54 protein-coding genes, 1 tRNA gene and 1 riboswitch (1 of these 56 only partly in view) are annotated in these 56,817 nt (G+C 55.8%); of the genes, 32 read left to right on the top strand and 23 right to left on the bottom strand.

The annotated features are described in order from the left end of the window. Window positions 1–57, bottom strand: the 5' end (the start) of a protein-coding gene (locus ACDI13_RS15220) for a hypothetical protein (protein ID WP_316990657.1). The gene continues 108 nt to the left of window position 1, outside the view; only the first 57 of its 165 coding nucleotides appear in the window; the start codon lies at window positions 55–57; its stop codon lies off the left edge, out of view. A 136-nt stretch (window positions 58–193) separates the two neighbouring features. Here ACDI13_RS15220 and ACDI13_RS15215 point away from each other — a divergent pair, with 136 nt between their 5' ends. From ACDI13_RS15215 to ACDI13_RS15200, 4 genes are all read left to right on the top strand, one after another. Next, the gene (locus ACDI13_RS15215; protein ID WP_316990656.1) at window positions 194–556 is read left to right on the top strand and encodes a hypothetical protein; all 363 of its coding nucleotides are present in this window, start codon (window positions 194–196) and stop codon (window positions 554–556) included. A 56-nt stretch (window positions 557–612) separates the two neighbouring features. Continuing rightward, the gene (locus tag ACDI13_RS15210; RefSeq protein WP_316990655.1) at window positions 613–1,230 is read left to right on the top strand and encodes an SCO family protein; all 618 of its coding nucleotides are present in this window, start codon (window positions 613–615) and stop codon (window positions 1,228–1,230) included. A 20-nt stretch (window positions 1,231–1,250) separates the two neighbouring features. Further along, window positions 1,251–1,730 carry a copper chaperone PCu(A)C gene (locus tag ACDI13_RS15205; RefSeq protein WP_316990654.1) on the top strand — a complete coding sequence of 160 codons (480 nt, stop codon included), beginning with the start codon at window positions 1,251–1,253 and terminating at the stop codon, window positions 1,728–1,730. Window positions 1,731–2,056: 326 nt separating this feature from the next. Then, the gene (locus ACDI13_RS15200; protein WP_316990653.1) at window positions 2,057–2,626 is read left to right on the top strand and encodes an HdeD family acid-resistance protein; all 570 of its coding nucleotides are present in this window, start codon (window positions 2,057–2,059) and stop codon (window positions 2,624–2,626) included. Between the two features lie 202 nt (window positions 2,627–2,828). Here the strand turns inward: ACDI13_RS15200 and ACDI13_RS15195 are convergent, their stop codons facing one another. The 5 genes from ACDI13_RS15195 to ACDI13_RS15175 form a co-directional block, all read right to left on the bottom strand. Continuing rightward, window positions 2,829–3,440 (bottom strand): HAD-IB family hydrolase, encoded by a 612-nt coding sequence (locus tag ACDI13_RS15195; protein ID WP_316990652.1) that lies wholly within the window; start codon window positions 3,438–3,440, stop codon window positions 2,829–2,831. Between the two features lie 68 nt (window positions 3,441–3,508). Continuing rightward, window positions 3,509–4,888, bottom strand: coding sequence for an NCS2 family permease (locus ACDI13_RS15190; protein WP_316990651.1), 1,380 nt, complete (start codon window positions 4,886–4,888; stop codon window positions 3,509–3,511). 315 nt (window positions 4,889–5,203) lie between these two features. Beyond that, complete coding sequence (locus ACDI13_RS15185) at window positions 5,204–6,955, bottom strand: FUSC family protein (protein WP_316990650.1); 1,752 nt, start codon at window positions 6,953–6,955, stop codon at window positions 5,204–5,206. Continuing rightward, a complete protein-coding gene (gene mdtN, locus ACDI13_RS15180; RefSeq protein WP_316990649.1) occupies window positions 6,942–7,991 on the bottom strand; it encodes a multidrug transporter subunit MdtN in 1,050 nt (349 codons plus the stop codon). The genes ACDI13_RS15185 and mdtN overlap by 14 nt, the downstream gene beginning before the upstream one ends. A 7-nt stretch (window positions 7,992–7,998) precedes the next feature. Continuing rightward, window positions 7,999–8,253 (bottom strand): YtcA family lipoprotein, encoded by a 255-nt coding sequence (locus tag ACDI13_RS15175; RefSeq protein ID WP_171902925.1) that lies wholly within the window; start codon window positions 8,251–8,253, stop codon window positions 7,999–8,001. A gap of 242 nt (window positions 8,254–8,495) precedes the next feature. Between ACDI13_RS15175 and ACDI13_RS15170 the strand changes: the two genes are divergently transcribed. The 3 genes from ACDI13_RS15170 to ACDI13_RS15160 are packed head-to-tail and all read left to right on the top strand — an operon-like array spanning window position 8,496 to window position 12,177. After that, complete coding sequence (locus tag ACDI13_RS15170; protein WP_316990648.1) at window positions 8,496–9,968, top strand: amidohydrolase family protein; 1,473 nt, start codon at window positions 8,496–8,498, stop codon at window positions 9,966–9,968. A 21-nt stretch (window positions 9,969–9,989) separates the two neighbouring features. Further along, the gene (locus tag ACDI13_RS15165; protein ID WP_316990647.1) at window positions 9,990–10,676 is read left to right on the top strand and encodes a MarC family NAAT transporter; all 687 of its coding nucleotides are present in this window, start codon (window positions 9,990–9,992) and stop codon (window positions 10,674–10,676) included. Window positions 10,677–10,680: 4 nt separating this feature from the next. Beyond that, window positions 10,681–12,177 (top strand): TolC family protein, encoded by a 1,497-nt coding sequence (locus ACDI13_RS15160; RefSeq protein WP_372372505.1) that lies wholly within the window; start codon window positions 10,681–10,683, stop codon window positions 12,175–12,177. A gap of 96 nt (window positions 12,178–12,273) precedes the next feature. Here ACDI13_RS15160 and ACDI13_RS15155 read toward each other — a convergent pair whose 3' ends face one another. Next, the gene (locus tag ACDI13_RS15155) at window positions 12,274–13,407 is read right to left on the bottom strand and encodes an aminotransferase class V-fold PLP-dependent enzyme (RefSeq protein ID WP_316990645.1); all 1,134 of its coding nucleotides are present in this window, start codon (window positions 13,405–13,407) and stop codon (window positions 12,274–12,276) included. Between the two features lie 236 nt (window positions 13,408–13,643). On the opposite strand from ACDI13_RS15155, the gene ACDI13_RS15150 reads away from it, so the two are divergent. Then, window positions 13,644–14,312, top strand: a complete 669-nt coding sequence (locus tag ACDI13_RS15150) for a metallophosphoesterase (protein WP_316990644.1) — start codon at window positions 13,644–13,646, stop codon at window positions 14,310–14,312. A gap of 809 nt (window positions 14,313–15,121) precedes the next feature. Here the strand turns inward: ACDI13_RS15150 and ACDI13_RS15145 are convergent. The 4 genes from ACDI13_RS15145 to ACDI13_RS15130 are packed head-to-tail and all read right to left on the bottom strand — an operon-like array spanning window position 15,122 to window position 19,298. Next, window positions 15,122–16,210: a c-type cytochrome gene (locus tag ACDI13_RS15145; RefSeq protein WP_316990643.1), complete on the bottom strand. Its 1,089-nt coding sequence runs from the start codon at window positions 16,208–16,210 to the stop codon at window positions 15,122–15,124. A 21-nt stretch (window positions 16,211–16,231) separates the two neighbouring features. After that, window positions 16,232–17,041 (bottom strand): cytochrome c, encoded by an 810-nt coding sequence (locus ACDI13_RS15140; RefSeq protein WP_372372504.1) that lies wholly within the window; start codon window positions 17,039–17,041, stop codon window positions 16,232–16,234. A 14-nt stretch (window positions 17,042–17,055) separates the two neighbouring features. Further along, window positions 17,056–17,706, bottom strand: a complete 651-nt coding sequence (locus ACDI13_RS15135; RefSeq protein ID WP_316990641.1) for a cbb3-type cytochrome c oxidase subunit II — start codon at window positions 17,704–17,706, stop codon at window positions 17,056–17,058. Beyond that, entirely contained in the window at window positions 17,703–19,298 is a 1,596-nt protein-coding gene (locus ACDI13_RS15130; RefSeq protein WP_316990640.1) for a cbb3-type cytochrome c oxidase subunit I, read from the bottom strand. Before ACDI13_RS15130 ends, ACDI13_RS15135 begins: the two co-directional genes overlap by 4 nt. A gap of 252 nt (window positions 19,299–19,550) precedes the next feature. Between ACDI13_RS15130 and ACDI13_RS15125 the strand changes: the two genes are divergently transcribed. Then, window positions 19,551–20,213 (top strand): response regulator, encoded by a 663-nt coding sequence (locus ACDI13_RS15125; protein WP_316990639.1) that lies wholly within the window; start codon window positions 19,551–19,553, stop codon window positions 20,211–20,213. Window positions 20,214–20,225: 12 nt separating this feature from the next. After that, the gene (locus ACDI13_RS15120) at window positions 20,226–21,587 is read left to right on the top strand and encodes an ATP-binding protein (RefSeq protein ID WP_316990638.1); all 1,362 of its coding nucleotides are present in this window, start codon (window positions 20,226–20,228) and stop codon (window positions 21,585–21,587) included. Window positions 21,588–21,856: 269 nt separating this feature from the next. On the opposite strand, the gene ACDI13_RS15115 is transcribed toward ACDI13_RS15120, so the two are convergent. Beyond that, the gene (locus ACDI13_RS15115) at window positions 21,857–22,066 is read right to left on the bottom strand and encodes a cold-shock protein (RefSeq protein WP_009461028.1); all 210 of its coding nucleotides are present in this window, start codon (window positions 22,064–22,066) and stop codon (window positions 21,857–21,859) included. Between the two features lie 223 nt (window positions 22,067–22,289). Here ACDI13_RS15115 and ACDI13_RS15110 point away from each other — a divergent pair, with 223 nt between their 5' ends. The 12 genes from ACDI13_RS15110 to ACDI13_RS15055 all read left to right on the top strand — a co-directional run bounded on the left by ACDI13_RS15110 (window position 22,290) and on the right by ACDI13_RS15055 (window position 34,583). Further along, window positions 22,290–23,618, top strand: a complete 1,329-nt coding sequence (locus ACDI13_RS15110) for an FAD-dependent oxidoreductase (RefSeq protein ID WP_316989532.1) — start codon at window positions 22,290–22,292, stop codon at window positions 23,616–23,618. Further along, window positions 23,605–24,108: a thiosulfate oxidation carrier protein SoxY gene (locus tag ACDI13_RS15105; RefSeq protein WP_316989533.1), complete on the top strand. Its 504-nt coding sequence runs from the start codon at window positions 23,605–23,607 to the stop codon at window positions 24,106–24,108. Before ACDI13_RS15110 ends, ACDI13_RS15105 begins: the two co-directional genes overlap by 14 nt. 13 nt (window positions 24,109–24,121) lie before the next feature. After that, window positions 24,122–24,448 (top strand): thiosulfate oxidation carrier complex protein SoxZ, encoded by a 327-nt coding sequence (gene soxZ / locus ACDI13_RS15100; RefSeq protein ID WP_316989534.1) that lies wholly within the window; start codon window positions 24,122–24,124, stop codon window positions 24,446–24,448. Between the two features lie 164 nt (window positions 24,449–24,612). Next, window positions 24,613–24,966, top strand: a complete 354-nt coding sequence (locus ACDI13_RS15095; RefSeq protein ID WP_316989535.1) for a c-type cytochrome — start codon at window positions 24,613–24,615, stop codon at window positions 24,964–24,966. 2 nt (window positions 24,967–24,968) lie between these two features. After that, entirely contained in the window at window positions 24,969–26,264 is a 1,296-nt protein-coding gene (locus ACDI13_RS15090; RefSeq protein WP_316989536.1) for an NAD(P)/FAD-dependent oxidoreductase, read from the top strand. A 36-nt stretch (window positions 26,265–26,300) separates the two neighbouring features. Beyond that, window positions 26,301–27,305 carry a YeeE/YedE family protein gene (locus tag ACDI13_RS15085; RefSeq protein ID WP_316989537.1) on the top strand — a complete coding sequence of 335 codons (1,005 nt, stop codon included), beginning with the start codon at window positions 26,301–26,303 and terminating at the stop codon, window positions 27,303–27,305. A 96-nt stretch (window positions 27,306–27,401) separates the two neighbouring features. After that, window positions 27,402–27,884 carry a cysteine hydrolase family protein gene (locus ACDI13_RS15080; protein ID WP_316989538.1) on the top strand — a complete coding sequence of 161 codons (483 nt, stop codon included), beginning with the start codon at window positions 27,402–27,404 and terminating at the stop codon, window positions 27,882–27,884. A gap of 488 nt (window positions 27,885–28,372) precedes the next feature. Further along, window positions 28,373–30,034, top strand: coding sequence for a PepSY-associated TM helix domain-containing protein (locus ACDI13_RS15075; RefSeq protein ID WP_316989539.1), 1,662 nt, complete (start codon window positions 28,373–28,375; stop codon window positions 30,032–30,034). Continuing rightward, the gene (locus ACDI13_RS15070) at window positions 30,031–30,327 is read left to right on the top strand and encodes a DUF3649 domain-containing protein (RefSeq protein WP_316989540.1); all 297 of its coding nucleotides are present in this window, start codon (window positions 30,031–30,033) and stop codon (window positions 30,325–30,327) included. Before ACDI13_RS15075 ends, ACDI13_RS15070 begins: the two co-directional genes overlap by 4 nt. Continuing rightward, the gene (locus ACDI13_RS15065; RefSeq protein WP_316989541.1) at window positions 30,324–31,280 is read left to right on the top strand and encodes a DUF3325 domain-containing protein; all 957 of its coding nucleotides are present in this window, start codon (window positions 30,324–30,326) and stop codon (window positions 31,278–31,280) included. Before ACDI13_RS15070 ends, ACDI13_RS15065 begins: the two co-directional genes overlap by 4 nt. A 503-nt stretch (window positions 31,281–31,783) precedes the next feature. Further along, a complete protein-coding gene (aqpZ, locus tag ACDI13_RS15060) occupies window positions 31,784–32,482 on the top strand; it encodes an aquaporin Z (RefSeq protein ID WP_316989542.1) in 699 nt (232 codons plus the stop codon). A 226-nt stretch (window positions 32,483–32,708) separates the two neighbouring features. Then, window positions 32,709–32,798, top strand: a riboswitch (glycine riboswitch). A gap of 474 nt (window positions 32,799–33,272) precedes the next feature. Continuing rightward, window positions 33,273–34,583 (top strand): amino acid permease, encoded by a 1,311-nt coding sequence (locus tag ACDI13_RS15055; protein ID WP_372373136.1) that lies wholly within the window; start codon window positions 33,273–33,275, stop codon window positions 34,581–34,583. A gap of 101 nt (window positions 34,584–34,684) precedes the next feature. Here ACDI13_RS15055 and ACDI13_RS15050 read toward each other — a convergent pair whose 3' ends face one another. After that, on the bottom strand, window positions 34,685–35,617 hold the full coding sequence (locus ACDI13_RS15050) for a mechanosensitive ion channel family protein (RefSeq protein ID WP_372372503.1): 933 nt from the start codon (window positions 35,615–35,617) through the stop codon (window positions 34,685–34,687). 332 nt (window positions 35,618–35,949) lie between these two features. Here ACDI13_RS15050 and ACDI13_RS15045 point away from each other — a divergent pair, with 332 nt between their 5' ends. The 4 genes from ACDI13_RS15045 (at window position 35,950) to ACDI13_RS15030 (ending at window position 40,026) form a co-directional block, all read left to right on the top strand. Then, window positions 35,950–36,351: a TRAP transporter small permease subunit gene (locus tag ACDI13_RS15045; protein WP_372372502.1), complete on the top strand. Its 402-nt coding sequence runs from the start codon at window positions 35,950–35,952 to the stop codon at window positions 36,349–36,351. Further along, window positions 36,341–37,663, top strand: a complete 1,323-nt coding sequence (locus ACDI13_RS15040; protein WP_316989967.1) for a TRAP transporter large permease subunit — start codon at window positions 36,341–36,343, stop codon at window positions 37,661–37,663. Before ACDI13_RS15045 ends, ACDI13_RS15040 begins: the two co-directional genes overlap by 11 nt. A gap of 17 nt (window positions 37,664–37,680) precedes the next feature. Next, window positions 37,681–38,781 (top strand): TRAP transporter substrate-binding protein DctP, encoded by a 1,101-nt coding sequence (dctP, locus tag ACDI13_RS15035; protein WP_316989966.1) that lies wholly within the window; start codon window positions 37,681–37,683, stop codon window positions 38,779–38,781. An 87-nt stretch (window positions 38,782–38,868) separates the two neighbouring features. After that, window positions 38,869–40,026: an iron-containing alcohol dehydrogenase gene (locus ACDI13_RS15030; RefSeq protein ID WP_316989965.1), complete on the top strand. Its 1,158-nt coding sequence runs from the start codon at window positions 38,869–38,871 to the stop codon at window positions 40,024–40,026. A 164-nt stretch (window positions 40,027–40,190) separates the two neighbouring features. On the opposite strand, the gene ACDI13_RS15025 is transcribed toward ACDI13_RS15030, so the two are convergent. The 6 genes from ACDI13_RS15025 to ACDI13_RS15000 all read right to left on the bottom strand — a co-directional run bounded on the left by ACDI13_RS15025 (window position 40,191) and on the right by ACDI13_RS15000 (window position 47,168). Further along, window positions 40,191–41,291 (bottom strand): cytochrome c peroxidase, encoded by a 1,101-nt coding sequence (locus ACDI13_RS15025; protein ID WP_316989964.1) that lies wholly within the window; start codon window positions 41,289–41,291, stop codon window positions 40,191–40,193. Window positions 41,292–41,320: 29 nt separating this feature from the next. Continuing rightward, entirely contained in the window at window positions 41,321–44,038 is a 2,718-nt protein-coding gene (locus ACDI13_RS15020; protein WP_316989963.1) for a TonB-dependent receptor plug domain-containing protein, read from the bottom strand. Between the two features lie 101 nt (window positions 44,039–44,139). After that, a complete protein-coding gene (locus ACDI13_RS15015; RefSeq protein ID WP_316989962.1) occupies window positions 44,140–45,084 on the bottom strand; it encodes a FecR domain-containing protein in 945 nt (314 codons plus the stop codon). Further along, entirely contained in the window at window positions 45,081–45,575 is a 495-nt protein-coding gene (locus ACDI13_RS15010; RefSeq protein WP_316989961.1) for an RNA polymerase sigma factor, read from the bottom strand. The genes ACDI13_RS15015 and ACDI13_RS15010 overlap by 4 nt, the downstream gene beginning before the upstream one ends. Before the next feature lie 197 nt (window positions 45,576–45,772). Beyond that, on the bottom strand, window positions 45,773–46,117 hold the full coding sequence (locus tag ACDI13_RS15005; RefSeq protein WP_316989960.1) for a zinc ribbon domain-containing protein YjdM: 345 nt from the start codon (window positions 46,115–46,117) through the stop codon (window positions 45,773–45,775). 178 nt (window positions 46,118–46,295) lie between these two features. After that, window positions 46,296–47,168 (bottom strand): LysR substrate-binding domain-containing protein, encoded by an 873-nt coding sequence (locus tag ACDI13_RS15000; RefSeq protein WP_316989959.1) that lies wholly within the window; start codon window positions 47,166–47,168, stop codon window positions 46,296–46,298. A gap of 103 nt (window positions 47,169–47,271) precedes the next feature. Here ACDI13_RS15000 and ACDI13_RS14995 point away from each other — a divergent pair, with 103 nt between their 5' ends. After that, window positions 47,272–47,976: an SDR family oxidoreductase gene (locus ACDI13_RS14995; protein ID WP_316989958.1), complete on the top strand. Its 705-nt coding sequence runs from the start codon at window positions 47,272–47,274 to the stop codon at window positions 47,974–47,976. 64 nt (window positions 47,977–48,040) lie between these two features. On the opposite strand, the gene ACDI13_RS14990 is transcribed toward ACDI13_RS14995, so the two are convergent. Both ACDI13_RS14990 and ACDI13_RS14985 read right to left on the bottom strand, forming a co-directional pair. After that, window positions 48,041–48,616, bottom strand: coding sequence for a TetR/AcrR family transcriptional regulator (locus ACDI13_RS14990; RefSeq protein ID WP_316989957.1), 576 nt, complete (start codon window positions 48,614–48,616; stop codon window positions 48,041–48,043). Window positions 48,617–48,874: 258 nt separating this feature from the next. Further along, entirely contained in the window at window positions 48,875–50,251 is a 1,377-nt protein-coding gene (locus ACDI13_RS14985; protein WP_316989956.1) for an FAD-dependent oxidoreductase, read from the bottom strand. Window positions 50,252–50,770: 519 nt separating this feature from the next. Here ACDI13_RS14985 and ACDI13_RS14980 point away from each other — a divergent pair. Together ACDI13_RS14980 and ACDI13_RS14975 are read left to right on the top strand one after the other, a co-directional pair. After that, window positions 50,771–51,076: a type II toxin-antitoxin system RelE/ParE family toxin gene (locus tag ACDI13_RS14980; protein WP_316989955.1), complete on the top strand. Its 306-nt coding sequence runs from the start codon at window positions 50,771–50,773 to the stop codon at window positions 51,074–51,076. Continuing rightward, complete coding sequence (locus ACDI13_RS14975) at window positions 51,073–51,366, top strand: addiction module antidote protein (RefSeq protein WP_316989954.1); 294 nt, start codon at window positions 51,073–51,075, stop codon at window positions 51,364–51,366. The genes ACDI13_RS14980 and ACDI13_RS14975 overlap by 4 nt, the downstream gene beginning before the upstream one ends. A 300-nt stretch (window positions 51,367–51,666) precedes the next feature. Here ACDI13_RS14975 and ACDI13_RS14970 read toward each other — a convergent pair whose 3' ends face one another. Continuing rightward, the gene (locus ACDI13_RS14970; protein WP_316989953.1) at window positions 51,667–52,599 is read right to left on the bottom strand and encodes a hypothetical protein; all 933 of its coding nucleotides are present in this window, start codon (window positions 52,597–52,599) and stop codon (window positions 51,667–51,669) included. Between the two features lie 276 nt (window positions 52,600–52,875). On the opposite strand from ACDI13_RS14970, the gene ACDI13_RS14965 reads away from it, so the two are divergent. Next, complete coding sequence (locus ACDI13_RS14965; protein WP_316989952.1) at window positions 52,876–54,066, top strand: ISL3 family transposase; 1,191 nt, start codon at window positions 52,876–52,878, stop codon at window positions 54,064–54,066. 166 nt (window positions 54,067–54,232) lie between these two features. Here the strand turns inward: ACDI13_RS14965 and ACDI13_RS14960 are convergent. Next, window positions 54,233–54,309 (bottom strand) — tRNA-Met (locus ACDI13_RS14960). Between the two features lie 313 nt (window positions 54,310–54,622). Between ACDI13_RS14960 and ACDI13_RS14955 the strand changes: the two genes are divergently transcribed. Further along, on the top strand, window positions 54,623–56,026 hold the full coding sequence (locus ACDI13_RS14955; RefSeq protein ID WP_316989951.1) for a GntP family permease: 1,404 nt from the start codon (window positions 54,623–54,625) through the stop codon (window positions 56,024–56,026). Window positions 56,027–56,212: 186 nt separating this feature from the next. Continuing rightward, a complete protein-coding gene (locus tag ACDI13_RS14950) occupies window positions 56,213–56,485 on the top strand; it encodes a hypothetical protein (protein ID WP_094196159.1) in 273 nt (90 codons plus the stop codon). Window positions 56,486–56,817: the final 332 nt, after the last annotated feature.

Genomic DNA, 56,817 nt, shown 5'->3' with positions numbered 1-56,817 from the left:
CGCCGCCAGTCCCAGAACCATGACCAAGGCGCTCAGCACCCCATACATCTGTCGCATATCAAGCTCCTTGATGATAAGCGTCTACTGTGCCACAGAATTTGGGCAAACAGATTTCCATCTGTACTAGAATGCTCTGATCATGGTCAGGCACTGCGCATCTCCCTTCTCAGGTACTCGCCGCCGGTTTTTACTGGTGTTGGCGATATGCGCCCTGCTCTTGCGTGGCCTGATTCCCAATGGCTATATGCCCAGCACCGACCCTGCCAACGCAGCCGCACTCAGTTTGTGCGTGCAGGGCGATCCCTTCCTGGCGCAATGGAGCAGCCAGCTACCTGGTGGCCCAAAGCACGACGAGCAACACAGCCTGCATGCGGCCTGTCTGTTCGCCCAGGCCCAGGCACAAAAAGCCCTGAATGATACGCCCAGCCCCGCCTGGGATCTGACACAAACACCGCGACATACCTGGGACACGGCCCAACAGGCGGCGGTTCCCGTTCTTCCCCTGACGGGCCCGCCCCTGAGTGCGCGCGGACCTCCCCCTACCCTCGTTTCCTGACCAGCTCTGGCTGCCCGGCGCAGCCACTCCATGTTGTCAATTAGCGGGATATTTCTATGAACGCCTCCTTCTCACGCCGCCAGCTTTTGCTTGCCATGCTGGCCACTCCTTTGGTCCTGAGCGCCTGCGGCGACAAGGCCCCCAAGCAGCCTGCCTTTCGCAATCTGGAAGGTGTGGACATGAGCAGCGCCGACTTTGCCAAGGATTTCAGCTTGCTCGATACCGAAGGCCAACGTCGCACCATGGCCGACTATCGCGACAAGATCGTACTGATCTTCTTTGGTTTTACTCAATGTCCCGACGTCTGCCCGACTGCACTGACCCGTGCCGTCGACATCAAGGAGCAGTTGGGCGAGGATGGCGACAAGCTGCAGGTCTTGTTTATCTCCATTGACCCGGAGCGCGATACGCCCGAATTGCTGCGAGCCTACATGCAGGCTTTTGACCCTGGCTTCGTCGCACTGCGCCCTACCGAAGAAGAGCTAGCCAAGACCGCCAGCGACTTCAAAGTTTTTTATCAAAAGGTTCCTACCGGCTCCAGCTACACCATGGACCACAGTGCCTTGACCTATGTGTACGACACACAAGGCAAGCTGCAGATCGCCCTGCGTCATACGCAAACGGCTGAAGAAGCCGTGGCTGATATCCGCCAGGTACTGGCTTTGAGCAAGTGAACCCCAACAGGATTACCAACATGAAACGTACTATTGCTTCCTCGCTTTTCTCCCTGGCTGCCTTGATGAGCCTGCCCACCCTGGCCCAGGCCGAAGTCACCGTGACCGATCCCTGGGTTCGCGCCACGGTTCCCGGCCAGCAAGCCACTGGCGCCTTCATGGTGCTGCAATCCACTGACAACGCCCAATTGGTGGGTGCCAGCAGCAGCTTGAGCAAACAGGTGGAGGTGCATGAAATGGCCATGGAAAACGACGTGATGCGCATGCGTCAGGTCGAGAAAATCGACCTGCCCACCGGCAAGGCTGTCGCACTGAAACCTGGCGGCTACCACATCATGCTGCTGGGTCTGGACAAGCAGGTTGAAGCAGGCAGCTCTGTGGACATCACCCTGGAAATCCAGAACGCCGCCGGTCAAAAGGAAGAGCTGAAAATCAACGCCCCAGTCCGTGCCTTGAACACCAAGGCCAACCAGGGCCATAAGGGAGAGCACGGCCACTAAGCCATGTTCCCCACCCCTGAACGCCACCTGCTTGAGCGGTTTGAAGGGCTTTGTTTCAGACTTGCGGGTTTTCCATAATTGGCGGATTTTGATTCGCTGACGTACAGTGAAATCACTGACATAGTGTCAGTAAGCTGTCTGAAACACAGCTTCCCAAAACTGCCATCATGGTAGTTCACCGCCGCCAGAGCGGCATATAGGCCCTACCGCAACGGTAGGGCCTTCGTGTTTCTGGAACCGTCCCCTTGCATATCGCTAGGCCCCTGCACAGGTCTGGAGTACAGTTAAAACCGTAGCGTCGGTTTAACCTTGCAAGGAGTACCTAGATGGCTCTAAGTCCCCATGACAACAATCGCTCTGAGTTACTACGTCAACTGCCCTTGAAACCAGGATGGTTTATTGGTCTGGGTATTGCCCTGATTATTCTGGGTCTGATCGCCCTGATCTACGTGGTTGGCGCCACCGTTGCCAGCGTGGTGTACGTCGGTATTCTGATGAGTATAGGCGGCGTACTGCATCTGGCTCATGCCTGGAGCTCCAAAGGTTGGCGCGGCTTTCTGTTCTGGAGCCTGAGCGGCATTTTGTACTTGTTCGCCGGTTTGATTGCCATTAGCAACCCCTTGGTGGGCGCCACCGTTCTGACCCTGGTATTTGGCGCTTTCCTGATCGCCTCCGGCGCATTCCGACTCTGGATCTGGTTCCAGAACCGGGCCCAGGCTGGCGGCGGCTGGATGGCCTTTTCCGGCCTGATTACGCTGGCAGCCGGTTTGATCATTGCGGCAGGCTGGCCCGGCAATAGCGTCTGGATTCTGGGACTGATCCTGGGCATTGATTTGCTGACCCAAGGTTGGGCCAGCCTCTTGGTTGGAATGGCGATCAAACGCGATCAGAACTGAAGCATCGTCAAGGATCAAACTACTGCCTGGTTTGATCTCCGCTGACTAGATCACTAAACATGGCTCCAAAAAAATGCCCGACCAAAATGAAAATCTGGTCGGGCATTTTGTTATTTTTATTCTTGGTCGTAGGCTTTAGACCTGCTCCCAGGCCCCTGAATCTGCGACTCAACCGGAACAGCGCAAACCATAAAATCAAGTACTAGGCTTCCAGTGCCGGCAAGGCCGCATCCCGTCCCCGCAACCAGGGCTGACGTGTATGTGCCAGCATCTGCGTATCACCGGGGCTATCGCCATAGGCCATGTCCAGCTCTACAGGCTTATCCCCCAGCCAAGCCTGCAAGCGATTCACCTTCTCCTGTCCCCAGCAATTCGCGCTGGCCATACCCACACAAGCTTTTTGTTCATCAAAGGCCAGCTCTGTCGCCAGCACCTGAACCATGCCCTGAGCCTTCGCCCAAGGTTGCAAATAAATGGATGGCGAAGCACTGACCAGCACCATCGTGTCACCCCGCTCTCGGTGAGCACGGATTCGTTCCATCATTTCAGGACGGACCATCTGCGGCACGTAGTCCCGCACATAAGCGTCGGCCAGCGCCTGAACCTGCTCCCGGCTCAAACCACCCAAGGCACTGCGTAAAAAACGATGCTTGATCGCCTGACGACGCTGCGGGCCCCGATCCCACACCAACACACGGGGCACGCAGGCTAGATAAGCACGAAGACAGACCGGCCAGCCTCGCATATGGCGTACAAAGTCCTGCAAGCTGTCTCGGTCTGTAATCGTGCCATCAAAATCAAATGCGACCAGCACAGATACCCCTTTAGTTTAAAAAAACAGGCTAGTGTAAAGGGGAACACCCGTCCCTCCCAAGTCTCACTTTATAAAGCCCAGCCCCCCAGGTAGAAAACAGCCAAGGCAAGCGCAATCAGAACCGTGCCCACATTTAGGCGACGCAGTTCACCCGAGAACAGACGGCCTAGCACCAGCGTACAAAAACCCAGCATGATGCCTGTGACAATATTGACGGTCAGCACAATAAACACGGCGCAAACCAGGCCCGCCATGGTATCAACCATATCGTCGGTATTCAGATGACGCACGCCCCCCAGCATCAGCAAGCCCACGTACATCAAGGCAGGCGCAGTCGCATAGGAAGGCACCAGACCCGCCAAAGGCGACAGGAAGATCAGCAGCAAAAAACCCAGGCCAACCACCACCGCGGTCAGACCGGTACGGCCCCCGGCGGCTGTTCCGGCAGCGGATTCAATATAGGCCGCGGCAGGCGAAGCCCCCAAGCTGGCAGAGACCAAGGAACTGAGCGAGTCCGTCGTCAAGGCACGGCTGCCATTGATGATCTGTCCATCTTTATCCAATTGCCCGGCATTGCCTGCCACCGCGCGAATGGTGCCGGTGGCATCAAACACCGCCGTCATCACCAAGGCCAGAACGCTGGGCAGAACCACCGCGTTCAAGGCCCCGCCTATATCCATCGCGCCGATCAAGGAATTCTCGCCCAGCAAGCTGGGCATGGCGAACAAACCCGTAAAGCGCACAGTGGGGTCAAAGATCAGACCCACTGCCGACAGCCCTAAAATCACCAGCAAGATACCGCCCGTTACCCGACGGCGCTCCAGGCCAAAAATGGCCGCCAGACCCAGCACGCTTAGCCACACGGGCATCGCCGTGACATCCCCTAAGGCAAGCGGCAGACCAGCGCCGGTATTGCGGGTGACCAGGCCCACCTCGTTGGAGGCAATCATCAGCAGGAACAGGCCAATCCCAATACCCGTACCATGCGCAATACCCAGGGGCAAATTACGCAAAATCCAGGTACGAATCCCGGTGGCGGAAATCAGCGTAAAAAGCAGCCCCATCAAAAACACCGCCCCCAGTGCCACAGCAGGGCTGAGTTGCTGCCCGAGCACCAGATCAAAAGCCAAAAATGCCGTCAGAGACAAGGCACAGCCCACCGCAATGGGCAGATTCGCCCACAACCCCATCAGCAAAGAGCCAAAGGCGCTGGTCAGACACACGGCCACAAAAACCGACGAGGTATCAAAGCCCGCCTTACCCAACATGGACGGCACGACAAAGACGGAATACACCATTGCCAGAAACGTGGTCAGCCCAGCCAGAACCTCCTGGCGCAAGGAGCTGCCACGCTCTTTATAAGCAAAATGTTTTTGCAACCAACCGCCAGCAAGCGGCGGGACCAGGGCCTCCTGCCCTGGCCGCAATGCAGATTCTTGCTCAGCCATACTTCATGCTCCTTTATCAGTATTGTGATGTCTGAAACGGTGCGTTGCCGTCATCAGGAATCAGTCATGGACAGCTCCAGCCCCAAGGAGGCTGGAGACTTCTCACAAACTGAATCAAAGGAAGTACCGAGCAAAGACGAGTCCAGCCCTGCCCGCAACAAAATGCAGACATAGACAAAAAGAAAAAGGTATACGGGGGTGTCTCCGACCGAACCGAGGCCTTTGCGGCGCTTCTTTTAATCCCGAGAATGGGAAGTGAGGCCCATTCTACGAGCCGTCAAAGACAGGAAAATCACCTCTAGGTAATGAGGGTTATCAATCGCCTGGGTGGCGGGATACCAGCCTATAAGCCTGGCCGATGAACTGCTGGCGCAGCTTCTGCCATTGGGATTGCATATCCTGAGCCTGCTGCTCGTCAGGCCGCAAACGCTCCGGCTCCAGCTTCATCAAGGCCAATCCATATTTTGCCGCCGACAATTCCTGGGCCACACTGGCCGACTGTTGCACGGCCTGGGCCGGGCGCTCCTGCCACAAACTGCCCAGGCCGCTCAATCCTTCAGAAGCCTTGGCCAAACGCTGACGCACCGAACCGGCAATACTGACGGGCCAGATTTGGGTAAACATCACGTACATGACTGCATTACCCAGCAAAATGCCGATCACGCGATCCCGAGCCGAATCCAGATCAAAGCTGGGGCCAAAGCCCTGCAAGGTCACCAGATAAAAGGCAAAGGCAATTTGAATACCGGCGTAGGAAATGCGTTCGGGACCGTAGAACACCCAGGCCCCCAACAAGGAGACCAGGAAAACCACAACCATCAAGCCACCAATATCCAGCAGATGTGGCATCACAAACAGGATGGTGATAAAGCCTAGCGCCGCCCCCAGCAAACAGCCCACAATCCGCAAAGCCAGCTTGTGTACGGTTTCCCCGGTAGAACCCAAAGCAGCCACGTAGCAGGTAATCATGGCGGTATGAATGCCCTGCCAGTCTGCCGCGCTGTAGATCAGATAACACAGCACGGCAGCGGCCGTCGCCTTCAAGGCATGGTGCTGATACACCGGATTGCTAAAGGCATCGGGCACCATGAAGGAGCCATGCTCCGGATCCGCCTTGCCAATGGACACCGCCCCCGACAAAGCCAGCAAAGCATCATGCAAGTCTTGTACAGCCAAAGAACTGGAAGCCGGCAGTTCGGGCAGATCGTCCATCTGCGGCAAGCGGCCTTGTTCAATATCCTGCGCGCTGCGCTCGCAGATCTGGGCAAACGCCGTTGCCTGCTCAGTGTCCAGATGCTGATCGCGCAGGACGGCAACGGCCAGCAAAACCCGGTAGCTATTCAAAATGGCCTGATCCAGATCCACCTGCTCTTGTGCCGTTCGCAAATGAAACAGCCGTATCCAGCCCAATCGCTTTTGTTGTGCACTGACTCCCAAGGCCAGTTCATCCCACAAGTCCTGCGTATCGGCCTGCCCCGTCAAACCCTGAGCCGCCAAATGCAAGCGCGCGGCCAGTTCACGGCGCAGCACCGTGTGCGGGTACAAACCAAAACACAGATTGAAGATCAGCACCAAGCCCATGGGGGCGACGGTCATCAACCAGGCATACAGCACGGCACGGGTCGCAATTTCCCCGAAGGGGACATAACCCAGCAAAGTCAGCACAAAGGCGATGACCAAAGCAATAATGCCGCCCAAAGGCCCCAGCTTGCTGGCAACCCCTAAAAACAGCAACACAAAGGACGTCAGCACCATAGCCAGCAAACGCCAGGCCGGATACTCAATCGTGACCTGGATCAGTGGCACCAACAGCAGCACCACAATCGACACCAGCACCACCAGGGCCAACGCCAATACCGAGCTTTCCCCAGCGTCGGACTTCATCACAAAAAAGATGACAAAACAACTGACCGCCGACTCGGGGATGCCGTAGTTCATGGCCAGCAACACCATCAGGGCGCACAGCACAGCCACTCGCCAGCTTTGCGCCAGACGCCCAGGGGTGGGCTGCAAGTCTTGCCAGACAAGCCGCGTCAGACCCGACAAGCCGGTCTTAGCAGTCGCCATCGCGATGAATGATGGTGGTGGCAGACGCGCCCATACGCATCAGGTCCTCGGGCGGGGCATCCAGACGGATACGTACCGGAAAGCGTTGTGCCACCCGTACCCAGTTCATGGATTTTTGAATATACGGCAGGCTGCGCGGCAAATTGATCTGCTCCTGGCTGCTGACGCCCCAACCTATTTCCTCCACCTTGCCCGAGAGCTTGCGCGAAGGATCAGACAACACATACACGGTGGCGCACGTGCCGGGTTTGATCTCTTTCAGATCCGTTTCCCGGTACATGCCCGTGACATACCAGGAGTCCGTATCCAGCAAGGTAAAGACGGAGGTACCGGGCATTAAATGTTCGCCCGCGCCGATACGCAAACCCACAATCCGGCCATTGTGCGGTGCCTTGACCTGGGTATGCTCCAGATCACGCTGGGCCATCGCCAGACCCGCCTGACGCGCTTGCACCATGGCTTCCTCTGCTTGCGTATTGCCGACCAGAGCCTGAGCGGCCCCGGATTGCTCTGTTGCCTGTTTCAAGGTGACTTGAGCATCACGCAGCAAGGTATTGGCTTCATCCAATTGCTGTTGGGACACATAGCCCTTGGCCGCCAGATTGGCCAAGCGACGCTGGCTTTGCGTGGCCATCGCCAAATTGGTTTTTGCACGGGTGATCTGATCATCGGCAATCACGGCGTTATGCCCTTCTGCGCGCACGGCACGCTGCTTCATCTCCAACGTCGCCTGGGCCAGCGCCAGTTCCGCCTGGGCTTGTTCCAAACGCAACTGATAAAACACCGGGTCTACGGTAAAGAGCAATTCATCGCGGTGAACGAACTGGCCGTCACGCACCACCATGCGCTCAATTCGCCCTGGCAAGGAGCTGGAGATATGCACCACATCGGCGCCAACCACCGCATCTTCAGACAAGGGGTTGTTGGCAGAACGCTGCAAATACCACCATGCCAAGACAAGGGCGGTGACAAGAATCAGCACGCTCAGTAGGCGGGCAGCGCCTTTACGGGGGGAGGATTTCTGTGCCTGGGTCATGGCTCAGTCACTCGAAGAAAAGAAGAAGGGCGGCAAAGGTCAGTGCCAGCGTCAAGCAGGCATAGACAGGCAAACGCATGGGCAGGGCATCATCCACTCCCGCACGAATCAGCCCCCAACGAATCAGCAAGGTCAGCAGCACGGCGCCCAGCACGCACACCAGCCAGGCCGGGAAATACGAACCTGCCATATAGACCGACGGTGCAAGAGAACACCCCCCCAACAAGGGCAAAGCAGCCAGACCGGCTAGTAGCGCACGCATGCGTGGCATCTCCCCGATTTCTTGTTCACAAGCAGGCCACGGCGTGGGCCTGAATCCAGCATTGAAATGATGCGGGCCATTGTACCTGAGCACCTGGGCAATCCCGTGTTTATTCCAGTACACATCATCATAGGTACTTGGCCTTATTGCAGCTATAGTAAGAGCCGTTGTCAGACACAGCCTGACGCATCACGCGACCAACCATCACAGCCTCTTTGTGTTCCCGACTTTTTTAGGACGCCATGCAGACTCACTCTTACCTGGGCCAGTCCCCTGCCCTGCGCCAGCAACGCCAGGCCTATCGCCACGGTGTACCCGCCTGTGTTTGTGCACACCCTTCCATCCCTTTCATTCACAAGCGTTTAAGCGCCTCGGCAAGTTTTGCTCCAAGCGCCGCCCCCGCAAGTCCGGCCTTTCAATCCAATAACGCACTGGATCAAAAGCCCCTCGCTCTGGCACCCAAACTGATTCTCAGCAATTTGCGCCTGTTTGATGGTGAAACGACTGAGCTGCAAAAAGGGCTGGCTGTCCAGATTGACCAGGGTCGCATTACCGCTGTCATGCCCGTTGCCGAGATCCCGGCCGATGCCACGGTCATGGACTGCCAGAACAAAGTCCTGATGCCTGGTCTGATCGATGCCCACTGGCATAGTCTCTTGTGCGCTGTCGATCAGATGACCGCCATGATGGCCGATCCAGCCGACCTGCATTTGATTGCCAGCAAAGAGGCCGAGCGCACCTTGCTGCGCGGCTTTACCACGGTTCGTGATGCCGGTGGCCCCAGTTTCTCCTTGAAGCGCGGCATTGATATGGGCTTGCTGCACGGCCCCCGTATCTACCCCAGCGGGGCCATGATTGCACAAACGGGCGGCCATGCGGATTTCCGGATGCGCTACGAAGTCCCGCGCGCAGAAGGCGAGCTAAGCCACACCGAACGAGCCGGTGTCACTTGCATCGCCGATGGTGCCGATCAAGTCCTGCGCCGGGTGCGTGAACAACTGATGCTGGGCGCCAGCCAGATCAAGCTGATGGCCGGGGGTGGTGTCACCTCCTTGTACGACCCGCTGGAGGGACTGCAATTTAGCGATGCCGAACTGCGCGCCGCCGTGGGTGCCGCCAGCGACTGGGGGACTTACGTGATGGTGCATGTGTATTGCGCCCGTGGTATCCAGCGTGCGATCAAGGCGGGCGTGAAATCCATCGAGCACGGCCAGCTTGCGGACGAGGAAACCGCCCGCATGATGGCAGACGAAGGCGTGTGGTGGAGCCTGCAGCCCTTTCTGGCCGATGAGGATGCCAACGTTCAGCGCGACCCGCGCAGCAAGGCCAAGCAGCAACAGGTTGCCGTCGGAACCGTACGTGCCTACGAGCTGGCGGACAAGTACCAGATCCAGACGGCCTGGGGCACCGACATTCTGTTCACCCCCGCCCACCTGCCCCACCATGGCCGCATGCTGTCCAAGCTGACCCGTTTTTATAATCCGCTCAAAGTGCTGAAAATGGCGACAGGCGACAATGGCCGCCTGCTGCAATTGTCAGGTTTGCGACAACCCTATGACGGCGAACTGGGCGTAATTCGCCCCGGTGCGCTGGCCGACCTGCTATTGATCGATGGCGAGCCCGAGCAAAACCTGAACTTTCTGGAGCAGCCCGAACAGAACCTGCTGCTGATCATCAAGGACGGCAAGATTTACAAGAACGCTCTACCCACCTGACCCCATCCTCTGGGAATGCCTATGCCAAACGAATTGATGCAGTTGTTCAAATTGATCGGTCTGGGACTGGCGTTTTTGCTGCCCATGGCCAATCCCTTGACGTCCATGGTGATGTACCTGTCTCTTGGCGAAACCCTAAGCGCACAAGAAAAGAAACAGCAACTACGCCAAGCAACCCTGTATGTCATCCTTGCCTTGCTGATTACCTATTACGCAGGTTTATGGATTACCTCGGCACTGGGCATCTCCATGGTGGATATGCGTATCGCAGGCGGGTTGATCGTGGCCTATATCGGCTTTCGCATGCTATTTCCTCCCACCGTCAGCGATGTAGTTTCCAAGGCAGCCGATCAGAACACCGCGGCCCACAACAATATCGCCTTTGTCCCGCTGACCTTGCCCTCCACGGTCGGCCCCGGCACCATGGCCCTGGTCATTAGTGCTTCCTCCAAAATGGCAGGCATGCGTGAACACTATGCTGAATGGGTGCTGGTGGCAACGCCCGTCATTCTGGCCCTGCTGATCGGAGTGATCTTCTTCATTTGCCTGCGCTCCTCGCTCAGCATCGTGCGTGTAATTGGGCATAACGGTATCGATGCCATCTCACGCATCATGGGTTTTTTGCTGGTCTGCATGGCGGTACAGCTCGTTCTGGAAGGCGTGCAGCAGTATGCTGTTACTTTGCTGACTCATTCTGCCGCGTCCTGAATTTATGTCTATGTCTTGTGCTCCTGCAGTGCGTCGTACCTTGGCAGTCATGGCCGCCCTTACGCTGGCCGCCTGCGCTGCGCCCGATCACAAACCCATGGCCCAGGCCCTACCCGAGCACGACGCGCCGCAGCCACCCCGCCTGACATTGGCCGAGTACAGCGGCCCCGATCAAAGCCAGCCCGCTCCCCGTGTACGGGCCAATCATGAATACAGCCTGCCTGAACTGATCGACCTGGCCCAACGCCTGAACCCCAGCACCCGCATTGCCTGGGGTGAGGCTCAACAAGCAGCACAAGCCGCCGGCATGGTGGCAAGTGCCTACCTGCCCCTTATCTCCGCCAGCGTCGTAGGCGGCTATATGCGCAGCGATCGCGACAGCAGCGTGCACATTCTGGGCAGAGAGGTCGATGTGGACTACGACACGCATTTAAGCGGCGCCGTCCCGTCCCTGACCTTGAAATGGTTACTGTTCGACTTTGGCAAACGCGCTGCCTTGCAAGAAGCCGCCGACAAGCTGGCCATGGCCAGCCGCATTACCTTCAGTGGCGTGCATCAGGCCGTGATTGCCGAAGTGTCCATCAGCTACTTCAACTACAACTCGGCCCGCCAGCGCGCACAGATCTCGGCCCAGGGCCTGAAAAATGCGGCCCTGATTGAGGATATCGCCCTGGAGCGGCAACGCAATGGACTGGGCACCCAGATTGAAGTGGCTCAGGCACGACAGTTGAAAGCCCAGGCCCGTTTGCACCATGTGAATGCCAGCACCCTGGCACGTCAGTCCTACCAAACTTTGCTGGGTGCGATTGGCCTTTCACCCGAAACGGAACTGAAGGTCACCGACAGCGCAACCCACCCCCTGCCCAATGATCTGGACATCCCCGGCTATGACACATTAAAAAAAGCCATCGCCCAGCGGCCCGATGTGCAGGCCCTGCAAGCGGCCCATCAGGCCAGTCTGGCCGGTATAGATTCCGCCGAAGCCAGCTTCATGCCCAAGCTGGCCTTGATGGGTTTTATCTCCAAACGTATGGGTTCATTAAACGTGGGCAGTCTGCCCGAAGTCAGCCCACAATCCTCCTCCCGAGGAGCCGTGCTGGCACTCAGTATCCCGCTCTACGACGCCGGACTGCGCAACAAGCAGGTACGCGAGGCCCAGCTACGTGCGGACACCGCACGCGAACGCGTTGCCAAAACCGAGCAGGACGCCTACAAGCAAATGATCATCGCCGCCGACGCACTGCGAGCCGCCCTGGAGTCGCATCAAGCCGCTACCAGCCTGGTCGAAGCCGCCCAGATCACCTACCAAGGTGCGCTGGAGTCCTACCAGGAAGGCCTGACCGGCATGACCTTGCTGACCGAAGCACACAGCGGACTGCTGGGAGCCCAAGAAGCCCAAACTGCTGCTCATACAGCAGGTCTGGTTGGCTCTGTGAATCTGGCTTTTGCCATGGGCGAGCTCAATCAAGCTCCCCAAACCCCTGGGAATACCAGTCAATAGTCGGCAAAAATCAAGCCGAACGTTCTTGTGCAGCAGGAATAAAAAAGGGAGCTATTTACGACTCCCTTCTCATTTAGCAACCGCTACAACAGCGGTTTACTGTTCTTCAATCGCATCCAGCGCCTTGGCCAAACGCTCCACCGAGCGTTCCAGATTATTCAGTTTATCCAGGCCAAACAGACCGATTCGGAAGGTCTTGAAATCAGCAGGTTCATCACATTGCAAAGGCACGCCCGAGGCAGCTTGCAAACCCGCCTTGGCAAACTTCGCTGCCGAATGAATCCCGTCGTCCGTGGTGTAGCACACCACCACACCCGGCGCTTCAAAACCCGCTGCGGCCACGCTGCGGAAACCATGTTCACGTAACAAGGCTCGCACCTTGCGGCCCAGCTCCAACTGACGATTGCGGATCCAGTCAAAGCCCAGAGCTTCCGTCTCGGCCATTGCTTCTTGCAACACCTTCAAGGAGTCCGTGGGCAAGGTCGCGTGATAGGCATGGGCCCCGTTCTCATAGGTTTCCATGATCTGTAGCCACTTGCGCAGATCGCAGGCGAAGCTGGTACTGGTCGTGGTTTCAATGTGTTGACGAGCCCGCTCGCTCAGCATCACCAAGCCGCAACATGCCGAACCGGTCCACCCTTTTTGCGGGGCGCTGATCAGCACGTCAACGCCCACCTCCTTCATATCCACCCACACCGTGCCCGATGCAATGCAGTCCAGCACAAACAGACCGCCTACCGCATGCACCGCCTCCGCGACCTGGCGCATATAGTCGTCGGGCAGCATGATGCCGGAGGCCGTTTCCACATGCGGGGCAAAGACCAAGGCCGGTTTTTCAGCCTGAATCGCAGCAACGACTTCTTCAATCGGGGCCGGTGCGTAAGCGGCCTGCTTGCCTTCCTCGATCGGGCGGGCTTTCAGAACCGTGGTGCTGGCAGGGATGGAACCCATGTCAAAAATCTGAGTCCAGCGGTAGCTGAACCAGCCATTGCGTATCACCATGCACTTGCGGTCCGTTGCAAACTGACGGGCCACCGCTTCCATGCCAAACGAGCCACTGCCCGGCACCACAATGGCCGAATGCGCCTGATAGACCTGTTTGAGCGTGCGGGAGATTTCGCGCATCACGTCCTGGAAGGTCTTGGACATATGGTTCAAGGCACGGTCGGTGTAGACCACCGAATATTCAAGCAGGCCGTCCGGATCAACGGGGGTGCGGGGTTGAGACATGAAAACCTCGGGATTCAAATGGAGAAGATATCAAGATCGAACGATTTTAGACCAAGCCGCTCTGTACGGGCAGCTTGCTCAACAGCGCGATTCGGCTGCAATCACATCCCCACTCCATCTCTTCTCTATGAACGGTTCTACCTGGAGTGCCATGGCACCATTCCCTCTTTCTTGACTCGGCCTGCCGCTCTGAGTACCGTGATGAGCAGGTTTCACCTCGTCTGAGTCTCATCATCATGTCGGTAGCACGCTTTAGTCAGAACACCTTGGGACGCGATATTGCGGTTGGCGACATTCACGGTTGCTTCACCAAGCTGCACGCCTCTTTAAAGCGGATTCGCTTTGATCCGTCCAAGGACCGGCTTTTTTCGGTGGGCGATCTGGTGGATCGCGGTCCGGAGTCGCATCATGTTCTGGAGTGGCTGGACCTATCCTGGTTTCATGCGATTTGTGGCAATCACGAGCAGTTGACCTGGCGGCGGGCGATTGGGCAGCCCATTCAGGAAGTGGATCATCGTGTGCATGGCGGGCGCTGGCTGGACGATTGCACTTCGGACGAACAGGCGCTTATCGCCCAACGCCTTCAAGCCCTGCCTTTGGCAATGGAAGTTGAAACACCCTTGGGATTGGTGGGGATAGTCCATGCCGACTTTCCCTACGATGATTGGCAACACATTCATACCGATGGTTTTGATGCCCATGACCGCCATGCCTGTATGTGGTCCAGGGACCGCTATGTGACTGGCTACGATGGCAGGGTGGATGGCCTCCGGGCCTTAGTGCATGGACACCAGACAACGCACAAGATGCGGCAATTGGGGAACGTGTTTTTCATTGATACCGGCGGATGGCTGGATCATGGACATTTCACCTTGCTGGATTTGAAGCGTTTGGTGGCTTTGTAGGCTCTTTCGGCTCTTCACTCTCGTTAAAGATTGCCTTTGCAAGGTTAGTCTCTGGGGACACGCTGTTTCGGTCCTGCTGGGGTGTCGGGGCTGAGCACTGGCCGGCGCTGCGCACCGGTCCCCTTGTCGAGAACTCAATCGGGGCGCATCCTGAACTCGCACGATGGTTTGTCCCCCGGACAAACCATAAGCGTCGTGCTCAAACAGCAGGATGCTTGCACCCCCGATTGAGCCCTCGCCTGCGGCCAGCACTCTGAATCGCCCCAACACCCCAGCAGGACCGAAACAGCTCTCAGCGATTATTTGCAAAGACAATCCTTCTGCCACAAGAAGGAAGAAGGCCTCATATTTATGGTCATTGTGAGCCGGTCTGGGCCGGGGGGCCGTCCTCCGGGCAATTCAGGCTTCTTGCCGCAGGCGGGCTTGCTATTCGGGGTTCAAGCGTCCTGTTGTTTGAGCGAAATGCTTGTGCCTTGTCCGGGGGACAAGGCACTTTCGCGAGTTCAGGATGCGCCCGAATAGCAAGCCTGACCAGGGTACCGGTGCGCAGCACCGGCAAGGAGCCAAGCCCAGAGGACGGCCCCCCGGCCCAGACCGGCGTTTTCACGAGGCACTATCTAAACAGGCAGCCTCTACACTCTCCATAGTCAACACACCTCCTGCTTTCGCCCACAGACTGCCCCGCTCCCCAGCGAGCAAGAAAACAAAGAAGAAGAAGAAGAAGAAGAAGCCCAAAACAAAACCGCCCCAGTTCCCAAAAGAAACTGAGGCGGCTTAATCTTCAAACAAACGGCAAACAGGCCAAAGGCTTACTTCTCCACGCCTCCACCCAAAATCACGCCGTTCACTTCCTTGCCGTAGTAACTTTCCTCACCGTTGTGAAACTCCACTCGCGCTTGCTCAACCGTCCCCTTCTGACGCGCATCCCTGGGACGCTCGTGACTGTTGATATACGCCGCGACGTCCCAGGCATCCTGATCAGACAAGGAAAACGGTTTACCCAAAGGCATATTGGCCTTGATAAAGCCGGCTGCCGTATCAATCCGTGCCATACCCGCTCCCCAGTTGTAGGAGTTTGCCCCCCACAAAGGCGGGAACACCACGCCACTTTCAGCATCTTTCTGTCCCTGACCGTCCACCGCGTGACACAACACACAATTGTTGGTGTAAACCTCTTTACCCCGCGCTACGTCATAGCCCAGCTCGGTCTTGTTAAGCTTGGGAAAGCCGGAACCTGGCAACTTCTGGCCCGTCGGCGCCCCATCGGACATCCAGTACATATAGGTCATCAAGTCACGATACACATCACTGCCAGCGGGCGGCGCAACACCCGAAGGCGAAGCCTGGGCGTTCATCGAATACGTAAAACAGCCCATGATGCGATCTTCCAGGGTACTGATGGCCTTGGTTTTGGAGCGATACGCCGGGTAACGAATATACGCGCCCCACATGGGTGCCGAGTGCTCACGACGTCCCGCATCCAGGTGACAGTTCACACAGGCCAGGGTGTTGCCCACGTGATCCGACACGGACGTGGAGGTTTCCATAAAAATAGTGCGACCACGGCGAACCGCTTCACCATAAGGGGTATCCGGAATGCTGCTCTCTGCAGGGGGCAGGTAATACCCATCTGCCCCCACCGGCATTCCGGCGGTCACCGCTAACTTATCCTTGCTTTGGGTCTTGCGATCCGCTTCCATCGCCGCACGACTATAGGTAGCCTCGCCCAGTTGAGAGGTTCCCTCATCGGGCGATCCCAGCGAAAAGGACAGCCAGCCCTTGGCATTCAAGCCATAGCCAATTGCAAAAAGCAGCACACCAATGCCAGCCCCCCAGGCCAGCCTGCGTCCACCCGACATAGCGGGCTTGCTGCGACCATTGTGTTGAGTGTCTTTCATGAAAAGCTCTCTGTTCTGATCTTATTTCGCCTGCTGGCCATCAACGGGCAGCGAGGCGGCATAGTAGGAAACCGCATACAAGTCCTCATAGGACAAGCGCGATGCAATGTCGTCCATCAGGTTTTGCGGCGAGTTGTGGCGATGCCCGCCCTTCCAGGCCGACAACTGGCTGAACAAGTACTCGGCTTGCTGCGCGGCCAAAGGCGGGAAGGACGCCCCAACCCCTTCACCCTGACTACCGTGGCAACTAATGCAGGCTGGCACGTTCTGTTTCCAGTCCCCTTGATGAAACAGGACCTCGCCACGGGCCAGGTTCGCATCCGAACTGGGCACATGAATAGCAGGAGCAGGCAGCTTGGCGTAATAGCTAGCCAGCTCTTTCATATCGTCCGGCTTCAAGCCACGCGCCACATACTGCATGGACTCATTCAGACGGGTTCCGTTGGCAAAATCCTCCAGTTGCTTGAGCAGATACGCTTCTGGCATACCGGCCAAACGCGGCGTGATGCCTGCACCTTCGCCGGCCTGGCCATGACAGGAGGCACAGCTCCACACACTGCCCTGCCCGGAATGCACCAGCACAGGGGCATCCTTCAATGCGGCAATGACGGGTACCACAGGAGCCCCCCCCACGTTGGAAGCAGGAATGGGGGCGGTCGGCTCATCGGGCGCAGCATGCGGTGCCAGATCGTGCAGGTACAAGCCCACACCGGCCAGGGCCAAAGCGAACAGCACAGCCAACAGGAAGATCGGAATGGGACGCGGTGGCTCCCACGGCTCAAAGGTGGGGTCGATGTTCTCGACCTGGGGCGAACTAGAAACTTTTTCCATTGTCATGACTTGTCCTATTTAGCGCCCGAATCCATCAAGGCTTCAGCGGGGCGACGATCGTAGCCTCGGTCGCGTTTATCCAGTTCCTGGGCAGTGGTCGCATAGGTGCGATCCAGCGCCAACAGATACTCCACCAAATCCAGGGCCTCCTTACGGGCAACCACGTGTTTGCCCGCAGGCTGCAAGGATTCTGGCAAACGCACGACCACGTCACCTTCAGCCGGTTGATCTTTCAGCTCGAACATATAGGGGTAGGACGGCATCAGGCTCCAGTCAAAAATCGCACGGGGCTGATACAGATGGGTCAAATGCCAGTCACGGCTTTTCATGCGTGCACCCACGTTGAACAGGTCCGGACCGGTACGCATGGTGCCCAGCAAGTGAGGCGAGTCGTAGAAGTAATCGCCCGGAGTGGACGCACGACCCCATCCCTGTGAAGTATCAAACAACGTTTGACCGGTGGAGCGTGGCTGCTGGCTGTGGCAGTACAAACAGCCATTGGCCACGTACGCCTCACGTCCCAACAATTGCTGAGCGGTATAAGGTTTCAGCGGCTCGGGCGGTTCCGAAGTACGCAGTTGCCAGGCTGGCAGGATCACCAGCATCAAGGTCGCCAGCAGCAACACGCCAATGGCCCCGATGAGTAAAGGTAAGAGTCGATTCATGACGCATCTGCCTGAGCAAGTGTAGGAGTCGCATTAACCGCGGAGTCTTTGCGCAACAAGAGCAAGGCAAAGTGAGCCGCAAAAATGAAATGGCCCAAGGTCATCATGGTGCCGCCCATAGAGCGAGCTTCCAGATACGGAACCATCTTGCGAGTGATCTCGCCAAAGCTTGAACCTGGGTCCATCAAGCCCATGCCCTGCACCACACCGGCAATGCTCAGAGCCAACACGTAAATGGTGAAGCCAGCCGTCACCAGCCAGAAATGGGTCTTGATCAGAGCCGGGAAGGGCCAACGACGGCCCAAAATGTGCGGCATCATGTAATACAGCGTGCCGAACATCACCATGGACACAAAGCCGTAGGCACCCAAGTGAGCGTGACCCACGGTGTAATGCGTAAAGTGCGTCACCGAATTCACCGAACGGATCGCCTCCAGCGAGCCCTGAAAAGAGGACAAGGTGTACATGAGCGCGCCAATCCACACAAAACGCAGCGCCATGGATTGCTTGAAGGCCCACAGGTTCTGTGCAACGGTGACGTGCTGGTTAATCGCCACGGCAATCACCGGCACAAACATCATGATGCTGTGTACCACGGACAAGGTGACCGCCCAGGTTGGCACCGGCCCGCCCATCAAGTGGTGAATACCGACCTGGCTGTAGAACAGCGCCAGACTCCAGAAACCCAGCAAGGACACGTTGTAGGAATACACGGGCTTGCCGATGATTTTGGGGATGATGTAGTAAGCCGCCCCCACCCCCATGGGCGTCAGCCACAGCCCCAGCACATTGTGAGCAAACCACCAATTCACGGTGGCTTGCTGGGCACCGATGTGCAGGCCAGGGATGTTGGACACCAGGAACAGGAAGGGAAACCAGACCATGCCGGCCAGGAAGTACCAACCCGACACATAGATGTGGCGCGACTTGCGGTTGGCTGCAGTCTCAATCGCAGGCCAGGCCAGGAAAAAGCCCCCTACCGCCAACAAAATGTCGATCTGCCAGGGAAATTCCAGCCACTCGATCCCATCGGACCAGCCATTGGCGACGGCAATCGTGCCGCCCAGTACCCCCAGGGTCCACAAGGCAGCGCCGACATACACCATCGTGGGACGTCGCAAAGGCGTATGAAAAATGCGCGGCAACAGCCACAAGGCCACACCAATCCCGGTCACCGACAGCCAGCCATAAGCCACGATGTTCAGGTGCAAGGTACGCGCCCGACCAAAAGTTACTTGCGCCACGTCGGCCAACCAATCGGGCCAATGCAGTTTCAGCGAAGCCACTACGCCAAACACCGACCCGATCAGCAGCCAGGTAATCCCGACGGTGACCAGCAGCAGAACCGGCCCCCGACCACTGCGGTCAATGCCCGCACGCAAAACATCAAAACGATGCGTCTGTGCTTCGTTCTCTCCCCCAAAAGAAGCACTATCATCCGGCTGCCCGAGCTCACCTTTCATGAAGATGGTCTCGGCTTCGTTCTTCCCAACGAAAATCAGCTTGTTTGCCACGGCCCAGACAAGAATGCCCAGTGCCACCAAAGAGGCGACAAAACTGGTCGCCAGTAATATTCCTAATATAGGAGTCATGTGAGTTAATACCCGATATCTGTCATGCGGCTAAGCCTAAAGAAACGCCATTGCCCAAGCCGGTTTTATTAAAAAAGTAAGTACCGAGATACAAATGCAATGCAATCTACAGCACAGTAGAGGATCAGGATTAAGGCCAAATTAAGAGAATTTCCTCTCTCGCCGCTGCTCCCAAGGCTGCTAACATGAACGCCGAAACGTAATAAAAATCAGGCTTTGCCTACACAAGCCGCATTCGCGACGGGGGAAAGAATGCACGTTTTACTGGTTGAGGATGACGCGCTTGTCGCCAGCGGAATTGTGGCGGGTCTGCGACTGCACGGGCTGACGGTTGACCACGTTGGCACGGCCAGCCTGGCCGACACCGCCTTGCTGTCTTCGCACTTTGATGTCTGTATTCTGGATCTGGGTTTGCCCGATCAGGACGGGCTGACGCTGCTGCGTCGCTGGCGCGAACAAGGCCGCAAATTGCCCATTCTGATTTTGACGGCCCGCGATGCCCTGCATCACCGGGTCGAAGGGCTGCTGGGCGGGGGCGATGATTACGTCATCAAACCTTTTGACCTGGACGAATTGCTGGCTCGTCTGCATGTTTTGACACGACGGGTAGCCGGCCATGAAACCGATTGCATCGAATATGGACGACTCAGTTTCTGTGCCTCCACCGGCCATGTCACGCTGGATGGCAAGCCGGTCAGCCTGGCTCGCCGCGAACTGTCCTTGCTGCGCGCCTTGCTCAATAAACCCCACACCATCCTGAGCGCCGAACAATTGTGTGACAGCGTCTATGGCTACGGTCAGGATCTGGAAAGCAATGCCATCAATGTGCACATCTACCATTTACGCCGCAAGCTGGGTAGCCATATTGTGGAGACCGTACGTGGCCTGGGCTACAAGCTGGGACCTGCTGGTTAGGGATTGGACGCCATGAGCTTACGCCTTCGATTGCTGCTGATTATCGGCATTTCCCTGACCGTACTCTGGAGTGCGGTCGCCACTTGGATGCTGATGGATGCGCGTCACTCCTTGCGAGAGGCGCTGGATAGCCGATTAGCCGCATCGGCGCGCATGGTGGCCGGACTGGTAGCGCAATTCCCGAATTTGCAGGATCTGGCCCAATCAGCTGAACACCCGTTAGACATCATTGCCCGCGACGGAGTCGCGTGCGAGATCAGCGTGGTGCGTAGCGAAGTGGAGATCCAGGCTGTCAGCCGTACTGCGGGCAGCCCCGACATGTCGCAAGTTGCGTTGGGCTTTAGCACTCACGTGCATGGTGGCAAACGATGGCGTACCTTTGTCCTGCGTGAAGGCCATATCCAGATTGCCGCCGCCGACAGCATCGAGATACGCGAATCGCTGGTGAGAGAAATCATGCTATCGGCCGGCCTGCCCTTTGTGGTGGCCTTGTTTGGCAGCCTGCTGCTGTTATGGATTGGTATCAGTCACGGCTTGGCCCCACTGGAGCGAATTCGGGATTTGCTGTCGCGCCGCCGCCCCGGTGACGACAGCCCGCTGCCTAACGTCAACGCCCCCGTTGAGCTGCAACCTTTGCTGCAAACCATTGAAGAACTACTGAAGCGGCAACAAGCCGCCATCATGCGCGAGCGCCGCTTTACCGATAGCGCGGCTCACGAACTGCGCACTCCGCTGACAGGCATCAAAACCCATATTCAAGTTGCCCATCTGGCCGCCCAACGCCCCGGTGAACGCGACACGCTGGATACGGCCTTAAGCCAGGCAGACCAGGGGGTGCAACAGCTACAGAACATTTTGCAGCGACTGCTGGAGCTGGCCCGACTGGACGGCCAAGGCGCCAGCAAGGAAAGCAGCCAGGCGGACGAGGCCGTGTATGCCGCCTTGCATGCGCTTAAAGCCATTTATGGCGACACCATCGACCAGATCACGTTGGATATACGCAGCCAACCCGGCCCGGTGCAGATTGAAAAATCCCTGCTGACTGTGGCCGTACAGAATCTGATCGACAATGCCTTGCGCTATACCCAGGCGCAGCAGCCCATACGCCTGCGAATTGAAGCAGAAGAACCGGGCTACTTGCGTATCAGCGTGCTGGACCACGGGCCCGGCTTGAGCGACAGTGAGCGGGATCTGGCCATGAACCGCTTTTGGCGCGGCTCGCAGCAGCAGGCGGGGTATGGGCTGGGCTTATCCATCGTGAACGCCATCGCTACCCAGCATGGCGGCACACTGGAACTGCTGAATCGTCAGGGTGGGGGGCTGGAAGCACGTCTGACCGTGCCAATTTGTGCACCAAGGCCGCTCTATCACTAACGCCGCTGTTGCTCCCCTGCACCTGGCCTATTACTTGTAGAACACAGAACGTCAGTTGCCGGTTGCCGGTTGCCGGTTGCCGGTTGCCGGTTGCCGGTTGCCGGTTGCCGGTTGTCGTGCAGTCTAGGGGCAAAACGCCCGTTCCAGCCTAGTCGGGCCAGCATCAAGCAAGCCGACTGAAACCAAGCCATAAAAAAAAGGCCGGAGCCCGTAAAGGGTCCAGCCTTTTTAGTTTGACGCGGTACTTGCCTGTTCAGGCAAGCCCATCATCAAAGAATTTGGATTTTAGTTGCGCATGGACCTTTCTGGCCTGCACCTTCGATGAAGGAAACGCGTTGGTTCTCTTCCAGCGTTTTGAACCCGGTTCCCTGAATTTCACTGTGGTGTGCGAAGAGATCCTTGCCGCCGTTCTCCGGCACGATGAATCCGAAGCCTTTTTCGCTGTTGAACCACTTCACAATACCAATTTCTGTCTTCAAAATAAGTCCTAAATGTAATAACGATCAGAGAAAAAATTTTCCCTCCCTGAACTATCCTCTGATTTTGTCCGCAAGGATAGTTTCGTTACTTTTTAGTTGCCAAAATCTGGCCATTCTGTTGTTTCCTGAGCCGGTACCTGCACTCTTGGCTATACTGGCTCGCACAAAGCGGTCTACTTATCCTGATTGACGTGTGTCATGTCATGATCACGAGGAACATACAATGAATCGTAGAAATTTCCTGCTGGCCACCCCAGCCGCCGCACTCGGAACACTCGTTCTTCCATCCACCAGCCTCTCGGCCCCCGCCATCATCACCAACACCAGCCAGATTCTGCCGCGCCACACCAAGGGCCCGCGCATTGTCATTTGTGGTGGCGGCTGGGGCGGCATGACTGCGGCCAAATACCTGTCCAAACTGGTGCCCCAGGCGCAAGTGGTGTTGATCGAGCGCAACCCCACGTTCTGGTCTGGCCCCATGAGCAACAAGTGGCTGATTGACATCGTCAACACCGATTTCCTGAACCACGACATGCTGGCACCGTCCATCAAGTACGGCTACAGCCTGGTGCATGCCGAAGTCACCGCCATCGAGCGCGACAAGAAAACCGTGCGCACCACCCAGGGTGCGCTGGAATACGATTACCTGATTCTGTCGGGCGGCATACGCAACGCCTACGATGCCTGGTTTGGCAATGACACTTACGCGGCGGAATACACCCGCCAGCACTTTCCCAACGCCTACATCCCGAATGCCGAGATGTTTGCCTTGAAGAACAAGCTCAAAGCCTTCAAGGGCGGCACCATTGTGATGACGCTGCCCCCGCCACCGCATCGCTGCCCGCCCTCGCCCTACGAGCGCGCCTGTTTGATGGCCTGGCATATCAAGACCAACAAGATTCCGGGCAAGATTATTATTCTGGACCCCAAACCCACCATCGCCCCCATTGGCGAAGGGTATCGCGCGGCCTTCCAGGAGCTGTACCCGGACATCATCACCCACGTACCCAATGCCCGTGTACGCGAGGTAGATCCCTTCAAGAAGCACATCAAGACCACCGCCGGCGACTTTGATTTTGACGACGCGGTGCTGATGCCCCCGCACCAGGCTGCCGATATGGTCTGGAATGCAGGTCTGGTCGGTACAGGCCCCGATGGCAAACCCACGGGCTGGGCCAATATTGACCCGCGCCTGTTCACCGCCCGCGACGACGACCATGTTTACGTGGTGGGGGACTCCATGGGCTTTATTTCCGACCAGTTCGGCCACTACCCCAAGAGTGCCCACGTGGCACACGCCGTAGCCAAGATTGTTTCCCAAAACCTGGCCGAACGTATCGCGGGCAAGGAAGTGGTGCCCGTCCTGCCCGACAACCTGTGCTACATGATGGTCAATGGGGATCCGCAAGAAGAAATCTCGGTCAAATTTGAATACGAGCTGGACGCAAGCGGCAAGGTTCTGCAAACCCAGATCGATATGGATGTCCGTACCTCCGACCTTGTTCAAGAAGATTTTCAGTGGATCCAGAGCCGTTTCAATGACTTCCTCTAAGCTTCCCTCCCGTTTTGTCCGCCGCCGCCAGCTTGTGCTGGGCAGTGCGGCTGGGCTAGGCGCCGCCTGGCTACCCCTCAATCTGCAGGCGCAAGTCGCTTTTGATCAATTGCTGAAACCGGCCACTGCGGCCCAAGTGCAAGCCATTGTGGACGAGTTCCTGAAAGGCGCTAGTCCACAGGACAAAGGCATGAAGCTGGAGATGCCCGTTCTGGGCGACAACCCCGCTGCCGTGCCAGTCAAAGTGGTGCTGGACTTGCCCGCAAGCGACAAGGTGTACTGCCAGGAGCTGATCGTTCTGGCCCAGGGCAACCCGCATCCGCTGGCCTGTCGCTTCAACTTCACGGCCCTGGCCGGAACCACGGAAGTGGCCGTTCGTCTGCGTCTGATTGAAACCCAAACCATCCGCGCCCTGGCACGGTTAAGCGATGGCCGCGTCCTGAGCGCCCAGCATCACATCACTGTGACGGCTGGTGGCTGCGGCATGTAAACAAGGGGCACTCATGAGTAAACCACGTATCTGGATCAGCAATGCCAAGCCCAAGGCGGGCGAAATGGTGCGCGTGCGCGCCCTGGTCGAACACCGCATGGAAAGTGGCCTGCGCTTAAGTAAAGAAGGCCAGGTTGTGCCGCGCAACATCATCCACGAATTCAAGGCCACCTTTAACAGCGAGCCCTTGTTCAACTGGCTTCCGGAAACAGCGATTTCCCAAAATCCGTACATTGAATTTACCTTTGTCGCGCGGCATTCCGGGGCGCTGGAGATGAGCTGGACGGACGATCAAGGTGCCGTCATTACCGGCCAGACGGAGCTGAGCATCAGCGGCTGATTGCTTGCCACGTGCTGCCAGACTCCCAGACCTGCCCTCTTCAGCGCCCTGCCCGGGCGCTGAGTTCATAACAGCGTTCTATATAGTCATACAGGGTGGGCTTAACGGTAATGCTACGCTGGCGTCCTTTCCTACAACGAAGCACATTGACAAGAAGAATGCCCATGTCCCTCTCTCTGGTAGGTCGTCTCCTTATTGCCCCCGCCATGTTAGTGGCCAGCAGCGCCACCGCACCGGCCTGGGCCAGCTCCACACTGGACATCAAAACGGTGGCCAACTCCTGTGCGAACTGTCACGGCCCGGATGGGCGTTCCACGACCCTTATTCCCTCGCTGGCAGGCCGTCCCGAAGCTACCTTGCTGGAACAGTTGCGCGCCTTTGCCTCGGACACCTCCCCAGCGGGCACCACCATCATGAGTCGTCTGGTCAAAGGCTACCAGGACGCAGATCTGGAGGCACTGGCCCGCCACTTCTCTGAAATCCCCTCCACCCCACGCAGCGTTGCGCAAGGACGTTAAGCATGAGCACCCCCTTGAACTCCTCTCGTCGCCAATGGCTGAGCCGTGTCGGTAAAACCAGTGTGGCTGGCCTCGCCCTGAGCACCTTGCCCGTGTACGCACGCAGCAGTTCGGCCCATGTGATTGTGGTTGGTGGCGGCTTTGGCGGGGCAACGGCTGCCCGTTACTTGAAGCGTGGTGATCCGTCCCTGAAAGTGACCTTGATTGAACCGGCCACCACGTTCTACACCTGCCCCTTCACCAATCTGTATCTGGCCGGTTTGCGCCGTTTTGAACAGCAAGGCCACGGTTTCGATGATTTGCGCGCCGCCGGGATCGACGTGATTCACGACCTGGCCACCGCCGTCGACTCCCAGGCCAAGACCCTGACCCTGTCTAAGGGCCAGACGCTGTCCTACGACAAGCTGCTGCTCTCGCCTGGCATTGATTTTCGCTGGAACACGCTGGAAGGCTATGACGAGGCCGCTTCCTTGTTGGCTCCGCACGCCTGGAAAGCAGGCGATCAAACTCGTTTGCTGAAAAGCCAGCTGGATGCCATGCCCAATGGCGGCACCTTCATTATGGTAGCCCCCGAAAACCCCTTCCGCTGCCCGCCCGGCCCCTACGAGCGCGCCAGCATGGTGGCCCACTACTTCAAGCAGAACAAACCCAAATCCAAGATTCTGATTCTGGATGCCAAAGACAGCTTCTCCAAACAGGGCCTGTTTCAGGATGGCTGGAAGCAAGTCTATGGCGACATGATTGAATGGGTACCCTTCTCCAAAGACGGCAAAGTCGCCCGCGTGGATGCGGCCAAGCTAAGCGTGGAAACCGAGTTTGGCGAGATCCACAAAGCCGATGTGCTGAACGTGATCCCGCCACAAAAAGCCGGAGCCATTGCCGAGCAGGCCGGCGTCACCAACGCCAGCGGCTGGGTGCCGATTGACCCGCATACTTTCGAGTCCGAGCAGGTCAAGGACATCTATGTGGTAGGCGATGCCACCATTGCCTCGCCCATGCCCAAGTCCGGTTTCTCGGCCAATACACAAGCCAAGCTGGCTGCGGCTGCCATCATTAATGCCTTGAGCGGCAAGCCTGCGCCCCAGGCCACACTGAGCAATACCTGCTACAGTTTGATCGCTCCCGACTATGGCATTTCTGTGGGGCACTTGTACGCCTTTGCTGATGACAAGCTGGCTGAAGCGTCCGGCGGGGTCAGCCCCAAAGAAGCCAGCGCGGCCTTCCGTAAGCAGGAAGCCCAGTATGGTGAAGCCTGGTATGCCGCAATCAGTCGCGACATCTGGGGCACCAAAGGCTAAATTGCTCTAACCCGGTCCTACCATCCAGCGCACATGATGAATACAGAACTTGTACTGTGGGTCAGCCTGGCCATTGGCCTGCTCTTTGGCATTGCCGGCCAGCTCAGTGGTTTTTGCTTTTATCGCGGCTTGACCGAGCGTTGGTCCGGGCACAACGGCTACAAGCTCCAGGGTTTTGCTCTGGCGCTGGCCGTCGCCCTGGCCGGGACACAACTGGCGGCGGGCTACGGGCTGATCAGTCTGGACAAGGTTTTGTACCTGAACCCCACTTTCTCCTGGCTGCTGGTGCCGCTTGGAGGTGTGCTCTTTGGGGCAGGCATGACCCTGGCCAATGGCTGCGGCGCCCGTGCGCTGGTTCTGCTGGGACAAGGCAATCTGCGCTCCTTTGTCGTCCTGCTTTGTCTGGGCATCGCCGCCTATATCACCTTGACGGGCCTGCTGGCACCACTGCGCATGGGTATCGCCCAAGCCAGCAGTGTCACCCTGCCTGCGGTCACTCTGCCCGAAGGCCCCGTCCGCTCTATTGTGATTGGCCTCATTGTCGCCGCCCTGATCGCTTTTTCCCTGCTGCGCCGACAGGACGGCCAACGTCTGAATGACCTGCTGGCCGGAGCATTCATAGGACTGCTGATTGTGGCAGGCTGGCTGACCACGGGCTGGCTGGGCGATGATCCCTTCGAGCCTTTACCCGTCAGTTCGCTAAGCTTTGTCGCCCCGATTGGTGAAAGTATTCAATACGCCATGATCTCCACCGGCATGAGCCCGCGCTTTACCATCATGATGGTGGTGGGTGTGGTGGCCGGTTCCTTGCTAAGCGCCCTGCTGCGTCGCCGCTGGAAGCTGGAAGGCTTTGAGTCACCCCGCCACATGCTGCGCTCCATGGCAGGCGGTGCCTTGATGGGCGTAGGCGGCGTGCTGGCCCTGGGCTGCACCATAGGCCAGGGTTTAAGCGGCCTGTCCACCTTGTCAGCCACCTCTTTGCTGGCGGTGCTGGGCATTATCGTCGGTGCCCGCCTGACCTGGGCCCGCCCAAACGCCTGAGTCCATGTTTCAATAAGAGCTTGATTGACGGCGCTTCAGACTGCCCAAGCCACCTTCTTCTGGCATCGCTGAGGCGCTCTTATTGAGGCTCCCGCAATGCGACAGATCCTGCTTGTTGTCGATGTGCAAAGCTGCTTTTCACCGCCCCCGTGGTTGATTGACGGCATTAACGCCCTGAGCACTCGCCTGCCTTGCGCGGCCTTGATTGAACTGCACGACGAGTCTCAAACGCCTTTTTCCAGCCAACTGGGCTGGTGCCCGCCGCGCAGCGACCGCTGTCTGGTCAATGCCAAGCAAATCTTCATCAAGCACGGCTACGCCCCCAGCCCGGCAGCGATGGAGTATTTGCAGCAATGTCAGGCCGATCGCATTCTGGTTTGTGGCATTCAAACCGATACCTGCGTGCTGGCCGCCGGTTTTGCCTTGTTTGATGCCGGGCTGCACCCCACCCTGATTACCGATCTGACGGTAGGCTCGTCTCTGGATCGCTCCGGCGAGTTGGGCATCAAGCTGTGGAAACATCACTTCGGGCGCACGATTCACAGCCGCGAACTGATCGCTGAACGGGATCCGCAGTAGTCATGCTCATCGACGAATCAAGCTTTCTAGCCTGAAATCAGGCTGATTGTGGTGCAGTCATATCGGGGTTCGCGTGATGCTTTCTTGCATCAGTTGCTACTGTACGGCGCTGCCATCACGGTTATCGCTCCGGTCATCGTCAGCTAGCATTTCGGATATCAAGCTCCACCTCCCCCCTATGGAAAACGCCAAAACAGCTATGGCGCCGCACTGATTTCCGGATAATGCCTTGAAACCCAGAAAATCCACACACCGAAATGAGAATGATTGCTATTATTTTGCCTTTGTTTTAAGCCTGATGCCCTCTTTCCCTCTCTGTCGACCCCAGCTTGCGATCTGAAACGCAAAACTGGCACGACGAGTGCAGCTCATAACACAAAAGCGGAATCCATCCGCCCCCATCGCTGCCAAGCAAGCACGGCTTTTCTCGGTTTTATGATCATCAATCCAGCACCCGGAGACGGTGCTGATGTAGGAGGCGCGTCAGCGTGAAAGAGTCATTTCGCCAATGTATGGCATGGCTGCATACCTGGGTCGGTCTAGTGGTGGGCTGGATCCTGTTTTTTGTCTTTGTCACCGGCACGGCAGGCTATGTAGACGATGAAATCACCCGTTGGATGGAGCCGGAACGCCCTTTGCCCATGCAAGTCCTGCCCGAGCAATCCAGCCAGATGCTGGATCAGGCCCTGACGCAGCTACACGCGCATGCCCCGGCAGACTCCAAAGCCTGGATCATTACTTTGCCGCATCAAGCCCTGAACCCGCGTGCCACGCAAGGGCTGTCCATTGCCTGGGAGGCCATGTCCCAACCCGGTCAACGCGGCCGTCGCGGGGGCGAAGAGCTGGATCCTGTCACCGGCCAGATTCAGCCAGAAGCGGAACCCCGCGCCACCGCCGGTGGCACTGGCCTGTATCGCATGCACTACGCGCTGCACTATATGCCGTACACCGTTGCTATCTGGCTGGTCGGTATCTGCACCATGCTGATGCTGCTGGCCGTCATTACGGGGGTGGTAACGCACAAAAAAATCTTTACCGACTTCTTCACCTTCAGACCCGGCAAGGGGCAGCGTTCCTGGCTGGACGCACACAATATCGTCAGCGTGATGTCCCTGCCCTTTTTCCTGATGATTACCTACACGGGTCTGATCTTTTTCATGTCCTTCTATATGCCGACCGGACGAGAAATCATGTACGGCGCAACAGAGGAAGGACGACAGGCTTACTTCCAGGAGATTCGCCAGCAAAAACATGACTTCCTGCCGGTAAGCATGCCGCAGGCCCCTTTAAGCGCGATGATGCAGCACGCAGAACAAGCCTGGGGCAAGAACAGCATTGCCTCGGTACACATTACGCATCCGGCAGATAGCCAAGCTTATGTAGAACTGCGCCGCACCGGCGTGACGGGCGTGTACTGGACCCGTGCCGAAACCCTGCGCTTTAACGCTGCCGACGGCAGTGCCATGGAGCCGGACAAGACAAGCAATATCACCGGAGACACACACCGCGTGCTGCTGGCCCTGCACGAAGGTGCGTTTGCCGAATGGTGGTTGCGCTGGCTATATGTGGTTTCTGGTTTGCTGGGCTGCGCCGTTATTGGAACGGGTCTGGTGCTGTGGACCGTAAAACGTCGCACCCAACATCAAAAACGCAGGACCAAAGCCACCGCACTGAGCGTATCCGAGCACCTTGATGCAGCAGGCCTGCGTTTGGTGGAAATTCTGAATGCCGGAACCCTGGCCGGTTTGCCGCTCGGTCTGGCCGCCTACTTCTGGGCCAACCGCCTCCTGCCTATCAATATGGCCGACCGCGCCGCCTGGGAATTTCATGCGCTGTTTCTGGTTTGGGGCTGGACCTTCCTATATGCCTGCTGGCGCCCCTTGAAGCGCGCCTGGTTGGAACTGCTCTGCCTGACAGCCGCCGCCTACGCCCTGATTCCCGTTCTGAACCTGCTGACGACCAACCGCCACTTAGGCATTACCGTCCCCCATGGGGACTGGGGCTTGGCAGGCTTTGACCTGAGCATGCTCGGCCTGGCTGCCATCTTTATCTATATCACCGTAAAAATGAAACGCAAATGGTCTATTGCCACGCTGCCTAAAAAAGCCGCCACCTCGGCCAACGTGCTCACTGCAGGAGTGAACGGATGAGTGGACTGACTCCTCGCTACCGCCTGCAAGTACTGTCGCGCATTGTGGCGGCGGCTGTCGGCGGCTACGCCTTGGCAGCCACAGTCACCGTATTGCTGACCCTGCTCTGGCCTCTGCCCAAAGTCCAGGCTGTCCTGGCGGCCAATATGCTGAGCTTTATCTGGTATGCCATCGCCGTCATGTGGGTGTTCAGCACCAAAAGCGCCACCCGCGCCTGGGTGGGCATGGTGCTGCCTACCGCTTTCATCGCCTTGCTCTGCTTGCTGGTGATGCCCGCAGGAGTGCAGCCATGAGCAATACCAGTCTGTGGTTGAATCTGGCCGTTTTTATCAGCAGTCTGGCAGGCTTTATCTGCCTGGCTTTGGCCAGCGATCGCCAGGGTGAGTTTCTGCTGCATCGCACGCCCAGCGAAAAAGAAAGGCGTCTCTTTCGTCTGTTCGGCTGGCCTTTACTGGTCTTGGCTTTAGCCCTGTGCTGGCAAGGCTGGGGCTGGAGCATCGGCACGGTTGCCTGGCTGGGCTGGTTGACCATGGCCGGAGCCGGTCTGAGCTTTTACCTACCTTGGTGGCCCTGGCAGGAGAAAAAGCCGGTGCGAACCAGACCCGCCGCGGTCGCCAAAACAGCGCCTCAAGAAACTGAGGCAGGTAAAACTGAATTGGCCTCACGTGGCGCTCTACCTGGAAAAACTGGAGTGACGACTGCGACAGCAACGTCGGGGAGCACTGCGCGTACATCACCCCCTAACCCTGGCATAACCTCGACAGCAACATCATGGTTTTCTGCTCGTAACTGGATCTTTGCCAGCAGCCTTCTGGCCATCCCTGCCGCCTTCATGATTTATCTGACGCAGCAAAGCCCGGAGCCCGTATTTAGCAATAATGCCCTGCAAGGTCAGATTGGCCCCTGGTCATTTGTCCTGGCTGAAACGGATAACAAGGCCCCCATCAGCGGCCCCACCGGCACCCATCGCAAAGCGTTCCAGATTCGCTTTTGCCAAGCCTGCGACCCGCATATACGCCGCGCTTATCTGCAAGCTAGCCAGTCCGAACCTATGCCCTCGCCTCGTCAGGCTTTTGGCAGCACGCGCTGGACACGAACGGTAGAAATTGCCATCCCGCCCGATAGCGAGGTCGAGCATCAACTATGGCTAAGTGTGGAAGCGAAAAACGGAGATATTTACCATCAGGCTTTTGATTTCCACCAGGTATCACCCGCAACAGCGGCTTTCATTCAGCAAAAACCGTAACTATGAGCTGAACCGAAAGGGCCAAGCATCTTGGTCCTTTTTTTTATTCCTGATCGACGCTGGTTTCCTGCTGACACTGGCCGGTAAAAATCCAAAAAACATCAACATAAAAAACCAAACCTACCCGCTCAATTCTTTAATACCTAAATTTCTCAACAAAAACACCCAATAAAAATACGAGATAAATACGTATACAAAAACCCTCTTAGCTTCAGCCTACTTTCATATACCACCACCATTCTTATATCCCATTAAAAAGTACTAAAAAGTTAGCCACCACATTATTTATAACACCCACTCAAAAAGCAGCAATTCTTCGCAACTTCGACAAAATCCCACACCTGACACACATCGCCACATTAAACATATTTCTCACATTTGCTATAAAAAAACACCACCCTAAAAAAAGGAAAATTTTTGACAATTGTTTTCCTTTCAATCAATTGTCGGTTCCAACCTATCGCTAGAATCCAGCCGTGTTAAATCACTAACAAGGCCATATCATGTCTTTATTAAAACGATGCCTCGCAGAAACACTGGGTACTTTCTGGCTAGTCTTTGGAGGCTGCGGAAGTGCGATCTTTGCCGCTGCCTATCCTGAACTGGGGATTGGTTTTGCCGGGGTAGCCCTGGCCTTTGGCTTGACCTTGCTGACCATGTGCTATGCCATTGGCAATATCTCCGGCTGCCATATCAACCCGGCCGTCACGTTAGGGCTGGTCGCTGGCGGTCGCTTTCCCGCGCGCGATGCCATTCCCTACATCCTTGCCCAGATCATCGGCGGCTTGCTGGCCGGGGGCGTTCTGTATCTGATCGCAAGCGGCAAAGCCGGCTTTGATCCCGTGGCAGGCTTTGCCTCGAACGGCTTTGGCGAGCACTCGCCCGGCAACTACAGCCGCAACGCGGCCCTGATCGCAGAAATTGTGCTGACCGCCTTTTTCCTGTTCATCATCATGGGCGCGACTCACAAGCGTGGTCATGCTGGTCTGGCTGGCGTGGCAATTGGTCTGGCACTGACCTTGATTCACCTGATCAGCATCCCTATCACCAATACCTCCGTCAACCCTGCCCGTTCCACCGGCGTGGCCTTCTTCCAAGGCACTTGGGCCATGGACCAGTTGTGGCTGTTCTGGGTCGCCCCCTTGATTGGGGGGGTAATCGGCGCCTTGGTGTATCGCCTTCTGCATACCGACGACGAATAAGCGACGCTGACGCCAGCTTGCAGGGCAACAGAGCCGCATCGTCTGGGGCAGGCAATCTACCCCATTCACGACAATGCGGCTCCATGCAAAGGGCGCATCCTTACTGACGCCCCCAGAAATTTCCAACACAAAACCCCTCAATAAACAAGAACTATTCTCATTAAAAGTCTACAGGTTAACGCTAGTAGTCATCGCTTTTTAGCTGTCTATACAATAGCGGCGTCAATAACGGTTCAGGTGAGAGTCTTCCCTTTGATGAAGCGCCGACGGAGCAACGACCCCGGAATCTCTCAGGCAAAAGAATCCTGAACCTTTGACCATCTGGAGAGAGGCACACCCGTGCCCACCGAAGGGGACCATCGCGAACCGATGGATAAGCTCTCAGGTAAACGGACAGAGGGGGTACAGAGGCCATATGGTCTTTGTTCACCTATTCGTCCGGAGCCTATCTATGAGCAGATAGTCAGGTACCGTTTCTGGTCGCCTGACACACCACCACCCTATTCCCATTTTTATTCGCACACAGGTCTGTTTTGACATTTCATGTCATCAGAACAAGGAGGACTGCTGTGCGCTCCCTACTTTATATAGATTGGCATCAAGAAAACCGTTCTTGAGGACGGGTTGTGCCTAATGTTTTCTCGCAGCACAGTCATAATTACGCATTTGAACGAAAAAAAACTAGGAGTACAGTGTGTCTCAGCAACATTCATCTGGACTGCAACGCTCGTTGAAAAACCGGCATCTGCAACTGATAGCCATTGGAGGCGCTATCGGTACCGGGCTATTTATGGGATCAGGCCGCACGATTAGCCTGGCCGGACCCTCGGTTTTATTTACCTACATGATTATTGGGTTCTTTTTATTTTTTGTAATGCGGGCGATGGGGGAATTGCTCCTGCATAACCTGGAATACAAATCTTTTGTGGATTTCTCCGCCGATATTCTCGGGCCCACCATGGGCTACTTTCTGGGCTGGAGTTATTGGTTCTGCTGGGTGGTGATTGGTATTGCCGATATTGTCGCCATTACTGGCTATACCCAATTCTGGTGGCCGGACATTCCACTGTGGCTACCCGGCCTGGCGTGCATTGCCTTTTTGCTGATCTTCAACCTGCTGTCGGCCAAACTGTTTGGCGAGCTGGAGTTCTGGTTTGCCTTGGTCAAGATCATTGCCATTGTGGCCCTGATTGGCGTGGGTGCCTACCTGCTGTTCACCGGCTTTGTCGGCCCGACCGGCGAGAAAGCCAGCCTGACTCACTTGTGGGATCGCGGCGGGATGTTCCCCAATGGATTGCATGGTTTCTTTGCCGCTTTCCAGATCGCCATCTTTGCCTTCGTAGGGATCGAACTGGTGGGTACCGCCTCGGCTGAAACGGCTGACCCTGCCAAGAATCTGCCCAAAGCCATCAACAAGATTCCTGTTCGCGTCATCGTGTTTTATGTGCTGGCCCTGACCGCCATCATGACCGTTACCCCTTGGGATATTGTCGCGCCCAACAAGAGTCCGTTTGTAAATATGTTCCTGCTCATTGGTGTGGGTGCGGCGGCGGCCATCATCAACTTTGTGGTGCTGACCTCGGCGCTGTCCTCGGCCAATAGCGGCATGTTCTCCACGGGGCGCATGTTGTACGGTCTGTCCAAGAACAAGCTGGCTCCCGAAGCATTTAGCCAACTGTCGCGTAACGGAACTCCCCGCAATGGTCTGATCTATTCGTGCGCCCTCTTGCTGTCCAGCCTGTTCCTGCTTTATGCAGAAGGCGACGTGATGCGTGTGTTCACCATCGTGACCACCGTGGCCAGCATCTGCTTTATCTTCGTCTGGGCTGTCATCCTGATCACCTACCTGAAGTACCGCCGGGTTCGTCCTGAGGCACACGCTGCATCCAGCTACAAAATGCCCTTTGCCATTCCCATGTGCTACCTGACTTTGGTGTTCTTTGCCTTTGCGCTGTACCTGTTCAGCCAGGAAGAAGAAACCCTGATCGGCCTGATTGCCACCCCTTTCTGGTTCCTGGCCCTGCTTATTTGCCTGCCTTTCTACAAGAAACGCATGAAGCAGGATTTGGCCCTGGGCCTGGCAACACAAAACCTAAGCTAAACCAAGCCGGACACAGCACAGTGCGACCCCGCACTGTGCTGCCTCTACTGGGTCGCCTTGCTGCTGAGCGCCTGTATCTAAACGCTCCGCGGCCTCCCCCTTTACTGGCCCCCTTTCTCCACGTACAACGTCTGGCTGGGGAAGGCAAAATCAGCGCCGTGCCGCTGCACAATATCGATAATCTTCAAATACACATCCTGCTGAATACCCAACCATTCGGCCCACTGCGTCGTTTTGGTAAAGCAATACACCATGATGTTCAACGAAGAATCTGCAAAGGCATTGAAGTAGACCAGCGTCGTCTGCGTCTGATCGATATCAGGGTGCTGTGCCAGCATCTGGCCAATCTCATCCACAATACCGCGCACCTTGCCAGCATCCTCGTAACGCAGTCCCACCTCGGTATTGATCCGCCTGTTTGTCATACGCCCTGGATTTTCCACACTGATGGAAGAGAACAAGGAGTTGGGCACATAGAGCGGCCGTTTATCAAACGTCATGATCTTGGTCAGGCGCCAACCAATCTCAACCACTGTCCCTTCAATATTGCGATCAGGCGAGCGTATCCAGTCGCCAATCTTGAACTGTCGATCAAAATACAACATGGCGCCGGAAAAGACATTGCTCAAAATATCCTTGCCTGCCATACCGATCGCAATGCCGCCGATACCACCAAAGGCCAACAGTCCAGACATACTTAATCCGAAATGTTCGCCAAAAAACAGCAACATGACCACAAATGCACCGAACTTCAACACCCGTGCAATCAGGCGTGCCGAGGTTGGATCCCCCCCTTTGCTAAGCTGCGTTTTCTCCAGGCGGTTGATCAACAGCGATAGCGTATGCATCAACACCGCCGCTGCGGTCAGCACAGCCACAAAGTCAACCATCCGGGGGGTCAGCCACGTCACGTGGTAATCAACCAGGGCCATGTTTATGTACTGACGTGCCACCGCAATGGCACCGTACAGCAAGCCCAATTGCACGATTTGCGCGATGATATTGTGCGACCACTTGCGCCGACGATGTCTCATAAACGCCAGAACAAGTGCCGCCAGCAAGCAAGCCAGAAAGATCCCCATACCTGTCAGGTATTTGATCAACAATGTGTGATCCTGCACTTTTCCTCCGATTGCGCCGTTCTTGGCCAAGCGATTATAGCGAGTAAGGTTGACGTAAGGGTAAACCCACGTTGTGACAGGCCTTGCCTTGCTCATAGACTAAGCCGTCAGTCTGAAACAATAACAATTCGCGCCAAAGGAAAACGATGGTTTTAAAGGCTATTGACTCACTCAATGAACTCATAGGCAGAATCCTCTCATTTATCGCTATTATTTTTGCCACCATTATTATTTATGAAGTGTTCATGCGATATGTGCTCAATCAGCCTACCCGATGGACATTTGATGCCACCAAACAGCTTTACGGCTTTTACTTTTTGATGTTGGGCGCTTATGCCCTCAAGCATCAATCTCATGTTCGCGTCGACCTGCTGATCCAGAAGTTTTCTCCTGCCGCTCGCAAATGGACTGAAATTGCGGGCTACCTCATTTTCTTTTTCCCCTTCTCCTGGGTATTTCTGACTCGTAGCTACGAGTTTGCCATGCGCTCTTTAGCGCAAGGTGAAACGACCTACGGCGCCGTTCAACTACCCGTTTACCCACTGAAGATTTCCATGGTGGTGGCTGCCGCCCTGTTGCTGATTCAAGGTATTGCCGAGGTAATCCGTCTGCTGACCCACAAGGAGCCCGGCCATCATGACGCCTGAATTGATTGCACTACTGATGGGCGGCCTGCTGCTGCTGGGCCTGTTCATGGGCCATCCCTTGGCGTTCGTTCTGGGTGGGACTGCCGTTATAGGTACGCTCATTGCCGGTAAACCCATGGTTTTGGGGATTGTCGTCAACCGCATCTATGGCGATGTTCTGGACAACTACACCCTGATCGCCATCCCCTTGTTCATCTTGATGGCCCGCTTTCTGTCCGACTCGGAAGTCACAGACAAGATGTTCGAGGCCTTACGACTCCTGATGTCGCGGGTGCGCGGTGGCCTGGCGCTTGCCGTTGTTTTTCTCTCCATTTTGCTGGCGGCGACCACCGGCATTATCGGCGCCTCTATCACCGTCACTGGCATGATGGCTTTGCGGCCCATGCTTAAGTATGGCTATTGCCCCAAGCTGACCACCGGCGTAATTGCCGCTTCGGGGTGCCTGGGCATTTTGATCCCACCGTCCATCATGCTGATCCTGATGGCCAGCTACTCCCCGCTATCCATTGGCGAGCTGTTTGCAGGCGCCCTGATTCCAGGCGTGCTACTGGGTTTGCTCTATGCCGCCTGGGTCGTCTTTATTGCCTGGCGACACCCCGAGCGAGCCCCGTCCGTCGAGCCGGAAGAACAGATCTCCAAACCGGCCCTGATCAAAATGTTGCTCCTGGAAGCCGTCCCGCCTATTTTCCTGATTCTGGGTATTTTGGGCTCGATGCTAGCGGGTATTGCAACGGCCACAGAGGCCTCGGCCATCGGGGTATTGCTGTCTTTGCTGATCGTCATTTTCCGTGGCAAGTTCCAGTGGCGCACCTTCTTTAATGCCCTGTATGAAACTGGTCGCACCTCGGCCATGATCCTGTTCATTGTGGTCGGTGCGACAGCGTTTACCGGTGTGTTCAACATTACGGGGGGACTGGGCGCAGTTCAGGACATCATGCGCAACCTGGATATGGAACCCTGGCTGCTGATCCTGGTAATGCTGCTGATTGTCTTTATCCTGGGCTGCTTCCTGGACTGGACGGGGATTGTGCTGCTGTCCTTTCCCATTCTGTTGCCCATTGTTCAGGAAATGGGAATCAGCCTGCTCTGGTTCGTCATTTTGGTTGCTGTTGTTTTGCAAACCTCATTCCTGACCCCTCCTTTTGGCTACGCCCTGTTTTATCTGCGTGCCATTACCCCTCCCTCAGTCAAAACTACGGAAATTATTACGGGGGTTATTCCGTTTATTTTCCTGGTCATTCTCATGTGTATATTGATAGCCATTTTCCCCAATCTGGTCACATGGCTACCACACGTGCTGTACGGCAGTTAATACAACTAGGAGACACCATGAAGCCAACAAAAAAGATACTCACCGCACTGACCACAGCCGCTCTGCTCAGCATGACAGGCCTGAGCCAGGCAGCCTCTCAAAAATGGACAATGACCAGTACCTGGCCCGCCTCCATCGAATTAGTGGAGATGGACAAAAAGTGGGTCGAACTTGCCAATAAGCTGGTCGGCGACGAGCTGAAAATTGAATTCTTTGAAGGCGGCTCTCTTGTCCCAACCGGTGAAGTCTTTAGCGCGGTAGAGTCCGGCACCATTCAGGCCGGTGCCGACTGGCCTGGCTATTGGGCCGGCCGTAACCCGGCTTTCTCTCCGCTAGCCACGCACTCGAGCTTGTTCAATGCCATTGACTATGCCAACTGGATCAAAGAATGGGGCGGTGCCGAGCTCTATAACGAGATTTACGGTAAATACGGCATGGTTTATCTGCCCTATGCCATTACCAATAATGAATCAGGCTTTCGCACCAACGCCCCCATTCGTAACCTGGAAGAGCTGAAAGGCAAGCGCCTGCGCCTGTCCGGCCTGGAGCAAGGTCAGGTGCTGGAGAAAATCGGTGGCACCCAGGTATCGATGGCTGGCCAGGAACTGTATCAATCCCTGGAGCGCGGCGTCATTGATGGGGCCGAGTTCTCGACTCCCAACGTGGATGTCTCGGCGGGCCTGCATCAAGTCACCAAGCACTGGTCCACACCCGGTTGGCATCAATCTGCCTCTGTCTTTGGCGTCATGATCAATAAAGCAGCTTGGGATGCCTTGAGCGACACCACCAAGGAAAAACTGAAGATTGCCGCCGACGCGACCATGATGTGGTCCATTGCCTTTACCGAAAAACGAGCCACCGAAGGTTTGCGTACCTTCCAAAAAGCGGGCGTTCAGATCCACCGCATGGACGATGACAGCCTGAAAACCATTCAGCAAGTGACCAACGAGGTCATGATTTCCGTGGCCTGCAGCAACCCCGATGCCGCCAAAGTCTATGCCAGCCAGATTGAATATCTGCAAGACTACAAAGACTGGCGCGAAACCTCCATGCCCTTTAATCTGGGACGCCCGATTGATGGCCCTGACCTGGAAAAAATCAAGGCCTGCATGAAGTAAGCGCCTGCTCATTCACTGGTCAAAAAACGATAGTGGTTCGCCACTATCGTTTTTTAACTCGCCAAACCCTGCAACCATGAGACCGTCATGAGTTTGATCTCTTTACCCGGCAGCTTACTGATTGGTGGTGGCGTGCTAGGGCAACTACCCGATTTGCTGCGCTCGATGCACTGCCAGAAATCGCTTCTCATTACCGACCCCACCATGGTCTCGCTGGGCCATCCACAGCGGGTCCAGACTTTGCTGGCCCAGCACCGCATACACTGCGATATCTTTTCCGAGACCGTCCCCGAACCCACCGCCGCCTCGATTCAGGCCGGTGTTGTTCAAGCCAGCAGCGATACCTACGATGTCTTGATTGCCTTGGGCGGTGGCAGCCCGATTGATAGCGCCAAAGCCATCTCCGTTCTGAGCCGTCATGGCGGCACGATCAGAGACTACGCCGTTCCGGCTCTGGTCACCCGCAAAGGGCTGGCTCTGATTGCCATCCCCACTACGGCCGGCACCGGCTCTGAATTCACCCGTTTCACCATCATCACCGACGAACAAAACGACGAAAAGCTGCTCTGCACAGGCCCAGCCTTTGTACCGGATGCAGCACTGATCGACTATGAGTTGACTCTGACCGTCCCGCCACGCACGACTGCCGACACGGGTATTGATGCCATGACACACGCTATCGAAGCGTATGTCAGCCGCAAGGCCAATGCCTACAGTGACAGCCAGGCCTTGGCGGCAATGAACCTGATCGGTCCCAACCTGGAGCGAGTCTACCAGGACGGTCAAAACCGTCCCGCCCGTGAAGCCATGATGCTAGGAGCGAGCCTGGCAGGGGCTGCCTTTTCTGCCGCTTCAGTGGCCCTGGTGCATGGTATGAGCCGCCCCATCGGCGCCTTCTTTCATGTTCCGCATGGTCTGTCCAATGCCATCCTGCTCCCAACGGTCACGGCCTTCTCCATCCCGGCCGCCCCTGAACGCTATGCCCAATGTGCCCGAGCCTTAGGGTTCGCTGCGCCTGAGGATAACGACACCCTGGCCAATCAAAAACTACTGAGCACCTTGCAGCAGCTTAACCAGAATTTGCAGGTTCCCAGCCTACGTGCCCTCGGTATTGAGCAATCACACTTTGACTCTCTGTGCCCAACCATGGCTCAACAGGCCCTGGCTTCAGGATCACCCAGCAATAATCCCCGGCTTGCGTCTCAAGAAGAGATTGAGGCCCTGTATGCTCAACTCTGGACCTAAGCGGCCTTCAAGAACAGTCGTGTCTTGACCCACTCCTGCTGGTCGCAACGAAAATAAAAAATAAACCCCAAATCAAAAAACGTGGGGTCCATCAGCCGTCTGAATCGTGATAAACACGATCGTTTTTTTTGCGCCCGCCAATCAGGGTTGGCCTGTTTTGATCACTACAAGACCTCCAGAAAAGCACGTAAAGCCTGGATTTCCTCCTCACTCAAGTTCAGCTCCCGGATCCGTTCCGATTTGCGCGGCACCAAAGGGCCGGTTTCTTTAGGACCCGGCCCCATCGCCACATCATACATACGCAGCAAGCCATCCAAGCTGGGGAATAAACCATTGTGCATCCAGGGGCCAGCCTTGGAAACATTGCGCAGGCTGGGAGTGCGAAACAAGCCCAGATCAACAGGATCTCGGGTCCACTCGAACCGCCCCAAGTCCTGCAAACGACGCCCATAAAAAGACAGGCCTATATTGTGAAAACCATTGTCCGTCAACATGGAACCGTGATGACAGTTCATGCAACGCGCCTTGGTACGAAACAGGTGCAGGCCGATCAGCTCCTGGTCACTCAAAGCGGCCGTATCCCCGGCGATAAAGTCATCAAAACGTGTGACAGCCGGACGGATAGTGACCACATAGGCAGCCAAGGCTCGGGCCAGTCGCCTGGCGTCGATGGGGTTAGAGGCAGATGCACCAAAAGCGTGTTGAAAAGCCTGTCTATAGTCTTCTGAATCCTGCAAACGCGGCATCAAATCACTCAAGGCATGGTTCATTTCTACCGGGTTTTCAATAGGGCCGACGACTTGCTCCTGCAAGGTGTTGGCACGGCCATCCCAGAACAGAGCTTTGGCAAAAGGCGCAGCAAACAAGGGCGGAGTACGACGTTTTCCCATCAAACCATCCTCCCCGACGGCGGAGGCCTTGCCATCGGTAAAGGACTTGTCCGGCTGATGACAGGACGCACAAGAGATCTGTTTTTTGCGGGACAGTTGCTTGTCAAAAAACAGCCGGGCCCCCAAGGAGACGATCTGCGTGTTCCTGGCATCCTCTGCCGCCTCAGGCTGGGCGCTGGAACCCGGCCCAGGCACTGGCCCCCATTCTTGCCAGGGCTGCCCCGGATCAATGGTGGGCGCAGGCCATTGAGCGGGGATGTTTTTATAGAGGCTGCGTAGACACTGGGCCTCCAGCCTGTCCGTAACTCGACAAGATGGATCTGTTGTCTCCGCCGCGCAAGTTGCTCCTGGCAGCACGGTTGCCAGTGCCACCATCAGCAAACTTGCGCCTGCTCGCCCCCTTTTTAATACCGATAGGAAGCACGCAACCACAGCTCTCGTCCTGTGCGATAAAGGTTCGGGTTCAGCACCGAAGTCGGTGTCGAGACCACGATGGGCGCTTGCTTGTCCAGCACATTCAGCACATCCAGCCCCAGACCCAACCCCTTGAACATGGCCGGCTCCCAGTCCAGACGCATATCCCAGGTCCAGTAAGAACCGACCCGACCAGACTCGTACTTCTCCAGTCCATCACCGTGATTCAGACCCACATAGTGCACATCCATGCGCGCACTGTTCCAGTTGATCCGGTTACTCATCTGCAAGCCATAACGCGCCCACCTGCCAGTCACACCGGCACTGACTCGCCAAGGCTGGTTGTAGTCCCCCACGGGACGATCACCCCGGCGTATCCGGTCGCCGTTGTAATAGATGTTCTCCTCCTGTGCCTCGGCCTCGCCGTCGTAGCCGTCAGCCAACTTGGTATTGCGCTTGCTGTGCTGATAGGTCACATCCATCCGCGCTGTCCACAGGCTCTCACCCAAGGTCCAAGGGGCCGTGCTCATCAGGCTCAAGGTAAAAGCATCTGTTTTGGACTTGCCGTTGTTCGTGTAGGTGTAGCCTGTCTTGGCCTGCCCTTCGAGAGAGACCTGTTGACGGCCATAGCGGCGTACATAGGCCAGCTCGGCGGCCACCTTGCTCGATAGCTGCTGCTGCAAACGCAAGGCCCACTCGTCGTCATACGGGGTTTTCAGTCCATCCAGCTTGTAGGCCGTGTGCGAGGGGCGGTCGACCGGTTTGCCTCCTGTCACCAACAAAGTGTGTAGCTGACTCTTGCGCTCACGCATGGCGATTCCTAGAACATCCATGCCGTAATAACGCGACCAGCCACCTGACAGACGGGTTTCACCCGTTCCCAGCACATCCCATTCCAGCAAGGTACGGGGGGCCAGGTTGGTATTGCCAAAGTAGTTATCTCTATCCATGCGCAAGCCCGTTGTCAGGGCCAGGCGTTGCCAGGACAGGCGATCCGACACGTAAACAGACGCATTGGTGTAGCTGACCCCCACCTCTCCAGCACGGTAGAAATTCAAGACCTGCACCTTGTTGGGCTGCCCATCGCTGTAATGGCGCTTTTGACCACCGTAGGCGTCCTGATCGCGGACAAACTCTCCCTTGGTATGGGCCAGCTCAAAACCCACATAAGGCGTATGTTCAATGGCCCCGGTCTGAAACGGTTTGAACTCCAGTCGGGACTTCAAGGTCAGATTACGTTGCTCGGTCGACTCCTGCCCGAAACCACCGCTGATATAGGTGTAGTCAGGGCGGCCATTCGGCTGAAACACCATATTGACCATATATTCCGTGCCGTCGGAATTACGGTAGCTGTTCATCTGGTCGTAACCCAGTTGCAAGCGCCCCTGCCCCCAGCCAAAATCATGGTTCAGGTCAAAGCCCAGACCATAGGCTTTTTGTTGATGCTGCCACTGCACCCGATTGGTCAGGATGCCGGAATCCACCAGGTCCTCGCGTCGATCCGCGTACTTGAAAATCAAGGCAGAATCCGTGCTGGCATTCCAACGGGTATGGACTTTGGCGAACACATTATCGACGCGGTCTTTGGAGTTCGTCTTCATATCCATGAACTCCTTGTTGTGCAGCACGCTCATGGTGCGATCAATGCTGGATTCACGCCGGGATACATTGATCAAGGCCGCAGTATTGTCGGTAATACCCACATCCAGCATGGCGGACGAAAAACGCTTGGTCCAGGCGGGCGTAAAACCCGGTTCACCCGCCTCAAACTTGTCCTTCTGCTTCTCAGGCACAGTCTGCGAGGTCAGCCCGGAGGAGTTGTAGCTGAAGTCCGCACGGAAGCTGTTATCACCCTTGGGATCTCGCACCTTGGCATCGACCACGCCCCCGGTAAAACGGCCATACTCCACGGGAATGCTGCTATCGAGCACCGTCACACTTTCCAGCATGTGAGTATCCAGGTTGTAAGCCTGGGAGTAGGCGGGCACGTTGCCAACTTGCAGGTTCAAATTACGGCTGGCCGGATCAATCTGATTGGTGGAACTGATGCCATCAATCTGGAACTGATTCTGGAAGGGGCTGGCTCCATAAAAGCTGATGTCTTCCAATGCCAAAGAGCCACGATTCGCACTGGTTTTGTCGGCTTCGTTCTGACGAATGGCCGGGTTGTCTGCCAGAAGGCTGGACAAATCACGATTACCCGCCGCACGTTGATCCAGTTCCTCGCGGGAATAGCGACGCTCCCCAACACGCTGACCGTGGACGCGGACAGGCTCCAGCACGGACAAGCCTTTGGCAACAGGGGCGGTCACAATCGCATAACGCTGATCGCCCTGGGCTCGCGCCGCCAGCCCCCAAGGGACCAGCAAGGTGTCCAAAGCCTGCTCAACTGTCAATTCGCCCTGTAAGGCCACAGCCTGTTTTTCCCGCACTTGAGCCGGTGAAAACGCAATCTCCACCTGAGCCTGGCGACCTATCTGCAAGAGTGCATCGGCCAAAGGCTGAGACGCCATATCCAGCATGATCGGCCCGGCAGCGTGGGCCTGAATGGGGGAGGTCACCAGCAACATACTGGCCAACACAACAGCCAGCCGCCCTTGCGTCAGGCGCGAATGCTGGGGAGAAAAAAAAGAGTCGGTTGCCACGCCGGAACGAACTTGCCTGCGCAAGGCAAAAAGAGCCAGCGTGTCCTGTAAAGCGCACTTCATGATGGAGCATCCTCTATAAACAACTACCCTCAGGACGCTGTGCTACTCCTCCTCCCTCACCCCTGATTGCCATCGTATTTTTTTATTGATAATAATTATCATTAGTAAATAACTATAAGCCCCGGTAACTCCTTGATTTGCAAGCCTTGGCCCGCGGTCAGCAAGTTCAGGGCGGCGGCTGGACGAGTCGCTTGCACCACACCGGACACTCGCGTTGAGCCCACCTGCTCGCTGCCAATCCAGATCACTCGATGTGTGTATTCCCCCAACTGACGGACCACTTCCCGCAAGCTGACATCATCAAAGCTCAACAAGCCGTTGGTCCAGGCTGGGGCCGCTTCCGCTTGTGTGGAAGCCGTAGACTGAGTGAACTGCGCCTGCAGTTGCCCGCCCGCTACCGTGGCGCTGTCCCCCGGCTGCAAGATTACAGGCTGTGAGGTATCGCAAGACTGGCACTGCACCTGCACGGTATGTTCGTATACCGCCACGGCGCTGATCTGATCGTTAAGACTGACCTCGTAGCGTGTTCCCAAAGCCGTCGCCTGTGCCGGACCGGCCTGCACGGTGAACGGACCTGTCTGGGGCGAAGCAGGCACCACCTGAAAGAAGACGCGCCCCGACTCCACGCTGACTTGTCGTTGGCCATTTTCAAAATTCAGACGCACACGCGTCTGTGCGTCCAGAATCGCCACCGAACCATCCGGCAGGCTTAACTGGGTGATCTCCACCCCGCTGCGGATCGAGCCTTGCAGCTCAAACATCTGCCAGCCGTAAAAAGATGCGCCCATCAAAACACAGGCACTGGCCAGCGCCTTGACACGGGATTTTCGCTTTTTACGGGCGATGGGCAGCACCGACACCTGATCCAGTCGCCGCCAACTGGCCACCAAAGCATCGTAGGTTTGAGCATGTAAAGGATCAGCCCCATACCAGGCATCGAACTGAGCCAGGGTGTCCGGCTCCAGCTTGGCACCTTCTTTGCGCACCACCCAGCGGGCGGCATCTTCGTCTACACGGCTCCAGGCCGAATCTGGCTGTGTATTCATCCTGCGGAATTAAAGACCTGATGCGCCACCAACAAAATACGCATCATGTGTTTTTCAATCGTGCTCTCGGACACCGACAGCTTCTGGGCAATCTGCGCGTAGCTCATCTCTTCACAGCGATGCATCATAAAAATACGCACGCTGCGCTGGGACTGAGCCATCAGGGCCTGCTCCAGACGTTTCAAGGTTTCCTTGGCCTGCACTTCTTCGTACGTATCCGGCGCATGGTGATGGGCGACACTCAAGGCATAGCCATCGAACGCAGCCTGCTCGCGTGTTTGACGCCGATACCAATCCGCCGCGATATTGGCGGCAACTTTGAACACATAGGCTCTGTGGTTGTCCGCTGTGACCTGCTTACCCTTCTCCAACAAACGCAGCCACGTGTCATGCGCGCAGTCTTGCGCCAGTTCAGAACAATGCGTACGCCTGCGCAGATAGCGGATCAAATCCGGGTAATGGGTCAGGAACGCCGCCGTCAGCTTGGACATAGAAAGACAATCAGATAAGCATATAATTAATAATCATTCTCATTATTATATACACGCCCAGCGCCTTATTTGCTACTATCTGCCATCAATACGCTGGCTGATGGTTGCCGTCGCCTGGATGCCTTCCCCTGTCTGCAGGCATAAAAAAGCGCAGCGTGTCTATACACTGCGCCTGCAAAAAACCCAAGTTTGAGTGCTTAGGCTTTCTTCAAATACATGGCCTTCAACAAGTAGCTGACGCCATCAATCTTGCAATCGACCTCGTGATCACCACGAACCAGGCGGATACCTTTGGCCTTGGCCCCCTTTTTCAAGGTGTTGGAACCTTTTACCTTCAAATCCCGGATCAGAATCACATCGTCGCCAGCGGCCAGCACATTGCCGTTACTGTCTTTGACGAGCAGTTCATCGTCATCGGTGTCTGATTCGGCAGCCGGATCCGCGTCTTGCCATTCATAGCCACAATCGGCACATACCCATTGCTCCGTGTCATGGTAGGTATTTTCCAAGGTGCACTGAGGACAGGGAAGCGGTGTGCTCATATTTTTTCCTGTAAAAAGCTGGGTGCGGCTGCACCAGAAGTGCGGCCAGTTTAGCCCTTTGCACCGGGAAGGCCAAAAACACGGGTCGCCCATACAACCAGGCCACACGTTTCACAGGCACCTGCCTGCGTATTGCGAAACGGTTTTCTGCACCAACGCAAACCTGTTGAGCATCACACTAACAAGGCAACAATCTGTTCAAGCACCATTCCCATACCGCCTGGGCCGACTGTCTGATCGGGGCTGAACGCCTACGCACCAAATAAAAATCCGGCCCCAGGATCCCTGCCTGCGCCACCTGTACCAAGCGCCCGGTAGCCAGATCCGTTGCAGCAAAAGCCTTGCATGCCAAAGCCACACCCTGACCCGCTATGGCGGCGTCCAGTGCCAGCGTTGTCTGGTTGAATACCACGCCCGGCAACTTGCTGCTGGTTTTCAAGAAGGTAGCCCAATGATCGTGGGCATCATGCAATAAGGGCAACACGCGCAACTGTTCAATCGATAAAGGAAGCGTCATGTTTCCTACCAAACGAGGGCTGGCCACGGCCACCAGATCCTGACGAAACAGCAGTTGGGCCTCCAGATCCGCAGAAAATGGCGGGCGAGTCAGGCGCACGGCAATATCAACCTGATCCCGCTCAAAATCCGACAAAGCCTCCGTTGCCACGGTACGCAACTCCACATCGGGCAAGGCCGCCTGCAAATCCCCCAGGCGGGGAATCAGCAATTTGGCCGCCACCGTGGGTGTGACACTGATCGTGACCGTATCCGGGCGCGCCAGCAAACGCCCGGTTGCATCAGCCAAAGTATCAAAAGCACGAGTCACTTCGGCCAGATAGGTTACGCCCGCCAAAGTCAGTTGCAGCCCACGCGGATGACGTTGAAACAGCGCAAGGCCCAAATGCACTTCCAAGGCCCGGACTTGCTGGGCAACAGCGCCTTGAGTTACCCCCAGCTCATCCGCGGCGGCACGGAAACTCAAACGACGGCCAGACACTTCAAAGGCACGCAAGGCATTGAGCGGGGGCAAGGAACGGCGAGATTTCATCATTTTTTGACAGTAATTTTTCTACACCCTTGAAGGCTTATTTATCGCATGATTTTTCTAATGCAGACTGAAATAATAGTATCAATCTCAATACAAGGAGGCTTTCATGACTGTAGAAAAAGTAGCACTGATTAGCGCAGGCGGCTCGGGTATGGGTGCCGCAGCGGCCCGCAAACTGACCCAAGAGGGCTATCACGTCGCCATCCTGTCCTCCTCCGGCAAGGGCGAGGCTTTGGCCAAGGAGTTGGGCGGCATCGGTCTGACCGGATCGAATCAATCCAAGGAGGACTTGCAGCGGCTGGTTGACCTGACCATGCAACGCTGGGGACGTATCGACGCCCTGGTCAGCTCTGCCGGACATGGCCCGCGTGGCCCGGTTCTGGAGATCAGTGACGAAGACTGGCACAAAGGCATGGACGTCTACTTTCTGAATGCCGTGCGTCCAGCACGACTGGTGGCGCCCATCATGGCGGCACAAGGTGGCGGGGCAATTGTGAATATTTCCACAGCCTGGGCGTTTGAGCCTGCGGAGATGTTCCCCACGTCGGCGGTATTTCGCGCCGGACTGGCCAGCTTCACCAAGATTTTTGCGGACAGCTATGCCGCCAAGAATGTACGCATGAACAATGTGCTGCCTGGCTGGATTGATAGCCTGCCCGCCACCGAAGAACGGCGCGCAAGCGTGCCTATGGGGCGTTATGGCAAAGCCGAGGAAATTGCCGCGACGATAGCATTTTTGTTGTCGGATGGCGCTGGCTACATTACGGGCCAAAACATCAAAGTGGATGGTGGGCTGACCCGGTCGGTGTGAGCGCGAAAAAGCTGATCAGGCTGCTGTATTCATACTGGAGAATCGTCTATATGAAGCATGAACGCTAGTGTTCCTTCAAAATCGCCACAATAATAGACTTCAGTGCAGCAATGGCCTCTTCAACACGGTATTCCCCGATGGATACTGACCTGGCAATTTCTTCGATTGCCCCGAAAATGGCAATAAACCTCAGCCTGAGGTCTGCTCCTGTTTTCGTCATGAAACAGCGAAAGATTTCCTCGTATGCATCCGCAAAAAAATCTCTGATACGTAGTCGTATATCCTGATAATCAGGATAGGCCAACAGGGCAGAAACAATCGCTTCATATTGATTGCCGCCGTTGCAGGTGCACTCGATGTATGAGACAACCACTGCCTCAGCCGCACTCTCCATGGTTTTAGCACCGGAGGAAATGGCTGCCTGAGTCGCTGCAATGACCCGCTCGTCGTAGCGTTGATAAAGCTGAAGCAGCAGGCCTTCCCGAGTGGAGAAGTGGTCATACGTAAGAGCTTTTGTCACACCAGCCTTATCGGCAAGAGTGATGAGAGTCAGGGCCTCCGTCCCGTTGGCCCTGACGATACTATCGGCAACGGAGAGCAACTGCTCCCGTCTTTCCTGCTTGGATAAACGTTTGGCCATCACTTTGCCCTCCCTTTTGCAGGGCTGGGAAATACAACAAACATCTGATCCACAAAAATAAACACTGCTATTGCCGAGAGCATCATTTCACCGATTTTATTCAGTTCCGTTTTGAATCGTCTTAAGGTTCGATAAACAAGGCTTTCTGAGCAAGCAGAATAACAATGCGTACTGTAACCAGACCGCCTACGAAGAAAAAGAAGCGAAGAAACTGTGCTCATTATGTTCATCCGTAGCGCGGTCCCTGATATTACAGGGTTAATTGTTTTCGTCACTACTCGCACCAAAGTGGGCATACGCATCGAAGCTAAGGTACAAAAGAAGTTCGCTATATCCTGGGTAAGGATGTATGGCACTTTGCAATCCCTGTAGCGGAATGCCATGCTGCTTCATGACTTGGAGTTCACCGAGTAATTCACAAGCTCGTTCACCCAGGATACTGGCCCCGAGAATGTGGCCATGCTTATCGCACACAACCTTTCCCATACCGACGGTTTTCTGATCAACGACGGCGCGGTCCAGGTCAGAGTATTTGCCCGTGAATACGGTTATTTCATCACCGTAAACGCCTCGGGCCTCCTCTTCCGATAGACCGCAATGCGCCAGTTCAGGCTCCGTAAACGTGCACCAGGCCACCCCGTCCAGGCTGATCGGCTTCGGCGAGTCTGAGCTATACAGATTACGTACAAGCTCTCTTGCCTGATAACCACCGGTGTGCGAGAACAGATAGGGGCCAACCACATCACCAACCGCATAGATACCTGGTGTAGTTGTTTCACAGAAGTCATCCACCTTGATTCCCTTTGCGTCATACTCGACACCCACATCGGAGAGATTGATGGTATCGGTATTAGGTTTTCGTCCCAATGCCAGTAAAAGACTATGGCCTCGAATTTCTTCAATGCTGTCTCCGGCGGCGAAGGACAAAACAATATCAGCGCCCTCCTGCCGAACCGACTTGACTGTGCGGCCAACATAGATCCCCACACCTTCTTTCGATAACATGTCTTGAACTGCACCAACAAACTCTGGCTCCTCACGAGGCAAAACTGTTTCCGCCTGATCTACAAGCTTGACCTTGACCCCCAACCGTTGGAATGCCTGCGACAACTCGACGCCAATGGCGCCAGCGCCCAAGACGATCAGACTCTCCGGCAGGGATTCGAGCTGGAAGATAGTTTCGTTGGTCAAATAGGGAACGCTCTGCAGGCCAGGAATACCCGGCACGATGGGCGACGAGCCGGTCGCAATCACTATCCGGTCTGCCTGGATAGCCTGGCCATCAACCTCAAGCGTCGTGTTATCAATCAAACGGGCAGTGCCATGTCGGTACTCAATACCCGCATCTTGCAACGTGGGTACCGCTTCTGCTTGGTGGGCCTCTTCAATCAATGCCCTGACTTTGCGCATGATCGCAGCGCCATCAATGGCAATTGCAGCATACTTTTGCGCTACGTTGACATCCTTGGCTATCTGGATGAACGCTTTACTTGGGATGCACCCAGCCCATGTGCACTCTCCACCAGGTTTGTGTCTCTCGATGAGAACCACCCGTTTCCCCGCAGAAACGGCAGTCAGTGCCGAATTCAACCCACCGGCACCAGCGCCAATCACAGCCAGATCAAAACTTTGCATGCCTACTCCTAGTCTTTCTAACAAGCACTGCTCATTAGTCATTAACTTACCTTTGGTATATTACCTTTGGTAAGTTATAGAGTAAAGCTCTGTAATCGGATAGATTTAACAAGGCCCAGTGAGGAGGGAATCGTGTGAACAACCAGGTCTGATGAATGACCGCCCCTCGTTTACGGGGTAGAGCCAGTAGAACCTTTAGCAACATGGTGGCGCAACCCAGGCACAACATGACAACGCCGTGCTACGACATGAACTCACGCAATTCTGTATATAGGCCATCGCTCCACGATCTGGTGAACCCCAGATAAAAAAACGCTGTCTGCCAGGATATTGGGGGTTGCTGGCAGACGCCGCCTCAGTCAGGCAAGACCGTTTGTTGAGTGTTCTTGACTCTCGCTCCCCTTGCGGCAACACCACACATGCCGCTTATAGTTAGCGCGCAAATTAATGAGGTGAGTGAACGTCCAATCTACACACTTTGCATTGCACAAAAGTATCCGAAAGGATACAATCAATTCCATGAACACGATCAACCGCAGCGAAACCTTCAGTACCTGGCTGTCAGGCTTGAAAGATCTCCGAGCCAGAGCGAAGATCGTGGTTCGCATCAAACAAGCCAGCCTGGGCAATTTCGGAGACGTAAAGCCAATTAGTGATGGTGTGTATGAAATGCGCATCCACTTCGGTCCTGGCTACCGTCTCTACTATGCTCGTGAGGGCCATGTGGTCTATCTGCTGCTTTGCGGTGGCGACAAGTCCTCCCAAAAACAAGACATCAAAACTGCAATCGCCATGTGGAAACAAACTCAGGAGGATCAGTCATGACCACCCTCAAAACACCCCCCTTCGACGCCGCCGAATATCTTGATAGCGAAGAGGCTATCGCCGAATACCTCTCCGCCGCTTTGGAAGAAAACGATCCAGCCTTGTTCCTCTCTGCGCTTGCAGATGTGGTCAAAGCCCGAGGCATGACAAAAATGGCTAAAGACGCCGGTGTAGGCCGAGAAAGCCTGTACAAGGCTCTTGCTCCGGGCGCCAAGCCACGATATGACACTGTCCTGAAGCTAGCGCGGGCTGCTGGGGTGAAATTAACGGTAGAGCCTATTCATGCTTGAGAAGTAATTGTCGAAGCTAACCAGCAGCGCACCCTTGCCCGCTTTTCATGCCCAACGACGGCGCCATTCCCACGTTGCAACGCGCTCTGGATCATCTGGGTTTATAGACCACCTACTACGGCACGCGCCCCTTGCGCCTGCTCACTTGGATACGGCTCGACAGCTCAACCCGCTAGTGATTTGACCCTGCACAGAAAGCAGGCCGCTCGCATTCGACCCAGAACAGATAGCCCCCAATCATTATCTCGTGTGTTAAGCCGCGATGCGAAGCGGCATTGGCTTGGATGAATTGTTAGCTGATCAACTGCGACCTTTGTCAGCCAACCATTTTTCGATCTGCTGCGGCATGGTTCCATCAATATTCATTGTGTCAAACTGCTTATAGAGCCTACCGGCCAAGTCCGTATGCAGATTGCGCAACGTACGATCCTTGAGCAGCAGAACGTCTTTGCCCATGCCCATCATATAGCCTACCTCTAACGACACATTGGGGTTGAAGTCGTCTTCCGTGATGCGATCAAACACGGCAACACCAAAATCGCAGGCATGCATATACGTCTTGATGTTCGCGAATAGGTCGTCCATGTACTCCTTGTCGTCAGCACGCAGTGCGACGATCCCGCGAGCATTAAGCGAACTCTTTATACACTCGACTACCGCCGCATGGGGTTTCGTTGCGCCAAATTGCATGATGATGAACGCGGTCTTGGTTCCCAAGGGATAGTCCACCCTGAACTTCTCAAGCCCGCTCGCTATTTCCGGCAGGGCCAGAGCTTCATCAGAAATCTTGGGGCGAGCCTTCAACTGTGCTTGGAGTGTGCTGTTTACGTACTCGTTCGCGATCCTCTGCAGGTATGCTTCCATGTCTGGCTGAGCCAGATTTGTACTAATTGAGAAGGCCCAGACAACCTCACCAACCTCAATTCGGGCCGAGTGCACAAGGCTCTGCAGTTCAATGCGACCGTGCTCCGAGAGATTGCGGTAATTGATCTGGTTACCACCCGGAGCGTCAACAAAAACGAAGTGATAGCTCTGCGTGTCTTTCGCGACGAACAGGAATGTGCACCGCTGCACCGAAAGCACGGACGCTGGCATCTGCATGGCTAATGCATATTGCCTCACCTGCTCGCCAAAAACTTTCACAATTTTGTTAGCTACCTGCTGGTCTTTTTCTGATAGATCACCGCCTGTGCTCGCCATACCACCAGACGTAAAAAACTGAATTACAGACACTAAACCTCTCCCGATCAGCTAGTTGAACTTAGACGACAAATATGACTAAGCAATTGCACGAAAAACTTCAGTTAAAGCAAAAAATCTTGATACCAAGACTTTTTGAGTTTCAAAAAGTCGATGCAGGAATGACGATTTTTGTGCGATAGCCACTATTGTAAGAATATTCTTCAGCGAGTGCCGCTTTTAACACAGGCTCTACCATCGTAAACGGGGGACGACCGACATTCATTAGACTTGTTTTTGTGAAGAACACGTTTAATGGAAGCAATGCCGATGTCCCCCCTGGATTCTATCGTAGGTATCCCCGGTCTTGTGGTGCAACAAGTCGAGCGCCAGCGTGATATTCACGTTTGGGCCAAGCCCGCAGAGCGAGCGTCATGCCCGCGTTGTGCCACGCCCTCAGTGCGCATAAAAGCCACGTATCAGCGCACCCTCAAGCACACCCGTCAGGGTAATCAACTGTTGGTGCTGCACCTGAGTGTGCCCAAGTATCACTGTACCGACTACAACCGTTACTTTCGCCATCCGTTTGCTGGCATCCGACCGCGCCTACGCTCGACCGAGACCTACCGCCTGGAGGTCTTCGAGGCGCATGGCGGTGGCGTCAGCCAACGCAAGCTGACCCACACCCATCGGATTGGCAGCACCACCGTCGAACGTTGGTATCAATCCTTCGTCAAGCAACGGGTGTCAGAGCTGTCGAGCCGCAGTTGTCCCCAAGTACTGGGCATTGATGAACACTTTTTCAGCCGCAAACGCGGCTATGCCACGACGCTGGTGGACTTGAAGAACCACAAAGTGTTCGATGTAGTGTTGGGGCGCTCAGAAGCCAGCCTGCGCAGCTATCTGAAGCGTTTGCCGGGCAAGGAGAAAGTGCGGGTGATTGTGATGGATCTATCCGAGACGTATCGCAGAATGGCCCAGCAGTACTTCCCCAACGCCCTGATCGTGGCTGACCGCTTCCATGTGGTTCGATTGGTCAACCAACACCTCATGGCGTACTGGAAGCAGATCGATCCCGAGGGACGCAAGAACCGTGGTCTGATCAGCCTGATGCGCCGTCATCACTGGAAGCTGACGGCCTTGCAGAAAGAGAGGCCGCACCAGTACCTGGCGCAGTCGCCAGGGCTACAAGCCCTGTACTTCGCCAAGCAAAAATTGAACGGATTCCTGGTGATGAAGCATCTGAAGGCCAAACGGGCCAGGCAAATACTGCCCAAATTCCTGGCGCTGATACGGCCGTTCGAGCAAAGTCCGGCCAGGGCACTGGCTGCCACGTTAAAATCGTGGCTTGAGTCCATCGTACGAATGTGGCGCTTTACCAAGTCCAACGGCATCACCGAGGGCTTCCATACGAAAATGGAAATGCTCTCACGTCGTGCGTATGGGTTTAGAAACTTTGAAAACTACCGCCTGAGGGTCTTGGCCCAGTGCGGTTGGAATGGTGTAATCAACCGGGTCTGATGAATGACCATCCCCCATTTACGGGGTAGAGCCAGTATGCCCACCTGGACGCAGGCCATCTGGCACAGTACGCCAATCACGTCACGTTTAGGTCACAGCAAACAACAGGCAAGAAAAAAGCCGCCTAAGAAGGCGGCTTTAAAACCTTGATAAACAAGGATAATTCTGGTGGCGCATCCCTGATTCGAACAGGGGACCTGCGGATTATGATTCCGTCGCTCTAACCTGCTGAGCTAATGCGCCGAAGAAGAAATTATAGCAAGGTTTCGTCTTTTGGCAAGCACTTATCTCGAATTTTTTTCATCTTTTTGATGATTTTCTCTTATGAGATTGCTAAACCCTTGTATTCATTGAGCTTACCCATTTTCAGGCGCCCTTACCCAGGCGCAGCATATACTACAAAAAGTAAGAAACCCAGCTATCCGCCCTTCTCTCCCCCCTTGCGCGCTATCAATCCTGTTTGTCATTCTCTGTTGCTACACTGCCTGCTCGGCGCTAGATCCGTCTTTCTTTAATGACTCGTCCGTGATCCGGACTTTCCACAGGAACTTTGTTTATGGCCAGTACGCTTGCTATTGTTGTCTCGCTTTTGCTGCTGATGTTTTTTGCTTATCGGGGGGTGACGGTTCTGTTGCTGGCTCCCTTGATGGCCGCCTTGGCTGTGCTGCTCTCGGGGGACTCCGGGTTTTTGTTGCCCATCTACACCTCCACCTTCATGAGCGCCCTTAGCGGCTATGTGCTTCAGTTCTTACCCATCTTCCTGTTAGGTGCCTTGTTTGGCCAATTGATGGCAGACTCCGGAGCGGCTCAGGCAATTGCGCAATGGATTACACACAAGCTGGGGCATCGCCATGCGATTGCCACCATTGTGCTGGTATGCGGCGTACTGACGTATGGGGGGGTGTCCTTGTTTGTGGTGGCCTTTGCCATCTACCCGATTGCCAAGGATCTGTTTCGTGCAGCGGGCATTCCCAAGCGTTTGATCCCGGCTTCGATTGCCTTGGGTTCCTTCACCTTCACCATGACGGCTCTGCCTGGCACGCCGGCCATTCAGAACGCGATTCCTATTCCTTACTACGGCACTAACGTGTTTGCGGCCCCTGGCCTGGGGATTATTGGTGCTTTGATCATGGCTTTGGGTGGCTTGTGGTGGTTGCAATCGCGTGCGCGCAAAGCGATTGCCAATGGCGAGACCTATGGCGATCACGGGCAGGATCATTTGGATGCCAGCCCCGAGGACAGCACGCACAGCCAGAAACCCATGCCCATTTTCCTGGCTATCCTGCCTTTGATTCTGGTGATTGGCATCAATGCCTTGTTTACCTATCGCATTTTCCCCGGCACGAACTTTACGTTCATGGCCGAGCGTTTTCCTCAAGTTGATCCTGCCAAGATTACGGGTCTGTGGGCGCTGATTATCGCCTTGATTACAGCCAGTCTGGTACTGATCATCAGTCGCCTGGGTCACTGGAAGAGCCTGCGCGAGAGCATCAACAAAGGCGTGTTTGGTTTTATGCTGCCTTTGTTCAATACAGCCTCTGAAGTTGGTTACGGTGCAGTCATTGCCAGCCTGGCAGGTTTTGCGATTATTCGGGACTTTGTCTTGAACGTGGCCCCCGGCAATCCGCTGATTTCGGAAGCGGTCGCCATGACCACGCTGGCCGGGATTACGGGTTCGTCCTCGGGTGGTTTGAGCATTGCCTTGCAGACGCTGGGTTCGGACTATCTGGCGATGGCTCAGCAGGCGGGCATCAGCCCTGAACTACTGCACCGTGTGGCGGTGATGGCAGCGGGTGGTCTAGATACGCTCCCCCATTGCGGCGCGATCATTACCTTGCTGTCCATCTGCAAGCTCAATCACCGCCAGTCCTATGGCAATATCGCCATGGTGACCATGGTGACGCCTTTGATTGCGCTGATTGCGGTCATCACACTGGGGACGATTTTTGGCAGCTTCTAAGAAAGCTTAAAAAGCAGACTCTCTATAAAGCAGCGATGTGCGGATTTCCGCCTCGCTGCTTTTTTTATGGGCCTATCTTTTCTTCGCGAAAATCCGTAACGCTTTGCCATCCGGCATCCCCCCTCAGCGTGCTAGGATTCAGGAATCTGGTCCCGAGTTATCAAGATCAATCATCAGGAGCACGCCATGAACTACACCTACACCCTTAATGAGTTAGGCACTGAGGCCATTCGTCAGTTTGTTCTGGATCGTGGCCAGCCTGATCTGAACCTGCAGGCCTATATGGCCGCCGCCGAGGTCGAAGCTGACAATTTCAATGCAGGTGGCAGCCAACGCGGCCAGATAGAGATCGACTCCAACTGCAGCAAGGACGGTTTAACCCACACGTTGCTACTGGAAAAACACTGGTTTGCGACCCAGCCTGTTCCTGAAACTCCCAGCGAGGACAGCTTCTTCTAATAAAGGCAGATTTGTCTACGAGTACATCATCACTAGACAGACACAAGCCCCGCTCTATTAACATTGGCCCAGGCAAGCCCCAACGCGTGTCTGGGCCTGAAACCATCTGAAAGGCCACCGCAGCTCTATAGAGACACAAATCTATTGCCGTAGGCGCTGTGATCCATTCGAGTGTTGGAGCACGATCAGAGGAAAAGCGGCCTGCGATCAGCAACTCACCATGAATGATTTAGCTCAACAACAACAACAACAACAACAACAACAACAACAACAACAACAACAACAACAACAACAACAACAACAACAACAACAACAACAACAACAACAACAAC

The organism is Alcaligenes faecalis, assembly GCF_041521385.1.
GTDB classification, from domain to species: Bacteria; Pseudomonadota; Gammaproteobacteria; order Burkholderiales; family Burkholderiaceae_B; genus Alcaligenes; species Alcaligenes faecalis_E.
This window is presented reverse-complemented; position numbering and strand designations above follow the sequence as displayed.

Bases quoted from the DNA above. Each gene is read 5' to 3' on its own strand.
- ACDI13_RS14980 (WP_316989955.1), top strand. From the start codon at position 50,771: ATGAACACGATCAACCGCAGCGAAACCTTCAGTACCTGGCTGTCAGGC.
- ACDI13_RS15095 (WP_316989535.1), top strand. From the start codon at position 24,613: ATGTCCCTCTCTCTGGTAGGTCGTCTCCTTATTGCCCCCGCCATGTTA.
- mdtN (WP_316990649.1), bottom strand. From the start codon at position 7,991: ATGACCCAGGCACAGAAATCCTCCCCCCGTAAAGGCGCTGCCCGCCTA.
- ACDI13_RS15085 (WP_316989537.1), top strand. From the start codon at position 26,301: ATGAATACAGAACTTGTACTGTGGGTCAGCCTGGCCATTGGCCTGCTC.
- ACDI13_RS15190 (WP_316990651.1), bottom strand. From the start codon at position 4,888: ATGGCTGAGCAAGAATCTGCATTGCGGCCAGGGCAGGAGGCCCTGGTC.
- ACDI13_RS15080 (WP_316989538.1), top strand. From the start codon at position 27,402: ATGCGACAGATCCTGCTTGTTGTCGATGTGCAAAGCTGCTTTTCACCG.
- ACDI13_RS14990 (WP_316989957.1), bottom strand. From the start codon at position 48,616: ATGGCCAAACGTTTATCCAAGCAGGAAAGACGGGAGCAGTTGCTCTCC.
- ACDI13_RS15105 (WP_316989533.1), top strand. From the start codon at position 23,605: ATGACTTCCTCTAAGCTTCCCTCCCGTTTTGTCCGCCGCCGCCAGCTT.
- ACDI13_RS14985 (WP_316989956.1), bottom strand. From the start codon at position 50,251: ATGCAAAGTTTTGATCTGGCTGTGATTGGCGCTGGTGCCGGTGGGTTG.
- ACDI13_RS15025 (WP_316989964.1), bottom strand. From the start codon at position 41,291: ATGGTGGCACTGGCAACCGTGCTGCCAGGAGCAACTTGCGCGGCGGAG.
- ACDI13_RS15045 (WP_372372502.1), top strand. From the start codon at position 35,950: ATGCGATATGTGCTCAATCAGCCTACCCGATGGACATTTGATGCCACC.
- ACDI13_RS15210 (WP_316990655.1), top strand. From the start codon at position 613: ATGAACGCCTCCTTCTCACGCCGCCAGCTTTTGCTTGCCATGCTGGCC.
- ACDI13_RS15040 (WP_316989967.1), top strand. From the start codon at position 36,341: ATGACGCCTGAATTGATTGCACTACTGATGGGCGGCCTGCTGCTGCTG.
- ACDI13_RS15070 (WP_316989540.1), top strand. From the start codon at position 30,031: ATGAGTGGACTGACTCCTCGCTACCGCCTGCAAGTACTGTCGCGCATT.
- ACDI13_RS14965 (WP_316989952.1), top strand. From the start codon at position 52,876: ATGTCCCCCCTGGATTCTATCGTAGGTATCCCCGGTCTTGTGGTGCAA.
- ACDI13_RS15170 (WP_316990648.1), top strand. From the start codon at position 8,496: ATGCAGACTCACTCTTACCTGGGCCAGTCCCCTGCCCTGCGCCAGCAA.
- ACDI13_RS15030 (WP_316989965.1), top strand. From the start codon at position 38,869: ATGAGTTTGATCTCTTTACCCGGCAGCTTACTGATTGGTGGTGGCGTG.
- soxZ (WP_316989534.1), top strand. From the start codon at position 24,122: ATGAGTAAACCACGTATCTGGATCAGCAATGCCAAGCCCAAGGCGGGC.
- ACDI13_RS15185 (WP_316990650.1), bottom strand. From the start codon at position 6,955: ATGGCGACTGCTAAGACCGGCTTGTCGGGTCTGACGCGGCTTGTCTGG.
- ACDI13_RS15140 (WP_372372504.1), bottom strand. From the start codon at position 17,041: ATGGAAAAAGTTTCTAGTTCGCCCCAGGTCGAGAACATCGACCCCACC.
- ACDI13_RS15050 (WP_372372503.1), bottom strand. From the start codon at position 35,617: ATGAGACATCGTCGGCGCAAGTGGTCGCACAATATCATCGCGCAAATC.
- aqpZ (WP_316989542.1), top strand. From the start codon at position 31,784: ATGTCTTTATTAAAACGATGCCTCGCAGAAACACTGGGTACTTTCTGG.
- ACDI13_RS15005 (WP_316989960.1), bottom strand. From the start codon at position 46,117: ATGAGCACACCGCTTCCCTGTCCTCAGTGCACCTTGGAAAATACCTAC.
- ACDI13_RS15165 (WP_316990647.1), top strand. From the start codon at position 9,990: ATGCCAAACGAATTGATGCAGTTGTTCAAATTGATCGGTCTGGGACTG.
- ACDI13_RS15000 (WP_316989959.1), bottom strand. From the start codon at position 47,168: ATGATGAAATCTCGCCGTTCCTTGCCCCCGCTCAATGCCTTGCGTGCC.
- ACDI13_RS15175 (WP_171902925.1), bottom strand. From the start codon at position 8,253: ATGCGTGCGCTACTAGCCGGTCTGGCTGCTTTGCCCTTGTTGGGGGGG.
- ACDI13_RS15145 (WP_316990643.1), bottom strand. From the start codon at position 16,210: ATGAAAGACACTCAACACAATGGTCGCAGCAAGCCCGCTATGTCGGGT.
- ACDI13_RS15010 (WP_316989961.1), bottom strand. From the start codon at position 45,575: ATGTCCAAGCTGACGGCGGCGTTCCTGACCCATTACCCGGATTTGATC.
- ACDI13_RS15125 (WP_316990639.1), top strand. From the start codon at position 19,551: ATGCACGTTTTACTGGTTGAGGATGACGCGCTTGTCGCCAGCGGAATT.
- ACDI13_RS14995 (WP_316989958.1), top strand. From the start codon at position 47,272: ATGACTGTAGAAAAAGTAGCACTGATTAGCGCAGGCGGCTCGGGTATG.
- ACDI13_RS14950 (WP_094196159.1), top strand. From the start codon at position 56,213: ATGAACTACACCTACACCCTTAATGAGTTAGGCACTGAGGCCATTCGT.
- ACDI13_RS14955 (WP_316989951.1), top strand. From the start codon at position 54,623: ATGGCCAGTACGCTTGCTATTGTTGTCTCGCTTTTGCTGCTGATGTTT.
- ACDI13_RS15155 (WP_316990645.1), bottom strand. From the start codon at position 13,407: ATGTCTCAACCCCGCACCCCCGTTGATCCGGACGGCCTGCTTGAATAT.
- ACDI13_RS15110 (WP_316989532.1), top strand. From the start codon at position 22,290: ATGAATCGTAGAAATTTCCTGCTGGCCACCCCAGCCGCCGCACTCGGA.
- ACDI13_RS15015 (WP_316989962.1), bottom strand. From the start codon at position 45,084: ATGAATACACAGCCAGATTCGGCCTGGAGCCGTGTAGACGAAGATGCC.
- ACDI13_RS15120 (WP_316990638.1), top strand. From the start codon at position 20,226: ATGAGCTTACGCCTTCGATTGCTGCTGATTATCGGCATTTCCCTGACC.
- ACDI13_RS15135 (WP_316990641.1), bottom strand. From the start codon at position 17,706: ATGAATCGACTCTTACCTTTACTCATCGGGGCCATTGGCGTGTTGCTG.
- ACDI13_RS15150 (WP_316990644.1), top strand. From the start codon at position 13,644: ATGTCGGTAGCACGCTTTAGTCAGAACACCTTGGGACGCGATATTGCG.
- ACDI13_RS15065 (WP_316989541.1), top strand. From the start codon at position 30,324: ATGAGCAATACCAGTCTGTGGTTGAATCTGGCCGTTTTTATCAGCAGT.
- ACDI13_RS14975 (WP_316989954.1), top strand. From the start codon at position 51,073: ATGACCACCCTCAAAACACCCCCCTTCGACGCCGCCGAATATCTTGAT.
- ACDI13_RS15130 (WP_316990640.1), bottom strand. From the start codon at position 19,298: ATGACTCCTATATTAGGAATATTACTGGCGACCAGTTTTGTCGCCTCT.
- ACDI13_RS15160 (WP_372372505.1), top strand. From the start codon at position 10,681: ATGTCTATGTCTTGTGCTCCTGCAGTGCGTCGTACCTTGGCAGTCATG.
- ACDI13_RS15200 (WP_316990653.1), top strand. From the start codon at position 2,057: ATGGCTCTAAGTCCCCATGACAACAATCGCTCTGAGTTACTACGTCAA.
- ACDI13_RS15055 (WP_372373136.1), top strand. From the start codon at position 33,273: ATGGGATCAGGCCGCACGATTAGCCTGGCCGGACCCTCGGTTTTATTT.
- dctP (WP_316989966.1), top strand. From the start codon at position 37,681: ATGAAGCCAACAAAAAAGATACTCACCGCACTGACCACAGCCGCTCTG.
- ACDI13_RS15090 (WP_316989536.1), top strand. From the start codon at position 24,969: ATGAGCACCCCCTTGAACTCCTCTCGTCGCCAATGGCTGAGCCGTGTC.
- ACDI13_RS15020 (WP_316989963.1), bottom strand. From the start codon at position 44,038: ATGAAGTGCGCTTTACAGGACACGCTGGCTCTTTTTGCCTTGCGCAGG.
- ACDI13_RS15205 (WP_316990654.1), top strand. From the start codon at position 1,251: ATGAAACGTACTATTGCTTCCTCGCTTTTCTCCCTGGCTGCCTTGATG.